We start from the raw sequence: 54,713 nt of genomic DNA, 5'->3' as shown, positions 1-54,713 counted from the left end.
TCGAACAATAAAAGAAAACTATTGAATATTCATGATTGTTGGCGCACATCGACATGACCCTGTGTAAAAGGGTGATGTGCGAACCGCTATCTGCGGTTGTACCCGGCCAGGATCGCTGGATCCCGATCGGGACCGCGGATCATAGCCTAAACTGAGCCAGAGATCTTCTGTTTCTCACAGATTCTTCCCGATTTATCCACAGGAAGATCCGAAACCGGGTAAGTGTAAACGATCCTGGCGCGAGTGCCCCGCGATTTAGTCCGCATATTGGAAAAATTAATGAGCACAGACAATTTATTGCTTAAATGATCTAACGAAGATCCGGGACGATCCTTGCGCTTTATCGTTGAGCCCGTATAATCCTCGACCCGGCGCGTGATGCTCATCTTCCTGCGTCGTCCGTTGCTCATTTTCCACGCGAAAACGTGCGGAAATACGCGGGAAATAAGGAAAGAGAATTGACTCCGGAGTGTACAATTATTACAATCCGGCCTCTTTAATCACCCACGCTGAGGCGTTAGTCGTTCGAAACTCGTTCGGGTATACGCAAAAGTCAGTGAATTTATTCAAGTTTAGGTAGAAATCGCCATGAAACGCACTTTTCAACCGTCTGTACTGAAGCGCAACCGTTCTCACGGCTTCCGTGCTCGTATGGCTACTAAAAATGGTCGTCAGGTTCTGGCACGTCGTCGTGCTAAAGGCCGCTCTCGTCTGACCGTTTCCAAGTAATAAAGCTAACCCCTGCGTGGTTAAGCTAGCATTTCCCAGGGAGTTACGTTTGTTAACTCCCGCTCATTTCACTTTCGTCTTCCAGCAGCCACTACGGGCTGGCACGCCGCAAATCACCATCCTCGGCCGCCAAAATTCGCTGGGGCATCCCCGCATCGGTCTCACAGTCGCCAAGAAAAATGTTAAGCGTGCGCATGAACGCAATCGGATTAAACGTCTGACGCGTGAAAGCTTCCGTTTACGTCAGCACGAACTGCCTTCAATGGATTTCGTGGTGGTGGCGAAGAAAGGGGTTGCCGACCTCGATAACCGTGCTCTCTCGGAAGCGTTGGAAAAATTATGGCGCCGCCACTGTCGCCTGGCTCACGGGTCCTGATAGCCCTCATTCGGGTCTATCAACGCCTGATTAGTCCGCTACTCGGGCCGCACTGCCGTTTCACACCAACATGCTCAAGCTACGGAATTGAGGCATTGCGCAGGTTTGGAGTGATAAAAGGCAGTTGGTTGACGGTGAAACGCGTATTAAAATGCCACCCTTTACACCCCGGTGGAGACGACCCCGTCCCCCCAGGACCCTTTGATACCAGAGAACACTAACGATGGATTCGCAACGCAATCTTCTTATCATCGCTTTGTTGTTCGTGTCTTTCATGATCTGGCAGGCATGGGAGCAGGATAAAAATCCTCAACCCCAGCAGCAGACCACGCAGACTACGACCACCGCAGCGGGTAGCGCCGCCGACCAGGGCGTACCGGCCAGTGGCCAGGGGAAACAGATTACGGTTAAGACCGATGTGCTTGAGCTGACAATCAACACCCGTGGTGGTGATGTTGAGCAGGCGCTGCTGTTGACCTACCCGAAAGAGCTGAAGTCTAACGAACCGTTCCAGTTACTGGAAACCACGCCTGAGTTTATCTACCAGGCGCAGAGCGGCCTGACCGGTCGTGATGGCCCGGATAACCCGGCTAACGGTGCGCGTCCACTGTATACCGTCGAGAGCGACACCTTTGTGCTGGCTGATGGCCAGAACGAACTCGCAATCCCGATGACGTATACCGACGCCGCAGGCAACACCTTCACCAAAACCTTCACCCTGAAACGCGGTGAATATGCGGTGAACGTGGGCTACAGCGTACAGAACGCCAGTGCGAAACCGCTGGAACTGTCGACCTTTGGCCAGCTGAAGCAGTCCATCAATCTGCCGTCTCACCGTGACACCGGAAGCAGCAACTTTGCGCTGCATACCTTCCGCGGCGCGGCGTACTCCACGCCAGACGCGAAGTATGAGAAATACAAATTCGACACCATTGCCGATAACGAAAACCTGAACGTCAGCGCTAAAGGCGGTTGGGTGGCAATGCTGCAGCAGTATTTCGCTACTGCGTGGGTGCCAAATAACGACGGTACCAACAACTTCTATACCGCGAACCTGGGTAACGGTCTTGCAGCCATCGGCTACAAATCTCAGCCGGTTCTAGTTCAGCCGGGTCAAACCGGTAAGATGGCAAGCACCCTGTGGGTCGGCCCGGAAATTCAGGACAAAATGGCCGCTGTTGCGCCGCACCTGGATCTGACCGTCGACTACGGTTGGTTGTGGTTCATCTCTCAGCCGCTGTTTAAGCTGCTGAAGTTCATCCACAGCTTCCTGGGTAACTGGGGCTTCTCCATCATCGTTATCACCTTCATCGTTCGTGGCATCATGTACCCGCTGACTAAAGCGCAGTACACCTCCATGGCGAAGATGCGTATGCTGCAGCCGAAGATTGCGGCGATGCGTGAGCGTCTGGGCGATGACAAACAGCGTCAGAGCCAGGAAATGATGGCCCTGTATAAAGCAGAGAAAGTAAACCCACTGGGTGGCTGCTTCCCGCTGCTGATTCAGATGCCAATCTTCCTTGCGCTGTACTACATGCTGATGGGTTCCGTTGAGCTGCGCCACGCGCCGTTCGCCCTGTGGATCCATGACCTGTCCGCACAGGACCCGTACTACATCCTGCCGATCCTGATGGGCGTGACGATGTTCTTCATCCAGAAGATGTCGCCGACCACCGTGACCGACCCGATGCAGCAGAAGATCATGACCTTTATGCCGGTCATCTTCACCGTGTTCTTCCTGTGGTTCCCGTCAGGTCTGGTGCTGTACTATATCGTCAGCAACCTGGTGACCATCATCCAGCAGCAGCTGATTTACCGTGGTCTGGAAAAACGTGGCCTGCATAGCCGCGAAAAGAAAAAGTCCTGATCCGTTAAGTTAACGCTAAAATAAGGGCGGTCGATTGACCGCCTTTTTTATTTGTATTGAACGAGACCAACCATGAGCCATAACGACACTATCGTCGCCCAGGCAACCCCACCGGGACGCGGTGGTGTAGGCATTCTGCGCATCTCCGGCCTGAAGGCGCGCGAGGTGGCCGAAGCGGTGCTGGGTAAACTGCCAAAGCCGCGCTACGCTGATTACCTGCCGTTTAAGGACACCGACGGCACGCCGCTGGACCAGGGCATTGCGCTGTGGTTCCCCGGCCCGAACTCCTTTACCGGCGAAGATGTACTGGAGCTGCAGGGCCACGGCGGCCCGGTTATCCTCGACCTGCTGTTAAAACGTATTCTGACCCTGCCTGGCCTGCGCATTGCGAAGCCGGGCGAGTTCTCCGAGCGTGCTTTCCTCAACGACAAGCTCGACCTGGCGCAGGCAGAAGCGATTGCAGACCTGATCGACGCCAGTTCCGAACAGGCGGCTCGCTCCGCGCTTAACTCGCTGCAGGGTGCATTCTCCGCGCGCGTGAATCATCTTGTGGAAGCACTTACTCACCTGCGGATCTACGTGGAAGCGGCTATCGACTTCCCGGACGAGGAGATTGACTTCCTCTCTGACGGTAAAATAGAAGCGCAGCTCAACCAGGTGATGAACGATCTCGACGCCGTTCGCGCCGAAGCGCGCCAGGGCAGCCTGCTGCGTGAAGGGATGAAGGTGGTGATTGCCGGACGCCCTAACGCCGGGAAATCGAGCCTGCTGAACGCCCTGGCGGGCCGTGAAGCGGCGATCGTCACCGACATTGCCGGCACCACCCGCGACGTGCTGCGCGAGCATATCCACATCGACGGGATGCCGCTGCATATTATCGACACAGCGGGCCTGCGCGATGCCAGCGACGAAGTTGAACGCATCGGTATCGAACGCGCCTGGCAGGAGATTGAGCAGGCCGACCGCGTGCTGTTTATGGTGGACGGCACCACGACCGACGCCGTGGACCCGGCTGAGATCTGGCCGGACTTTATCGCCCGCCTGCCCGCTAAACTGCCAATCACCGTAGTGCGTAACAAAGCGGACGTCACCGGCGAAACGCTGGGCATCAGCGATGTGAACGGTCACTCACTGATTCGCCTGTCGGCGCGTACCGGTGAAGGCGTTGACGACCTGCGTAACCATCTCAAGCAGAGCATGGGCTTTGATACCAGCATGGAAGGCGGCTTCCTGGCGCGTCGTCGTCACCTGCAGGCGCTGGAAGAGGCGGCGAACCACCTTGTTCAGGGTAAAGCGCAGCTGATCGGCGCGTGGGCGGGCGAGCTGCTGGCGGAAGAGCTGCGCCTGGCGCAGCAGAATCTGAGCGAGATCACCGGGGAGTTTACGTCGGACGATCTGCTGGGAAGGATCTTCTCGAGCTTCTGTATCGGTAAGTAAAAGTACACACAAGTAGCTTTACGCCGCTTGTGTGTAATTTAATAATCAAGTAAATCATGGATCTCAAGACTGCTTAAAACAGACACTTTAAGCAGTCCATTGTTTTTTCTAAAAAAAATCTTTTGATGGGAAATCACATCGAAAGGAATCTCTTCATTTTCCTTAGGATGAATACTGGTTCTCACAAGTGTCCGACCATCAAAAAAAGCTTCAAAAAATCTGTTCCGAAGACCTTTTGATATTGCTAAATCAAAGAGCACTTTACCGGAGAATTTCAGACGAACCAACTCCTCAGCCACGTTATTTAACTGATTTGTAATGGGTTTATGTGGCAATTCTGTAACTATTGCCAAATCATAACTAAGTACTTCAATGTGAGTCATGGGGCCTAAACTGATAGAGTTTTTCAATGCATTTCTTAGTATCAGTGATTAAAGTTAGTGCAGTACCGAGATCTGAAATGCAGTAGCTGAAGATGAGTTGTTCATTCATATGAAACAGAGGGTGGCGCTTACCTGAGTAATGATTATAACCTTCTTCAAGTGCCTCGACCAACTCTTTTGATTGAATTATAGCCACATGCTGGCTTGCAAGAGAGAACGTTTGATCTGCTTTTCGTTTATACATTACCCCTAACCTCGAATCACCTGCATCAGTAAAATTCGAAGAATAGAGTCCAAATGCGCTGAGACAATCATGTAGCGCACCTTCCAATGCTCGCAGATCTGGATACAAAAGCATCGAATAATCAACCATTTTAGGAGATGCCAAAGAAACACATAGCCCACTAAGCATTAGTTTTTTAATAGGTTCTGGCGCTTTTTGAAACGTATGGGGATAATGTTCCTTCAAAAAATGCCCAGCTACGGGAACCGATACCATCTCTTGCTTTGTTTCATCTCTTCGGTTTAATATTTTCTCTATCCCCCATAAATCAAGAATATCAATTAGATGGAAGCTAAGACGCTTATAGGTAAAAAGAGGCTTCCCCTGAATTTGCAGTTTATGAGTTGTTCTGTAAAATTTTAAAACTAGATGGTCTTTATGGCGTAAGCTACTAATTCTTAATTGGATTAGTGTGGCATTATCTTGTTCAATGCCACAGCTAAACATTTTTTCCCCGTCAGGGTAGGTATCACCACGCAAAGCAACAAACAGAGGCTCAACATCCGTTTCGCGCAAGTCTTGAAGTGTCATTTCTATTGATTCAAACTCGTTAGGATTAATTTTACTTTTAACAAATTCAGCTAATATCAATCCTAGTTCGTGGTTTTTACCAGTTTTATAATGGATAGTAGTTGTTCCATCACCATTACAGATAAAATCAATTAAAGCACTTGGAACAGATGCTCTCCCGAATGTATAGCGTTGGATAGTACATCCGTTTCCACTTTCAAATTCTATATGCTCATCCAGTCTAAGATCATTAGCATCAATAAATTCAGCGACATATCCACCAATCATTTCCTGAGCTAAGGGTAAAGATTTATACGGCATCTGAGTGATTCCTTTTAAGTACGGAGTAAATTCAACAAGTTGATAAGGATAATTAAAAAGACTGATTCTTTGTCGGAATCAAGATCGCAACTTTTCTAAAAAATGTATCACTTATAATGTTTCCTACCAGGAAATCACCATTGTCCAAATGGCAACTCGCCTAATCCCTTTTCCCCCCCTATTCTGCATGCCTGCATCTATGGGGGGTTTATGGCGCGTTTTCTGTTTTGTAGTTTCGCATTAGTTCTGCTTTATCCGTCCGGCATTGATATGTATCTGGTGGGATTACCGCACATCGCCCGCGATCTGGGTGCCAGCGAAGCGCAGTTGCACATCGCGTTTTCGGCCTACCTTGCGGGGATGGCGTCGTCGATGGTGTTTGCCGGGAAGATCGCGGATAAGGCAGGCCGTCAGCCTGTCGCCATAACGGGTGCCATCATTTTTGCCCTGGCCTCTCTTCTCTGCTCACAGGCGCAGAACAGCACCGTGTTCCTGTCAGGCCGCTTCATTCAGGGCATTGGAGCCGGTGGCTGTTACGTCGTCGCTTTTGCCATTTTGCGAGACACCCTAAGCGCCCAGCGTCGCGCTAAGGTGCTGTCGATGCTGAACGGTATTACCTGCATCATCCCGGTGCTGGCCCCGGTCGTGGGATATCTGATCATGCTGAAATTCCCGTGGCAGAGCCTGTTCTGGACCATGGCGGCAATGGGCGCGCTGGTGTTTATCCTGTCCATCACCGTGCTGAAAGAGACCCACCCGGGCTCGCAGAATACCGGTCATACCCCAACGATTCACCCTGCCGAGAAGCTGCTTAACCGCTTTTTCCTCAGTCGTCTGGCCGTGACCACGTTAAGCGTGGCGGTGATCCTGACCTATGTAAACGTTTCCCCGGTTTTACTGATGGAAACCATGGGCTTCGATCGCGGCGAGTATTCAACGGTGATGGCATTAACCGCCATGGTCAGTATGGCGGTCTCGTTCTCCACCCCGTTTGCGCTAAATGTTTTCAGCCAGCGCACATTGATGCTGACCTCACAGGTTTTATTCCTCACGGCGGGCGTGCTCCTGGCGACCGCCAGCTCACATGCGGTAATGCTGGTGGGTATTACCCTCATTTGTGCCGGTTTCTCGGTTGGCTTTGGCGTGGCGATGAGTCAGGCGCTTGGCCCCTTCTCGCTGCGGGCAGGCGTGGCAAGCTCGGTGCTGGGAATTGCGCAGGTCTGCGGCTCGTCGCTGTGGATTTGGCTGGCGGCGGTCATCGGGCTTAACGCGCTGAATATGCTGATCGGGGTTCTGATTGGCTGTAGCATACTGTGCATTACCTTACTTATGGTCATCCGGCCCGCGGCGCATTATGAAGAAGCCCATCAGCAGTCTCGATCTTAATCTCTTGCTTTGCCTGCAGCTTTTGCTGCAGGAGCGCAGCGTCACCAAAGCGGCGAAGCGGATGAACGTAACGCCGTCGGCGGTGAGTAAATCACTGGCCAAGCTGCGCGACTGGTTTGACGACCCGCTGTTTGTCAAAACGCCGTTAGGGCTGCTGCCAACCCCGCTGACGGTAAGCCTGGAGCAGGATCTGGCCGACTGGATGCAGATCGGCAACCAGATCCTCGATAAATTCCACCATGATTCGCCAGGCGGGCTAACGTTCGTGCTGGCCGCCGAAACGCCGCTGATGCTGATCCGCTTTAACGCCCTGCTGGAGCAGGTGAACCAGCGCTATCCGCAGGCGACGGTGAAGATGCGCCACTGGGATTACGATTCGCTGGATGCCATAACGCGTGGAGAGGTAGACCTTGGCTTTACCGGCCGAGAAACGCATCCGCGCTCCCGCGAGCTGCTGAAGCTGTTGCCATGGTTTATCGACTACGAGATCCTGTTCAGCGACCGTCCGTGCGTGTATCTGCGCGAGGATCACCCCGCGCTTCAGGATGAATGGAATCTCGAAACCTTCCTGCGCTATCCGCATATCAGTATCTTCTGGGAACGCAGCGACACCTGGGCGCTGGACGAAGTGCTAAAGGAGATGGGTCGAGAGAGAAATATTGCCATGTGCGTGCCGGGCTTTGAGCAGTCGATGTTTATGGCAGCCCAGCCCGGGCATAACTATATCGCCACGGCTCCGCACTACTGTCATCACTACAATCAACTCCACCAGCGGAAGCTGATCGCGCTGCCTATTCCCATTGATGAAGCGCAGGCTGAAAAGCTTACCGTTCCCTTCACGCTGATCTGGCATAAACGGAACAGCCATAATCCGAAAATCCTCTGGCTGCGGGAGACCATCAAGGCGCTGTACGGTGCCAGCGATCCAATTTTTGCCTAAGAAAATGTAAAGTTCGGTCCTAAGGCTTCTCTTACTCCCATTTACTGATTAAAACAGGAGTCAAGTTAAGCGATAATCATGTAACCGTTTAACCGATTACGACCATTATCAAGGAGCGAAAAATGGCTACGCACTTTGCAAGAGGGATACTTACGGAAGGACGTCTCGTATCGGCAAGAATTTCTTCGGCCTGTCACAGTGAAGCACTCACTCTCCCGGAACACCGCAGAACGCGGTTTTTAGCGTCAAGAGCGCTTCTCGCAGAACTGCTGTTTATGCTGTACGGCACCAGCGAGCTGCCGGACATCATTACCCAACCCGAAGGCCGCCCGGTCTTTGCCGACCCGGATCTCCCTCGTTTTTCGATTGCCTACGCGGGCAATATCATTGGCGTCGCGCTGACCACCGAAGGGGATTGTGGGCTCGACATGGAACTTCAGCGCGCGACGCGCAGCTTCCATGGCGGTAATGCGCATGAAGACTATCCGCTATCCAGCAATGAGAAGCTGTGGGTCCGCAACCAGAACGATCCTGTCGAAGCCAGAGCCCAGCTCATTACCTTGCGCCAGAGCATTCGCAAGCTCTGTGGATGCGCCTCAGACGACGCCAGCCTGCTGCAGCTGCTGCCAGGCTCCGGACGTCTTCGTGCCACTCAGGCCACGCTGGTAGAGGCGCTCAGTGACGCAGAGGATGTGCTCATTTGGTCCATTGCGGTTACCCCCGCCATCGAACGCATGAAAATCTGGGAATTTGACAGTCAACAGGGATGGCGTAGCCTTCCTGATGTGCCCGAGCGCGCCAACGAGCCCGCCGCGCGCCTGATGCGTTTAACCAGTTTACCGGCAGAAAAAGCATTCACCCTTAGCTGATCCAATCAGGGTCATCATGATGAAACAGGAGTAATCATGTCTGATACGTTGAAAGTAGTTACGTTACTGGGAAGCCTGCGCAAAGGTTCATTTAACGGGATGGTTGCCCGCACGCTGCCACAGCTGGCACCGGCAGGAATGGAAGTTAGCGCCCTGCCGTCTATTGGCGATATTCCGCTGTATGATGCGGATGTCCAGCAGGAAGAAGGGTTCCCGCAGAGCGTTGAGGCGCTGGCAGAGCAGATCCGCCAGGCCGACGGGGTGGTCATCGTCACGCCGGAGTATAACTACTCGGTTCCGGGTGGCCTGAAGAATGCCATTGACTGGCTGTCCCGTTTACCCGAGCAGCCGCTGTCAGGCAAACCGGTGCTGATCCAGACCAGCTCAATGGGCGCGATTGGCGGCGCGCGCTGCCAGTATCATCTGCGCCAGATCCTGGTATTCCTGGATGCGATGGTCATGAACAAGCCGGAATTTATGGGTGGTGTGATTCAGAACAAGGTCGACCCGCAAACGGGTGAAGTGGTGGATCAGAGCACGCGCGATCATCTGTCTGGCCAGCTGACGGCGTTTGGGGATTATATTAAGCGGGTGAAGGCGTAAGCTTATTGCGGCCTGATGCCCTCACCCTGGCCCTCTCCCACGGGGAGAGGGAACAAACATTAAAGCCCTTTTCTTCGAAAAGGGCTTGCTGTTTATTTGGCGTCAATAAACACAATCTTCAGCACAAACAGCAGCGCCACAACAATCACGCATGGGCTGAGGTCGCGGAAGCGGCCGGTACCGATCTTCATTACGCAGTAAGAGATAAAGCCCAGCGCAATACCTTCGGTAATCGAGAAGCTGAACGGCATCATCACGGCGGTAATAAACGCCGGCACCGCTTCGGTTAAATCATCCCACTTCACGCGTGACAGGCTGGAGGTCATCAGCACACCCACATAAATCAGCGCGCCGGCTGCCGCATACGGTGGAACCATACCCGCCAGCGGAGAGAGGAAGATCACCAGCAGGAACAGAATACCCACGACCACCGCCGTCAGGCCGGTACGGCCGCCCACGGACACGCCGGAAGAAGATTCAATGTACGCGGTAACAGACGAGGTTCCGATAAAAGCACCGGTCACAGAGGAGACGCTGTCCACAAACAGCGCCTGCTTCATGCGCGGGAATTTCCCTTTTTCATCCGCCAGACCCGCTTTATCGGTCACGCCAATCAGCGTGCCGGAGGAGTCAAACAGGTTGACCAGCATGAAGGAGAAAATCACGCCCGCCAGGCCCAGGTTCAGGGAACCCGCCAGATCGACGTGACCAATCACGGTAGAGACGCTCGGTGGCGCGGAGACGATACCGTTATAGTGAACGTCGCCCAGCATCCAGCCCAGCAGGGTGGTCACCACGATGGACACCAGCACCGCCGCGTGAATATTGCGGGAAGCCAGGATCGCGATGATAAAGAAGCCCAGCACGCCCAGCAGCACGTTATGAGAGGTCAGGTGACCGATGCTCACCAGCGTATCCGGGTTCGCGACGATAACGCCGGCGTTTTTCAGCCCCATCATACCGATAAACAGACCAATACCGCTGGTGATGCCCACGCGCAGGCTCACAGGAATGTTAGCAATCATCCAGTAACGCACGCGGAAAATGGTCAGCAGCAGCAGGCCAACCGCGCCCCAGAAGATGGCGCCCATGCCAACCTGCCACGGCAGACCCATCGCCTGAACGACCACGAACGCGAAGAACGCATTCAGGCCCATCGCCGGTGCCAGCGCAACCGGCAGGTTAGCGAACACACCCATCAGAATGCTGCCAAGGGCCGCAATCAGGCAGGTGGTTACAAAGACGGCGCTGGTATCCATGCCAGCAACGCCCAGAATTTGAGGGTTCACAAAAACGATATAGACCATCGTCAGGAAGGTGGTGAAACCAGCGATCACTTCGGTGCGTGCCGTTGTGCCGTGCTCGCGCAGTTTGAAAACGCGCTCAAGCAGACCCTGACCAGACGTCTGGGTAGTGTGTTGTTGACTCATCATCAATTTCCGAACAAGGAGGGAAAATTCGTCGCTATCCTATACCAAAATGCGACAATAGTGGCGGTTACGTGATACTTTTTTCATTGATTTTGCTTATACGGCAACGATTGCGTCCCGGTGAACTGCCGTACGTAAACGTTAAACTTGTTAAAAGGGAAAGGCATGTCCGGAATTGAAGCGGTATTTTTCGACAGCGACGGAACGCTGGTCGACAGTGAGGTCATTTGTTCCCGCGCGTATGTCACTATGTTCCAGGAATTTGGCATTACGCTGGAACTCGAAGAGGTGTTTAAACGCTTTAAGGGCGTGAAACTCTACGAGATCATCGACATCATTAACGAAGAACACGGCGTGGATCTGGCGAAAGCGGATCTGGAACCGGTGTACCGCGCCGAGGTCGCACGCCTGTTTGACTCCGAGTTGGAGGTTATCTCCGGGGCTAACGCGCTGCTGGATGCGATGACGGTGCCAATCTGCGTCGTCTCTAACGGCCCGGTCAGCAAAATGCAGCACTCGCTGGGCAAGCTTGAGATGTTGCACCATTTCCCGGAAAAGCTGTTCAGCGGCTACGATATCCAGCGCTGGAAGCCAGACCCGGCGCTGATGTTCCATGCGGCAAAAGCGATGAACGTTAACGTAGAGAACTGCATTCTGGTGGATGACTCATCTGCGGGCGCGCAGTCGGGGATTGATGCGGGGATGGAGGTGTTTTACTTCTGCGCCGATCCCCACAACAAGCCGATCGATCATCCCAACGTGACGACCTTTACCGATCTGGCGCAGTTGCCTGAATTGTGGAAGGCACGCGGGTGGAATATTACTCGCTGAAAAAACAAAGCCGGATGGCGCTAGTGCTTATCCGGCCTACAAGACTCGTAGGGCGGGTAAGCGTTAGCGCCACCCGCCACAAACATCACTCTTTCGGATCTTTACCCGCCAGCAGCTTGTCCAGCTCGTCGCCGCCCACGTGACGGAAGTCCTGACCTTTCACGAAGTAGAAAATGTATTCGCAAATGTTCTGGCAGCGGTCGCCGATACGCTCGATGGAGCGCGCGCAGAACAGGGCAGTCAGTACGCTTGGGATCGTACGTGAATCTTCCATCATATAGGTCATCAGCTGACGCACGATGCCTTCATACTCCTGGTCGACCTTCTTGTCTTCACGGTAAATACGCACCGCTTCGTCCAAATCCATACGCGCAAAGGCATCCAGCACGTCGTGCAGCATCTGCACGGTGTGGCGGCCCAGCGACTCCAGGCTCACCAGCAGCGGCTGGTGCTGCTGAGAAAACTTCTCCAGCGCGGTGCGGCAGATTTTATCCGCAACGTCACCAATACGCTCCAGCTCGGCGATGGTTTTGATGATCGCCATCACCAGACGCAGGTCGCTCGCCGTCGGCTGGCGTTTCGCGATAATGCGCACGCAGGCCTCGTCGATAGCGACTTCCATCATGTTGACGTTTTTGTCGCCTTCAATGACGCGCTTCGCCAGCTCGCTGTCCTGGTTGTGCATTGCCGTAATCGCATCAGAAAGCTGCTGCTCAACCATGCCGCCCATGGTCATCACCTGCGTGCGGATGCTTTCCAGCTCTGCGTTGAACTGGCCTGAAATGTGTTTATTAAGATTGAGGTTGTCCATGGTTTCTCCACATGCACTAAGGCAAATCAACCGTAGCGGCCAGTAATATAATCTTCGGTTTGTTTCTTCGCGGGCCTGGTGAACAGCGCGTCCGTATCGCTGAACTCAATCAACTCGCCCAGGTACATAAACGCAGTGTGATCGGAACAACGTGCAGCCTGCTGCATGTTATGGGTCACGATAACCACGGTGTAATCCTGCTTCAGCTCGGTAATCAGCTCTTCAATACGGCCGGTTGAGATCGGGTCCAGCGCTGAACACGGCTCATCCAGCAGCAACACTTCCGGGCGAATAGCAATACCGCGCGCAATGCACAGACGCTGCTGCTGGCCACCGGAGAGAGAGTAACCGCTCTGGTGCAACTTATCTTTGGTTTCGTTCCATAATGCGGCCTTGGTCAAAGCCCACTGTACGCGCTCGTCCATATCGGCACGGGAGAGCTTTTCGAACAGGCGAACGCCAAAGGCGATGTTGTCATAAATGGACATAGGGAACGGCGTTGGTTTCTGGAACACCATCCCCACTTTGGCGCGCAGCAGGGCGATATCCTGAGCCTGGGTCAGAATGTTTTCGCCGTCCAGGATGATTTCACCTTCAGCGCGCTGCTCCGGATAGAGCGAATACATTTTGTTAAAGGTACGCAGCAGCGTGGATTTTCCACAGCCGGACGGACCGATAAATGCCGTGACCTGGTTCTTTGCGATATCCAGGTTGATGTTCTTCAGGGCATGGAATTTGCCGTAGTAGAAGTTCAAATCACGAACCTGAATCTTACCCGGGGCAGTATCAACCATACTCATTGACTCATTTCCTCATTCGGCGCCACGAGCTGCCGCGCCGTAAAAAATTAACCGTGTTTCTTCTTCGCGAAAATGACGCGCGCCAGAATGTTCAGCAACAGTACGCAAAGGGTAATGATCAGCACCCCGGCCCAGGCCAGCTGCTGCCATTCCGCGAATGGGCTCATCGCAAATTTAAAGATCGTCACCGGCAGGTTGGCGATCGGCTGCATCATGTCCGTGCTCCAGAACTGATTGGAGAGGGACGTAAACAGCAGCGGTGCCGTTTCACCCGCAATACGCGCAACTGCCAGCAGGATACCGGTCATGATCCCGGAAACGGACGCCTTCAGCGTAATCGCAGAGATCATTTTCCATTTCGGCGTACCCAGCGCATAAGCCGCTTCACGCAGGCTGTCCGGCACCAGTTTCAGCATGTTCTCGGTGGTACGAATAACAATCGGCACCTGCAGCAGCGCCAGTGCAATCACACCCGCCCAGCCGGAGAAGTGCTCCATCTGCGCCACCACCACGGTGTAAACAAACAGACCCACGACGATAGACGGGGCTGACAGCAGAATGTCGTTGATGAAGCGAATCACTTCCGCCAGCCAGGATTTACGACCGTATTCTGCCAGGTAGATGCCCGCCATGATGCCCAGCGGCGTGCCGAAGACCGTCGCCCAGAGGATCAGCAGGCCGCTGCCCGCCAGGGCATTCGCCAGGCCACCACCCGCCGTGTTCGGCGGCGGCGTCATTTCGGTGAACAGCGACAGTGACATCCCGTCAATCCCGCGAACGACCGTCGAGAAGAGGATCCAGACCAGCCAGAACAGGCCGAATGCCATCGTCGCCATAGAGAGCGACAGGGCAATACGGTTTTTCATGCGGCGTCTGGCCTGCATTTTACGGCGGGATTCCGCCAGTTCAGCGGTAGCTTGCATTTCGAGAGTGGCCATTAGCGTGCTCCCTCATTTTTAGCGAGGCGCATAATCATCAGCTTGGAAATCGCCAGAACAATGAAGGTGATAACGAACAGAATCAGACCCAGCTCCATCAGCGCCGCCACGTGCAGCCCCGATTCCGCTTCCGCAAATTCATTCGCCAGCGCCGAGGTAATACTGTTACCCGGCATGTAGAGCGACACGCTGTCGAGCTGGTAGGTGTTACCGATGATAAAGGTGACCGCCATGGTTTCACCCAGCGCACGACCTAAGCCCAGCATCACGCCCCCGATCACCCCATTTTTGGTGAACGGAAGGACAATGCGCCAGATAACTTCCCAGGTGGTGCAGCCGATGCCGTAGGCCGACTCTTTCATCATCACAGGTGTTTGTTCGAAGACATCGCGCATAACCGCCGCAATGTACGGAATAATCATGATGGCGAGGATCACACCTGCCGCCAGAATGCCGATACCGAAAGCCGGGCCAGAGAACAGGGCACCCACAAACGGAATGGCAGAAAGAACGTTACCGACCGGTTCCTGGAAGTATGTGGCGAACAGCGGAGCAAAGATGAACAGGCCCCACATGCCGTAAACGATACTCGGAATGGCCGCCAGCAGTTCGATGGCAATACCCAGCGGGCGTCGCAGCCAGCCCGGCGCCAGCTCCGTCAGGAACAGGGCAATACCAAAGCTCACCGGAACCGCAATCAGCAGGGCGATGAACGAGGTCACCAGCGTGCCGTAAATCGGCACCAGGGCACCGTAGATGTCGTTCGGCGCGTCCCACTCTTTGGTCCACAGGAAGGAGAAACCGAATTTCTGGATGCTCGGCCATGAGGAGAAAATCAGAGACACGATAATGCCGCCCAGCAGCAATAGCACAATCAGCGCAGCCAGTTTTACCAGCGCGCTGAAAATCATGTCACCTTTTTTACCCGGAGGGTTAAATGCAGGCTTGGTTGCAGCCATAAATTACTCTTCTGTTTGAGACGTTTTTACGAATATGCCCGGTGGCGCTGACGCTTACCGGGCCTACAGCTTAACCGTAGGGCGGGTAAGCGCAGCGCCTCCCGCCATCTTCGTTAAATATATCCTGTTAGTACAGCGCTTTACCGCTGCTGTCTTTCACGTTGGTTTTCCATGCAGCACGAATCTGCTCAACCACGCTGTCCGGCAGGGTGGCGTAATCCAGGGCGTTAGCCTGTTTGCCGCCGTTTTTGTACGCCCAGTCGAAGAACTTCAGCACTTCGGTGCCCTGCTCAGGTTTCTTCTGCTCTTTGTGAACCAGGATGAAGGTGGTAGAGGTGATTGGCCATGCACCTTCGCCTTTCTGGTTAGTCAGATCCTGCGCGAACGATTTGCTCCAGTCAGCGCCTTTCGCAGCGTTAGCAAAGTTCTCTTCGGTCGGACTAACCGGTTTGCCGTCGGCTGAAACCAGTTTGGTGTAGGACAGGTTGTTCTGCTTAGCGTACGCATACTCTACGTAACCAATTGAGCCAGGCAGACGCTGTACGAACGCGGCGATACCGTCGTTACCTTTACCGCCCAGACCGGTTGGCCAGTTAACGGTAGAGCCGGAGCCGACTTTAGACTTCCACTCTTCGTTCACTTTTGCCAGGTAGCTGGTGAACACGAAAGAGGTACCGGAACCATCCGCACGGCGAACCACGGCGATGTTCTGAGAAGGCAGCTTCAGGCCTGGGTTGAGTTTAGCGATCGCTTCGTCATCCCATTTTTTGATTTTGCCCAGGTAGATGTCACCCAGGGTTTTGCCGTCCAGCACCAGCTCACCCGACTTCACGCCCGGCAGGTTGATGGCCAGGACCACGCCACCGATCACGGTCGGGAACTGGAACAGGCCTTCCTGAGCCAGTTTGTCATCAGACAGCGGAGCGTCTGATGCGCCGAAATCAACCGTGTTCGCGGTAATTTGTTTAACGCCACCGGAGGAGCCGATACCCTGATAGTTAACCTTGTTACCGGTTTCTTTCTGGTAGGTATCCGCCCATTTGGCATACACCGGCGCAGGGAAGGTTGCACCAGCGCCAGTCAGGCTTGCTTCTGCAAATACAGAGAACGCGCTCAGAGATAAGGTCGCGGCGACAACAGTTGCGACAGTGGTACGCATAACTTTCATAATGTCTCCTGCAAGATTTTCGTAAATCGTTGTTTAGTGGCTACGATGAGCAAAATAGGACAAACAGGTGACAGATAAATGTACGAATTATGACAGTTTTATGACAACGAAAATTTCACTTAAAAACCAGCAAAAGAAAGCTTAATTTTCATCGTGTTAGCCACTTTTATGACAAGACGTTTTCAGAAATATTTTCTTTATGTGACACTGAAAAAAGTAGCTGAAGATGACAAATTGTCATTATTAAAAATGAGAAAGGATTGATGAAAAACAAACCGGGCGGGATAAAAAAGCTCCACCCGAAGGTGGAGCCTGAAGGGATTATTCTACGGTAACCGATTTCGCCAGGTTACGCGGCTGGTCAACGTCGGTGCCTTTGATCAGCGCAACGTGATAGGCCAGCAGCTGCAGCGGAACGGTGTAGAAGATTGGTGCAATCACCTCTTCCACATGCGGCATCTCGATGATGTGCATGTTGTCATTGCTGACAAAACCGGCATCTTTGTCGGCGAAGACGTACAGGACACCACCGCGGGCGCGGACTTCTTCGATGTTAGATTTCAGTTTTTCCAGCAGTTCGTTGTTTGGTGCCACAACGATGACCGGCATATCCGCGTCAATCAGCGCCAGCGGGCCGTGTTTCAGCTCGCCTGCCGCATAGGCTTCAGCGTGAATGTAGGAGATCTCTTTCAGCTTCAGCGCGCCTTCCAGCGCAATCGGATACTGATCGCCACGACCCAGGAACAGGGCGTGATGTTTGTCAGAGAAATCTTCCGCCAGCGCTTCAATACGTTTGTCCTGAGACAGCATCTGCTCAATACGGCTCGGCAGCGCCTGCAGGCCGTGAACGATATCGTGCTCAACGGAAGCATCTTCGCCTTTCAGGCGCGCCAGCTTCGCCACCAGCATCAGCAGAACGGTCAGCTGAGTGGTAAACGCTTTGGTGGAGGCCACGCCGATTTCGGTACCCGCTTTGGTCATTAGCGCCAGATCGGATTCACGCACCAGCGAGGAGCCAGGGACGTTACAGATGGCCAGCGAGCCCAGGTAACCCAGCTCTTTAGAGAGACGCAGCGCGGCCAGCGTGTCCGCCGTTTCGCCGGACTGGGAAAGGGTGATCATCAGGCTGTTACGACGCACAGCGGATTTGCGATAGCGGAATTCAGATGCGATTTCCACATCGCACGGCACGCCCGCCAGGGATTCAAACCAGTAGCGAGAAACCATACCGGAGTTGTAGGAGGTGCCGCAGGCCACGATCTGAATATGCTCGACCTTGCCTAGCAGTTCGTTCGCGTTTGCGCCCAGCTCGCTCAGGTCAACCTCACCGTGGCTGATGCGCCCGGTCAGGGTGTTTTTGATGGCGTTTGGCTGCTCGTAAATCTCTTTCTGCATGTAGTGACGGTAAGCGCCTTTGTCGCCCGCGTCGTACTGCAGATTCGATTCGATCTCCTGACGTTTCACCTGCTCGCCTTTGGTATCGAATACGGTCACGCTGCGGCGAGTTACTTCCGCGATATCACCCTCTTCGAGGAAGATAAAGCGACGGGTAACCGGCAGGAGCGCCAGCTGGTCAGAAGCGATGAAGTTTTCGCCCATGCCCAGACCGATAACCATCGGGCTACCGGAACGCGCGGCCAGCAGCGTGGACGGGTCGCGGGAATCCATGATTACCGTACCGTACGCACCGCGCAGCTGAGGGATAGCACGCAGCACCGCATCACGCAGTGTGCCGCCCTGCTCCAGCTCCCAGTGCACCAGGTGAGCAATCACTTCGGTGTCAGTTTCAGAGACGAAGGTGTAGCCGCGTGCTTTCAGTTCTTCGCGCAGCGGTTCGTGGTTTTCGATAATGCCGTTGTGCACGACCACGATGTGTTCAGACACATGCGGGTGCGCGTTACCTTCAGACGGTTCGCCGTGCGTCGCCCAGCGGGTGTGCGCAATACCGGTACCACCGTGCAGCGGATGTTCTTCCGCGGCCTGGGCCAGCATCTGCACTTTACCGAGACGACGCAGACGGGTCATATGACCTTCTGCATCGACGACAGCCAGACCGGCTGAGTCGTAACCACGGTATTCCAGACGACGTAAACCTTCGAGAAGGATTTCAGCAATATCACGCTGCGCAACTGCGCCAACAATTCCACACATAATTTTAGATTCCGAATTTAGGCATTATGCCTGCGTTGTCGCTGACCTGTATTTGCCCTTTCCGGGCGCCCCGAGCCTTGTAGAGAGTGGGGTTATTTTTATGGGTACTGCTTGTGGGGGGAGATATATATTTATCTCCTCTCCCGGGTTTGCCTGATGACGGCTACGCCTTATCAGGCCTACTCAATCGTAGGGCGGGTAAGCGTAGCGCCACCCGCCTTGTTGTTACTTTTTCTTCACCGGGCGTTTCCAGCCCTGCTTGCTGACCTGCGGAACGCGGCTTAACACCAGCTCGTTCTCGGCCACATCGCGCGTAACGGTTGTTCCGGCGGCAATGGTCACCCCGTTACCCACGGTAACAGGCGCCACCAGCTGCGTATCGGAGCCAACGAACACGTCGTCACCGATGATGGTTTTAAACTTATTCGCGCCGTCATAGTTACAGGTAATAGTCCCTGCACCAATATTCACGTTATTGCCAATTTCCGCGTCGCCCAGGTAGGTCAGATGACCGGCTTTCGAGCCTTTACCCAGACGCGCTTTTTTCATTTCCACGAAGTTACCCACGTGAGCGCCTTCCAGCAGCTCAGCGCCCGGGCGCAGACGCGCAAACGGGCCGATGGTACAGGCGGCATCCAGACGGGCATCTTCCACCACGCTGTACGGGCTGATTTCGCAGTCGTCGCCGATGACGCTGTTTTTAATCACGCAGCCGGCGCCAATTTTGACGCGATTGCCCAGCGTGACGTGACCTTCGAGGATAACGTTAGTATCAATCTCAACGTCACGCCCGTGAGATAACGAACCACGCAGATCGAAACGTGCCGGATCGCGCAGCATCACGCCCGCCAGCAGCAGTTTTTCGGCCTGCTCGGACTGATAAATACGCTCAAGACGGGAAAGCTGCAGGCGGTTGTTCACGCCGTCCGTTTCGCTAATGCGCGCCGGATGAACGGCGGCAATTTCACGCCCTTCGTGGTACGCCATCGCAATGATGTCGGTGATGTAGTATTCACCCTGCGCGTTGTTGTTGTTGAGTTTGGACAGCCAGCGCTTCATATCCGCGCCATTGGCAATCAGGATACCGGTGTTGATCTCCTGAATCTGGCGCTGTTCGTCGCTGGCATCTTTATGCTCAACAATACCCGTGACGTTGCCGTTTTCACGGGTGATGCGGCCATAACCGCTTGGATCGTCCAGCACGACGGTCAACAAACCGATGCCACCCTGCGGTTTGGCTTCACGCAGGCGAGTCAGGGTTTCAACGGAGATCAGCGGAACATCGCCGTAGAGCATCAAAATGTCTTCGTCATCCGCAAAGAAGGGCGCTGCCTGCTGCATCGCATGGCCTGTACCCAACTGTTCGGCCTGAAGCACCCAGTTGAGCTTGTCATCGCTCAGCGTCTTTTTAAGCAGATCGCCGCCGTGGCCGTAAACCAGGTGGACCTGACTGGCACCCAGTTCATTCGCTGCATCAATGACATGCTGCACCATTGGCTTTCCTGCAAGCGTGTGGAGCACCTTAGGCAGATCGGAATACATGCGGGTCCCTTTGCCAGCGGCAAGGATCACCACGCTCATCGCACTGTTTGACATACGCATCCTGACGGTAGTTTGAGTGTGAAGTAAAAACGTTTGATGCTTAAAATTCTACATCTTTTTCATCATGAATTAAGGCCGAAAAAAAAAGCCAGCCTGGTATCCAGACTGGCTTTTGTGCTTTTCAAGCCGGTGTTACATCGCTTTTTTGGTCAACTCGATAACGCGCAGTTTCGCGATCGCTTTGGCCAGCTCCGCAGACGCCTGAGCGTAATCCACGTCACCATGAGAGCTGCTAATGTGCTCTTCAGCCTTACGCTTCGATTCCAGGGCTCGCGCTTCGTCGAGATCCTGGCCACGGATAGCGGTATCGGCCAGAACGGTCACACTGCCAGGCTGCACTTCAAGAATGCCGCCGGACAGATAGATAAACTCTTCGTGACCGAACTGTTTAACGATGCGGATCATACCAGGCTTAATGGCGGTGAGCAGCGGTGCGTGACCCGGGAAAATACCCAGTTCACCTTCACTACCCGTTACCTGGATTTTCTCGACCAGACCAGAGAACATTTGTTGCTCTGCGCTGACGACGTCCAGGTGGTAAGTCATTGCCATATCACCCTCCGATTAAGGCGTTAAAGTTTTTTGGCTTTTTCCACGGCTTCGTCGATGGAACCAACCATGTAGAACGCCTGCTCCGGCAGGTGATCGTATTCGCCTTCCATGATGCCTTTAAAGCCACGGATGGTGTCTTTCAGGGAAACGTATTTACCCGGAGAACCGGTGAATACTTCCGCAACGAAGAATGGCTGGGACAGGAAGCGCTGGATCTTACGCGCACGTGCTACCACCAGTTTGTCTTCTTCAGACAGTTCATCCATACCCAGGATGGCGATGATGTCTTTCAGTTCCTGGTAACGCTGCAGCAGGGACTGTACGCCACGCGCGGTGTCGTAGTGTTCCTGACCCACAACCAGTGGATCCAGCTGACGGCTGGTGGAGTCCAGCGGGTCAACGGCTGGGTAGATACCCAGAGACGCGATCTGACGGCTCAGTACCACGGTTGCATCTAAGTGCGCAAAGGTGGTTGCTGGAGATGGGTCAGTCAAGTCATCCGCAGGTACGTATACCGCCTGAACGGAGGTGATAGAACCGGTTTTGGTAGAGGTGATACGTTCCTGAAGAACACCCATCTCTTCCGCCAGCGTAGGCTGATAACCTACCGCTGAAGGCATACGACCCAGCAGTGCAGATACTTCCGTACCGGCCAGGGTGTAACGATAGATGTTATCAACGAACAGCAGAACGTCACGGCCTTCGTCACGGAACTTCTCAGCCATAGTCAGACCGGTCAGCGCAACGCGCAGACGGTTTCCTGGTGGCTCGTTCATCTGGCCGTAAACCAGGGAAACTTTGTCCAGAACGTTGGAGTCGGTCATTTCGTGGTAGAAGTCGTTACCCTCACGAGTACGTTCACCTACGCCCGCAAACACAGAGTAACCGGAGTGCTCGATCGCGATGTTACGGATCAGCTCCATCATGTTTACAGTTTTACCAACACCCGCACCACCGAACAGACCGACTTTACCGCCCTTCGCGAACGGACACATCAGGTCGATAACTTTGATACCGGTTTCCAGCAGTTCCTGAGAGCTGGACAGCTCTTCGTAGGAAGGTGCCGCGCGGTGGATAGCCCAACGCTCTTCTTCACCGATGTCGCCTTTCATGTCGATTGGTTGACCCAATACGTTCATGATACGACCCAGTGTTGCTTTACCTACCGGGACTTCGATCGGGTGCTCAAGGTCTTTGACTTCCAGACCACGACGCAGACCGTCGGAAGAACCCATCGCGATGGTACGCACGATACCGCCGCCGAGCTGCTGCTGAACTTCCAGCACCAGGCTCTCGTTACCATTCTGTACCTCAAGCGCGTCGTACACGCGTGGTACGGCGTCCTGAGGGAACTCGACGTCCACCACGGCGCCGATTACCTGGACAATCTTTCCAGTAGCCATCTTGAATCCTCTACGTAATTCGTAAACCTGGTTAAACCGCGGCGGCCCCCGAGACGATCTCGGTGAGTTCCTGAGTAATGCTGGCCTGACGAGCTTTGTTGTAAACCAACTGCAGCTCTTTAATCAGGCTGCCGCCATTATCGGTCGCGGCTTTCATCGCCACCATTCGTGCGGCCTGCTCGCTGGCCAGGTTTTCTACAACGCCCTGATAAACCTGAGATTCAACGTAACGACGCAGCAGGGTATCCAGCAGCGGTTTCGGATCGGGTTCATACAGGTAATCCCAGGCTTTTTGCTTCAGCTCGTCATCTTCTGATGCCGGTAACGGCAGCATCTGAGTGAGCGTTGGAACCTGAGACATGGTGTTAATGAATTTGTTGCTGACAACGTACAGTCTGTCCAGACGGCCTTCATCATAGGCCTGCAACATCACTTTAACCGGGCCGATCAGTTCGGACAGGGACGGGTTATCACCCATACCGGTCACCTGAGCGACAATGTTGCCACCAACGGAGTTAAAGAAAGAGACGCCTTTAGAGCCGATCATTGCGATATCGCACTGAACGCCTTTTTCAGACCATGCTTTCATATCCGCCAGCAGTTTTTTGAACAGGTTAATGTTCAAGCCGCCACACAGACCACGGTCGGTCGACACCACCAGGTAGCCCACGCGCTTAACGTCGCGTTCTTCCAGGTAAGGGTGCTTATATTCCAGATTACCGTTTGCAAGGTGACCAATCACTTTGCGCATGGTTTCTGCATAAGGACGGCTGGCCGCCATGCGATCCTGCGATTTACGCATTTTGGAAGCGGCGACCATCTCCATCGCTTTAGTGATCTTTTGCGTGTTCTGGACGCTTGCGATCTTACTACGTATCTCTTTTGCGCCGGCCATGAGCTTCTCCTCAATGCCAGGCGGCTTGTCCTGAGACAAGCCGCCGGACGATTACCAGGATTGGGTTGCTTTGAAGGAATCGAGGATAGCTTTCAGCTTGCCTTCGATTTCGTCGTTATAGCCACCGGTCTGGTTGATCTCTTGCATCAGCGGAGCGTGATCACGGTCGACGTAAGCCAGCAGAGCGGCTTCGAAGCTACCGATTTTCGCCAGTTCCACATCTTCGAGGTAACCGCGTTCAGCCGCGAACAGTACCAGGCCCTGCTGAGCAACAGACATTGGTGCGTACTGTTTCTGCTTCAGCAGCTCGGTCACTTTCTGACCGTGGCTCAGCTGTTTACGGGTTGCTTCGTCCAGATCGGATGCGAACTGAGAGAACGCAGCCAGTTCACGATACTGTGCCAGCGCGGTACGGATACCACCGGACAGTTTCTTGATGATCTTGGTCTGAGCAGCACCACCAACACGGGATACGGAGATACCCGGGTTAACCGCCGGACGAATACCGGAGTTAAACAGGTTGGTTTCCAGGAAGATCTGGCCATCGGTAATAGAGATTACGTTGGTCGGAACGAACGCAGAAACGTCACCCGCCTGGGTTTCAATGATCGGCAGAGCGGTCAGAGAGCCCGTTTTACCCTTCACTTCACCTTTGGTGAAGTTCTCGACGTATTCCGCGTTAACGCGGGAAGCACGCTCCAGCAGACGAGAGTGGAGGTAGAATACGTCGCCAGGGAACGCTTCACGTCCAGGTGGACGACGGAGCAGCAGGGAAACCTGACGATAAGCAACAGCCTGTTTAGACAGGTCATCGTATACGATCAGCGCATCTTCACCGCGGTCACGGAAGTATTCGCCCATTGCGCAACCGGCGTATGGCGCCAGGTATTGCAGTGCAGCGGATTCAGACGCAGTTGCTACCACAACGATGGTGTTAGACAGTGCACCGTGCTCTTCCAGTTTACGGACCACGTTGGAAATGGTGGACGCTTTCTGGCCGATGGCCACGTACACACATTTGATACCGGAGTCACGCTGGTTGATGATGGCGTCGATTGCCATCGCGGTTTTACCGGTCTGACGGTCACCGATGATCAGTTCACGCTGACCACGACCGATTGGGATCATGGCATCAACGGACTTATAACCTGTCTGAACAGGCTGATCTACGGACTGACGGTCGATAACGCCTGGTGCGATAACTTCGATTGGGGAGAAGCCATCGTGCTCAACCGGACCTTTACCGTCGATTGGCGCACCCAGGGTGTTAACAACGCGACCCAGCAGGCCACGGCCAACCGGCACTTCCAGAATACGGCCAGTACACTTAACCTTCATGCCTTCGGCGAGGTCAGCGTATGGACCCATCACAACTGCACCTACGGAGTCGCGCTCCAGGTTCAGTGCGATAGCGTAACGGTTACCCGGCAGGGAAATCATCTCACCCTGCATACAATCGGCCAGGCCGTGGATGCGGATAACACCGTCACTTACAGAAACAATAGTACCTTCGTTGTGAGCTTCACTCACAACACTGAACTGAGCAATGCGCTGCTTGATCAGTTCGCTGATTTCGGTGGAATTCAGTTGCATGCTCCAGTCCCCTTAAGACTGCAAGACGTCTGCAAGGCGTTCAAGACGGCCGCGTACGCTGCCATCAATGACCATATCACCCGAACGGATGATTACGCCTGCCATTACAGACTTATCGATTTTGCAATTCAGCTTAACTTTGCGTGACAGACGTTTTTCCATCGCGGCGGTGATTTTCGCAAGCTGTTCGTTACTCAGTTCAGTCGCAGAAGTCACTTCAACTTCCGCGGTTGCTTCACTAAGGGCACGTAAGTGCTCAAACTGCTCGAGAACATCCGGGAGCACACGGAGACGACCATTTTCTGCCATGACCTTAATCAGGTTCTGGCCGTTGGCATCCAGTTGCTCTCCGCACACGGCGATAAACGACGCGGCGAGAGTTTCAGGTGCTAACGCACCGGAAAGCAACTCAGCCATTTGTTCGTTTTTCGTCACCTCAGCGGCAAACGCCAGCATATCCTGCCAGCGATCGACATTTTGGTGTTCGACAGCAAAGTCAAAAGCTGCTTTGGCGTAGGGGCGAGCTACCGTAACAAATTCAGACATCAGCCCCTCCCTCCTTACAGTTCAGCGACAAGTTTGTCCACGATGTCGCTGTTAGCAGCTTCATCCACGGAACGTTCGATGATCTTCTCGGCGCCAGCAACAGCCAGAATCGCAACCTGCTTACGCAGTTCTTCACGAGCACGTTTACGCTCAGCATCAATTTCTGCCTGAGCCTGTGTCACGATCTTAGTACGTTCCTGTTCTGCTTCAGCTTTGGCTTCGTCCAGGATCTGCGAACGGCGTTTGTTAGCCTGTTCGATGATTACCTGAGCTTCCGCTTTCGCTTTTTTCAGCTGGTCTGTCGCGTTGGCCTGTGCAAGGTCCAAATCTTTCTTAGCGCGTTCTGCAGAAGCCAGACCGTCAGCAATTTCTTTCTGACGTTTTTCGATGGCAGCCATTAAAGGCGGCCATACATACTTCATGCAGAACCAGACAAAGAGAATAAACGCGATGGCCTGGCCGAGGATTGTTGCGTTCATGTTCACAGCACAATACCTCTTTAATTTCTGTGGCTTAGGGTTTTAAAACTACTACTACGCGACAGCAAACATCACGTACAGACCCAGACCTACAGCGATCATTGGGATAGCATCCACCAGACCCATAACGATAAAGAACTGAGTACGCAGCAGAGGAATCAGATCAGGTTGACGCGCTGCGCCTTCCAGGAATTTGCCCCCGAGGATGCCGATACCGATCGCAGCACCGATAGCCGCCAGACCCATCATCACAGCGGCAGCCATGTACAGCAGATCCATATTCAGGTTTTCCATGACAGTCTCCAGTTTGTTTCAATTAAAACGTAGTAGTGTTGGTAAAAAATCAGTGCTCTTCAGACGCCATCGACAGATAGACGATCGTCAGAACCATGAAGATAAAGGCTTGCAGCGTAATGATCAGGATGTGGAAAATGGCCCATGGCACATTAAGAATCCACTGTGACCACCACGGCAGAAGACCCGCGATCAGAATGAAAATCAGCTCACCCGCATACATGTTGCCGAACAGTCGCAGACCCAGTGAAACAGGTTTGGACAGCAGGCTAACGCCTTCCAGGATCAGGTTGACCGGAATAAACGCCCAGTGGTTGAACGGCTGCAAGGTAAGCTCTTTCACAAAGCCGCTTACGCCTTTCATTTTGATGCTGTAGAAAAGAATCAGGATAAATACGCCCAGCGCCATCGACAGGGTGATGTTCACGTCCGCAGACGGTACAACACGCAGCGCAGGCAGGCCGAAGATGTGCTCGCCGATAAACGGCAGCAGATCGATTGGCAGCAGGTCCATCAGGTTCATCAGGAAGACCCAAACGAACACGGTCAGGGCCAGCGGAGCAATCAGCTTGCTCTTGCCATGGTACATGTCTTTGACGCTGCCATGGACGAAGCCGATGATCATTTCGATGAAGGTCTGGAATTTCCCTGGTACACCGCTGGTCGCTCGTTTAGCAACACCGCGGAACATGGCCAGGAACAGAAGACCCAAAACCACCGAGAAGAACATGGAGTCGATGTTGATCGTCCAGAAGGTGGCCGGGGGGTTATGTGGATCCACCAGCGAGAATGTACGCAGGTCCAGCTGAAGGTTATTCAGATGGTGACCTATGTAATCCTGCGGCGTCATATTTTCTGAAGCCATGATGCCTTTTACCCTTTGTTATTGATTACAGCTGGAGCCAGAACTTGTACCACCAGCACCAAAACCCACGTTGCTATCAGCGGCATGAAGACCACTTTCAAAACCGCCAGCGCCATCACCAGTAGAGCAAAGGTCAGCAACACCTTACACACTTCGCCGAGGGCGAAGGACCAGGCCACGCGGCCTTTGGCGGGTGTATGCGCCTGATGACGCCAGGCAAAATTCATAAACAACACGTTTGGCAGCACAACCGCCAAACCCCCGCACACGGCGGAGATGCCCCAGAAGGGGTCTTTGAGGCTAAACAGCAGTCCACTTGCTATCACAGCCAGAAACTGAACGAACAGAAGCTTACGAGCAACGTTTCTACTCAAGAGCGACACAGACATCACGTTTTTACTCCTGCTCCCTTCGAGGTATGCCGCGTGTCGTATAAAACGTCCTTTAAGGCTCAGAGTCAAGCATCAAAAAGCGGTCAAATTATACGGTGCGCACCCGTGATTTCAAACATTAAGTAGCGAAAAGGTGAATAAATGTTTAAATATTTTTCCCCACCGCTATTTTTTAACTTTCGCTGAAAGCGTCAACCTTCGACCAAAACTGCAAACAGCGCGAAAACGTTGACGATAAAGCGTGCACGAGATCACAAAACACACATTTGCGATAAGGTTGTATTTATCAAAGACGCAAATCGCATAAATTTATCTTTATGAAATTAAACGCAAAACGTCGTAACTATTTTCAAAACAGCCCAGTACACAATAAAAACCTTTTATTGACATTCTTAATAAATATTTAACATTGCGTTCTGGTTACTGTCTTCCACTTTTAGCAGACTTATATTTTCACAGATGACTATCTTCTCGGTGAATAATAGGCGCTACGTTAACCGGGAGAAAAACCTTAGTGAAAAAGAGGTTAAATGCTCACCGGTAAATCCCCGGTAGTTGTGCTGTTTTTTAACATGCTAAGAACAGCACAAATTCCACATTTTTTATTAATTTTTTAAAAATTGTTTGGCTTAATTATCACCAGATGACGTTCCCCATCGAGCTGAGGAATGTTTAATTTCTCGATGGATTCAACAGCAAATCCATCCGGAAGCTGTTCAATCTCATCGCCTGGCAACTGCCCTTTCAGCGCATAGAAGCGGCCGTTCTCTGCAGGCAAGTGCTTACACCAGCTCACCATATCGTTGAGCGAAGCAAACGCGCGGCTGATAACACCGTCAAACGGCGGCTCCGCCGGGAACTCCTCTACCCTGCTCTGCACGGGCGTGATGTTCTCAAGCTTCAGCTCATGCTGTACCTGACGTAAAAAGCGCACGCGCTTGCCGAGGCTGTCCAGCAGCGTGAAGTGGCTCTCAGGGCGAACAATCGACAGCGGAACGCCCGGTAAACCAGGTCCCGTCCCCACGTCGATGAAACGCTCACCTTTCAGCCAGGGGGCAACCACAATGCTATCGAGAATATGGCGTACCAGCATCTCGTTGGGGTCACGTACTGAGGTCAGGTTGTACGCTTTGTTCCATTTGTTCAGCATATCGACATAGGCCACCAGCTGGTTTTTCTGGTGATCGGTGAGCGAAATACCTGCCTGATCCAGCAGACGAGAGAGTTTGTTGAGCACGGTGAATACCTGTTTAGAGATTTTTCGCCCAGTGGCGCTGCCGCTTACCGGGCCTACGAATAAGTAGGGCGGGTAAGCGAAGCGCCACCCGCCAAAAGCAATGTCAATTACGCGCTGCGGCGCAACATACCTTGCTTTTTCAGCCAGACCAGCAGGATCGAAATCGCCGCAGGGGTAACCCCCGAGATGCGTGATGCCTGGCCGATCGACACCGGTTTGTGATCGTTTAGCTTGGCGATCACTTCGTTGGAGAGACCCGTCACCTGGCGGTAGTCCAGCATTTCCGGCAGCAGCGTGTTTTCGTTACGCTGCTGTTTTTCGATCTCATCCTGCTGACGCGCGATGTAACCTTCGTACTTCACCTGGATCTCAACCTGCTCTGCCGCTTCAGCATCTTCCAGTCCCGGCGCGAACGCGGTCAGTTTAACCAGGTTCTCGTAGGTGACTTCAGGACGGCGCAGCAGATCTTCCCCGCTGGCTTCACGCGACAGCGGCGCTGTTAATTGAGCGTTTACTTCGGCAGCGGTTTCCGCCTGCGGATTCACCCAGGTGGTTTTCAGGCGCTGGCGTTCCTGTTCAATGCGCTCCAGCTTCTCGTTAAAGCGCGCCCAGCGTTCGTCATCCACCAGACCCAGCTCGCGGCCCATTTCGGTCAGACGCAGGTCGGCGTTATCTTCGCGCAGCATCAGGCGATATTCCGCGCGAGAGGTAAACATACGGTACGGTTCTTTGGTACCCAGCGTGCAGAGATCGTCAACCAGCACGCCCAGATACGCCTGAGAACGGCCTGGCGCCCAGCCCTCTTTCTCAGCGGAGAAGCGTGCGGCGTTCAGACCGGCAAGCAGACCCTGTGCAGCCGCTTCTTCGTAGCCGGTGGTGCCGTTAATCTGACCCGCGAAGAACAGACCGTGGATGAATTTGCTTTCCAGGGTTGGCTTCAGGTCACGCGGATCGAAGAAATCGTACTCAATAGCGTAGCCAGGGCGAACGATTTTCGCATTCTCCATCCCCTGCATTGAGCGAACAATTTGCATCTGCACATCGAACGGCAGGCTGGTGGAGATGCCGTTCGGGTAAATTTCGTTTGAGGTCAGCCCTTCCGGCTCCAGGAAGATCTGGTGCTGGTTACGATCGGCAAAGCGCATCACTTTGTCTTCGATCGACGGACAGTAGCGTGGGCCGATCCCTTCGATCACGCCAGCATACATGGGGCTGCGATCGAGGTTATTGCGGATCACGTCATGGGTTTTCTCGTTGGTATGCGTGATGTAGCACGGTACCTGCTGCGGATGTTGCGCCGCATTGCCCATGAACGAGAAGACCGGCATTGGGTTATCACCGTGCTGTTGCGCCAGCACGCTGAAATCAATGGTGCGCGCATCAATACGCGGCGGCGTACCGGTTTTCAGGCGGCTGACGCGCAGCGGCAGTTCACGCAGACGACGAGACAGGGGAATAGACGGCGGATCGCCGGCACGGCCACCGCTGTAGTTATCCAGACCGATATGAATTTTACCGTCAAGGAATGTGCCCACGGTCAGCACCACGGCTTTCGCACGGAATTTGAGGCCCATCTGGGTCACGGCACCCACGACGCGATCGTTCTCAACGATAAGATCTTCAACAGCCTGCTGGAAGATCATCAGGTTCGGCTGGTTCTCCAGCGCGGTGCGCACAGCCTGACGGTAAAGCACACGGTCTGCCTGGGCACGGGTCGCACGCACAGCGGGACCTTTACTCGCGTTTAGTATCCTAAACTGGATGCCTGCATGATCGATCGCTTTCGCCATCAGGCCGCCAAGTGCATCCACTTCTTTTACCAGGTGTCCTTTCCCAATGCCGCCAATCGCCGGATTACAGGACATTTGTCCCAGCGTGTCGATATTGTGTGTCAAAAGCAGGGTCTGCTGACCCATACGCGCTGCGGCCATTGCGGCCTCAGTGCCTGCATGACCCCCGCCAATGATGATGACGTCAAAAGGATCCTGATAAAACATGGTGGTCTGCCTCGCGTAAAGCGGTATGAAAATGGATTGAAGCCCGGGCCGTGGATTCTACTCAACTTTAGTCTTTCGAGAAAGCATTGGGATCCTGGGCTATTAAAAAGAAGATCTTTTTATTTAGAGATCTGTTCTATTGTGATCTCTTATTAGGATCGCGAACTTGTGTGGATAAGTCCGATCTCATAAAGAAGATCATGCGGTTAGAAAGGATCGTTTGCTGTGAATGATCGGTGATCCTGGACAGTATAAGCTGGGATCAGATCGCGACTTTATACACAGGTCAAAAACAACACAACAGTTGTTCTTTGGATAACTACGGGTTAATACGAGCTTTTAACCAGAGTTATCCACATCTGTTCGCGCGATCTTTAATCATTTTTGAGTAAATTTTTCCATTCCGCGAGCCAGATCTCGGCTGGATCCTCCGGAATGTCATGATCGAGGATGTTGATCTTGAGCGTTTCACCCAGCTGTTTTGCTCCGCAGGAGGTTACAGCTGCTTCAACTTTCTCTATTGCCCCGCAAAAGGTGTCATATTCACGACTGCCGATCCCCACCGCGCCAAAACGGACGTTTGACAGGTCGGGCTGCTGTTCCAGCAGTTCGTCATATAAAGGTTGCAGGTTATCCGGCAGATCGCCCGCGCCGTGCGTGGAGGTGATCAGCAGCCAGACCCCGTCAGCCGGGAGATCTTCAAGCAACGGGCCGTGCAGGGTTTCCGTGGAAAAGCCCGCATCTTCCAGCTTTTCAGCCAGGTGTTCCGCTACGTATTCCGCACCACCAAGGGTGCTGCCGCTGATAAGGGTAATGTCCGCCATTGATCGCTCGCCCAGATAAAGAGACGGCCATTGTACGCTGTGAACGAGCTGGGATCTACCTGTGGAAAATGTGGGAATGAATTTGCCCGATCACGGGCGGATGGTACGCATGATCGGGTTTTGCAGGGAAATCAGCGTCTCGGTGGACTGAATTTCATCGATTGTTTGGATCTTGTTGATAAGTACCTGCTGGAGGGCGTCGATGGATCGGCACATGACCTTTATAAAGATGCTGTAGTGACCGGTGGTGTAATACGCCTCGGTGACCTCATCCAGCGCGTTCAGCCTCGCCAGGGCGGAAGGATAGTCTTTGGCGCTTTTAAGAATGATGCCGATGAAGCAGCAGACGTCGTAACCCAGATGTTTAGGACTGACGTCAATGCGTGCGCCGGTAATGATCCCCGCCTGTTTCATCTTCTCTACGCGAACGTGAATGGTCCCCGGGCTGACGCCAAACTGTTTCGCCAGCTCGGCGTAGGCGGTACGGGCATTGGCCATTAAGGCCTCCAGGATGCCGCGGTCGAGATTGTCGATCTGATAATTTTCCATAGCTTTTTCTTATGAAGATTAATGAATCACTCTATTCTAGCGTTTAATTTTATCGAATCAAAAGTGAAGGTGGCTTTTTGTTGATGAGTTATTGAATCTGATGCCATTTCTGTTGCTTAATCAATATCAACAGGACGCAGGAGTATAAATAATGAAAACCGCTTACATCGCAAAACAACGCCAGATCAGTTTCGTTAAATCCCATTTTTCCCGCCAGCTGGAAGATAAACTTGGGCTAATTGAAGTCCAGGCGCCGATTCTGAGCCGCGTGGGTGACGGGACCCAGGATAACCTGTCTGGATGCGAAAAAGCGGTACAGGTGAAAGTGAAAACACTGCCAGACGCCCAGTTCGAAGTGGTTCATTCCCTGGCGAAGTGGAAGCGTCAAACCCTGGGACAACACGACTTCAGCGCGGGCGAAGGGCTCTACACGCACATGAAAGCCCTTCGCCCCGATGAAGACCGCCTCACCCCAATTCACTCTGTCTATGTTGACCAGTGGGACTGGGAGCGCGTGATGGGTGACGGCGAGCGCCACGTTGGCACGCTGAAATCTACCGTTGAAGCGATCTACGCCGGGATCAAAGCAACCGAAGCGGCCGTGAGCAAAGAGTTTGGTCTGGCACCGTTCCTGCCGGATACGATCCACTTTGTTCACAGTCAGGAATTGCTGAGCCGCTTCCCGGGTCTGGATGCCAAAGGCCGTGAGCGTGCGATTGCTAAAGAGCTGGGCGCGGTATTTCTGATTGGGATCGGCGGCAAGCTGTCTGATGGCAAACGCCACGACGTTCGCGCGCCGGATTATGATGACTGGAGCACTGCGGGTGAGGGCGAGTTTGCCGGTCTGAACGGTGATATTCTGGTGTGGAACCCGGTACTAGAGGACGCATTCGAGCTTTCGTCTATGGGGATCCGCGTGGATGCTGACGCGCTGAAGCGCCAGCTGGCGGTCACCGGTGATGAAGATCGTCTCAAACTTGAGTGGCACCAGGCGCTGCTGCGCGGTGAAATGCCTCAGACGATCGGCGGCGGTATCGGCCAGTCCCGTCTGACCATGCTGCTGCTGCAATTACCCCATATCGGTCAGGTCCAGTGTGGCGTATGGCCGCAGCAGGTACGTGAAAGCGTCGGTTCTCTTCTTTAATTAACGCCGCCAGCGTCTGAGCAGGCGGCTACGCAGCCCGGTATCAAAGCGCCAGATATGATCGAAGATGCGCATGATGCCGGGTTTCCCATGGGCGGACATCGCCACCGCGTGAAAACGGTGCTGATGCACCCGCTGTAACTCCTTCACCTTATTCACTACGTCATCCGGCAGCCGCTGGGCAATAAAATCGGAAATCACCACCGCGTCAGCGTCGTACCAGTCGCCGCCCTGCATACGCTCCACAATGCTGCGAAAGCAGCTGGCCAGATCCGTGCCGCCGCGAAAACGCTGGCTCAGGAAGCGGATTGCCTGCTCGATCCCCTGCTGGTTCGTCAGCTCATAGCCCACAACCTCGCTGGAGAACAACATGATGAAGCAGCGACGGCGATCGGCGAGCGCCACGCGCATCAGCGCCAGACAGAACGCCTTCGCACACTGCTCGTTAAACCCGCCCATCGATCCGGACGTATCCACGCAAACTATGAATGGCCCGCGCGGCTGTTCATCAAAATCCTGATGGACCACCGGCCGTTGGCTGATTTTCTCGCGCCAGGCTTCGCCGTGCAGTCGGTATGTGAGAAGCTGTTTTTCCACCAGCCGACGATAGAACTCATACTCCAGCTCGGTCATCCCCAGCGTGCTCAGCTCGGTCGGCAGCAGACGTAAGATGTCGTCGCTTTGCTGCAATCCATCTACCTGCTCCGGCACGGTGGCCGGTTCGCGGACCAGCGTGCGGAAGGTTTCCATCGGCGCATCTTTCTTTGGGACCGATTTTGCCTCCCGCGAGCGCCCCAGCTGTTCTGCAAGCTTCATCAGCTCCGGCTGCTGCGTTAGAAAGTCGCCGTACTTGACGATCAGCTGGTAGTCACCGCGCTTCAACTGCCCGGCGCTCATGTCCCACAGACGTCCGGCGGCGTTTTCATTTTCTACCAGCACCTCTTCAAGCTGGCCGCTCAGCGTCATACGCTCCTGAACTTCGCTGAGCAGCTGTTCACGCTCTTCATCCAGCAGCTGCTGGTTCAGCGTTGTGGCCTGAACGACCAGGCTGAGGCGCCAGCGCTGTAGGAACAGGGTATGCAGCGCCGGGGTAAAGGTGGCGTTATCCGTGACCAGCGCCCGCGCCTGGCTGGCAAACGGAGAGTGGACTTTATCAAGCAGCGTAAGGGTTTGCGGCAGCTGGACGATAAACTGCGGTGTCGACAGCCGTTGGCACTGCTGATAGCTGGCGACCTCCTCCGTCAATTCAGGCGGGACTTCCGTCTCCTTAAACCGCTGACGAAGGTTATCGCGCCAGCGCGGGAGATCGTCGGTCATCGCTTTTTTGAGCTTAGGAAATTTTTCGAAGAAGGCCGCTAGCTGCGGCGACGCCAGGAGGGTAATAACCACCTCCTCGATCAGACCTTCCTCACTGACCGCCAGCATGACGTTGAGCGTATCCAGCGTTAGCATTGACGCGCCTGTTTTATCTGCGCGCTGACGTCCTGCAGGCTGGCTTCGATGCGACCTAACCAGTCGCTATGAATAAAGAGGCATTTTTGCTGCTCGCTAAAGCGGGTGTGCTGCTGGTGCCATTCGGTATCCAGCGCTTCCAGCTGCTGCTTGATCTCTTCCGGCACGCTATCGGAAGCGGCGCCCGGCAGCGCCAGGCGCGATCCCTGCAGGCTGACGTCGCGGATCACCAGATGCTGGCTGCTATCTACTTCCATATTCAGCGGCTGCGCGAAGCCGATGCCGTTGAGCTTGCCGCGGATCTCACCGCCCTTATCCAGCCACTGCGCCAGCGCCTCGCGCTCAATCGTAATGTGTACCACCTGCATGTCATGCAGTTTGAGCGGCTGCTGGAGCAGCAGCGTGAGCGTCGTACCAGCCAGATCGGCAGGAAGCTCGTAGTGCGGTTTGCGGGCGAACATGCCCCCCAGGCGATTCACTTTCAGCGCGGTTTTATCACTTTGCTGCTGCTGAAGCTGGATGCGCCGCTGGGCAATCGCCCCCAGCTGATTGAGCATCGCCTGCTGCCCCCAGGCGTGCCCGGTCATCAAAACGTCAAGCTGCTGCTGCATCAGGTTCATGCCTTCTGCATCATGCCAGAGGCAGTCTTTGAGCAGGATCAGGTCGATTGGCGCAACGGCGTCACGCCCGCTGAACAGGGCGCTGGCCTGCAGCAGACGGATCGCTTTTTTCCAGCGGCGATCGGAAACATAGGGCGCAGAAGGGAGGAGATCGAGCTGCTGACGCAGCAGATAGATCAGCTCAAATACGGCGTCAGGCAGTTTGATTTTGCTGATATCCTGCTGCCACTGGTGATACTCCTCATCGGTGACCTGTAGCGAAGCAGACACCGGATTTTCGTTCTCATCCTGCTGGCTTATCAGCAGGGAGCGGAAATTGGATTTATCCTGCACTTTGTCCAGCCACAGGCGGATCAGCATACGGTCATACAGCGCTTCCAGACTGCTGTCGGCTTCAGGCAGTTCGTTAGAGGCGGCCACCAGCAGGCGCATCGGGATTTTCTCTTCACTGGCGCCGTTACGGAACCGACGTTCGTTTATCGCCGTGAGCAGGGTGTTCAGAATAGCCGGTCCCGCTTTCCAGATCTCATCAAGAAAAACAATCTCAGCCTCCGGAAGATACCCTTCTGTCAGACGCTGATAGCGCCCCTCATCTTTCAATGCCTGAATAGAAAGCGGGCCAAAAACTTCTTCTGGGGTGGAAAACCGGGTCATGAGATATTCGAAGGCGCGGGCGTTCTGAAAAGCAAATTTTAGCCGGCGGGCGATCAGGCTTTTGGCAATGCCCGGAGGTCCCAGCAAAAACACGCTTTCACCGCTCAGCGCCGCCAGCAAACAGAGGCGAATGGCGTGGCTACGCTCGAAAAGGCCTTTCTCCAGCGCGCTGCTGAGGCGGGAAATTCTTTCTGCTAATAAATGTGAGTGAGCCATAATAGTTTTGCATCCTTTCGCCGTCGTGGCGGCCAATTGAAGCGAGTATAGACGTTTCAGTCAGGGCTGGTAATAGACTGAAGTGCGGCGCAATTTTCTTTGCGCTACATTAATGCGGTTGCATTTAGGGGTACGATTTTGCAATGAATCGTGCATACTGTGCGCTTTTTGTGGGCCAAGGGACCAGGAACACATTTGTTATTTAAACGAAAAGACTAGTCTATGAGCACTGATAATAAGCAATCATTACCCGCAATAACGCTTGCGGCGATCGGGGTTGTCTACGGTGATATCGGCACCAGCCCGCTTTATACGCTTCGTGAATGTTTGTCCGGCCAGTTTGGCTTTGGTGTTGAACGCGATGCCGTGTTTGGCTTCCTGTCCCTCATTTTCTGGCTGCTGATTCTGGTGGTTTCCGTTAAATATCTCTCCTTCGTTATGCGTGCAGATAACGCAGGTGAAGGTGGGATCCTGACCCTGATGTCCCTTGCCGGGCGCAATACCTCGGCCAGAATGACTTCAGTGCTGGTCATTATCGGCCTGATTGGCGGCAGTTTCTTCTACGGGGAAGTGGTGATAACGCCGGCTATCTCGGTGCTGTCGGCGATAGAGGGGCTGGAGATTATCGCGCCACAGCTCGATTCATGGGTGGTTCCGCTGGCCATTATTGTCCTAACGCTGCTGTTCATGATCCAGAAGCACGGTACAGGGCTGGTGGGCAAACTGTTTGCACCGATTATGCTGGCCTGGTTCCTGATCCTGGCGGCGCTTGGCTTGCGCAGCATTATCGCAAACCCGGAAGTGCTGCATGCGCTGAACCCTTACTGGGCCGTGCATTTCTTCCTCGAATATAAAGTGGTTTCCTTCGTGGCGCTGGGTGCCGTCGTGCTCTCCATCACCGGTGTGGAAGCGCTGTATGCTGACATGGGCCACTTCGGGAAACTGCCTATCCGCGTGGCATGGTTTATTGTGGTGCTCCCGTCGCTGGTGCTGAACTACTTCGGTCAGGGTGCGCTGCTGCTTAAAAACCCGGAAGCGATCAAGAACCCGTTCTTCCTGCTGGCCCCTGACTGGGCGCTGGTGCCGATGCTGATCCTGGCGACGCTGGCGACCGTCATTGCCTCTCAGGCGGTGATTTCCGGCGTGTTTTCTCTGACGCGCCAGGCCGTGCGTCTGGGTTATCTCTCACCGATGCGCATCATCCATACCTCAGAGATGGAGTCGGGTCAGATCTACATCCCGTTCATTAACTGGCTGCTCTATTTCGCAGTTGTCATTGTTATCGTCAGCTTCGAGCACTCCAGTAACCTGGCGGCGGCGTACGGTATTGCCGTAACCGGTACGATGGTGCTGACATCGCTTCTCTCCACCACGGTGGCGTACCGAAACTGGCACTGGAATAAATTACTCGTGGCGATGATTCTGGTGGGCTTCCTGTGCATCGACGTGCCGCTGTTCTCTGCGAACCTCGACAAAATTGTCTCCGGTGGCTGGCTGCCGCTGACGCTGGGTCTGGTGATGTTCATTGTCATGACCACCTGGAAAAGCGAGCGTTTCCGCCTGCTGCGCCGCATGCATGAGCACGGGAACTCTCTGGAGGCGATGATCGCCTCTCTGGAGAAATCCCCGCCGGTTCGCGTGCCGGGGACCGCGGTATATATGTCTCGCGCGCTGAACGTCATTCCGTTCGCGCTGATGCATAACCTCAAGCACAACAAAGTGCTGCACGAGCGCGTGATCCTGCTGACGCTGCGCACCGAAGATGCGCCGTATGTTCATAACGTCCGTCGCGTGCAGATTGAGCAGCTGTCGCCTACCTTCTGGCGCGTGGTGGCCAGCTACGGCTGGCGTGAAACGCCAAACGTGGAAGAGGTGTTCCACCGCTGCGGCCTGGAAGGGCTGAGCTGTCGGATGATGGAGACGTCGTTCTTTATGTCGCACGAGTCGCTGATCATCGGCAAGCGACCGTGGTATCTGCGCCTGCGTGGCAAGCTGTACCTCATCCTGCAGCGTAACGCCCTGCGTGCGCCAGACCAGTTTGAGATCCCGCCTAACCGCGTGATTGAGCTGGGAACGCAGGTAGAGATTTAAGTCTTTGTGCAGCCTGATGCCCTCACCCCGACCCTCTCCCACAGGGAGAGGGCGCAAACATAAAAAACGGTAACCTTGGGGTTACCGTTTTGCATTTACCTCCACTCCATTTCACTTAGCGAAACGTTTCGACGCCGATCACAAATCTGTTACGTCATGATGGTTTTCTGAACATTTCTGGGGCTACACTACTTTTAGCGAAACGTTTCGCTAGTGGAGCAAGAAAATGAAGAAAGGCACTGTACTCAACTCAGAAATCTCATCGGTTATTTCCCGTCTTGGGCATACCGATACGCTGGTGGTTTGCGATGCAGGCTTACCGGTTCCGCGCAGCACAACCCGTATCGATATGGCGTTAACGCAGGGTGTTCCTTCGTTTATGCAGGTACTGGAAGTCGTGACCGCGGAGATGCAGGTTGAGGCGGCCATTCTCGCGGCGGAAATCAAACAACATAATCCGCAACTCCACGAAACGTTGCTCAGCCACATTGAGCAACTGCAACAACACCAGGGAAACACCATAGAAATTCGTTACACAACGCACGAGCAGTTCAAACAACAAACCGCAGACAGTCAGGCGGTGATTCGCAGCGGGGAGTGTTCCCCGTATGCGAATATCATTCTCTGTGCTGGCGTCACCTTCTGAGGCCATCATGGACGCATTACTGCAACTCAAAGGGATCGATAAGTCGTTCCCGGGCGTAAAAGCCCTCTCCGGCGCGGCGCTGAACGTCTACCCCGGGCGCGTGATGGCGCTGGTGGGCGAAAACGGTGCAGGCAAATCCACCATGATGAAAGTGCTGACCGGTATCTACCAACGCGATGCCGGTTCACTCGTCTGGCTGGGCAAAGAGACCACCTTCACCGGCCCGAAATCCTCTCAGGAAGCTGGCATCGGTATTATTCACCAGGAGCTGAACCTAATCCCTCAGCTCACCATTGCGGAAAACATCTTCCTCGGCCGCGAGTTTGTTAACCGGTTCGGCAAAATCGACTGGAAAACCATGTATGCCGAAGCGGACAAGCTCCTGGCGAAGCTGAACCTGCGCTTTAAGAGCGACCGTCTGGTGGGCGATCTCTCCATTGGCGATCAGCAGATGGTGGAAATTGCCAAGGTGCTGAGCTTTGAGTCGAAGGTCATCATTATGGATGAACCGACCGATGCCCTGACCGATACCGAAACCGAATCCCTGTTCCGCGTGATCCGCGAGCTGAAGTCGCAGGGGCGCGGGATTGTCTATATCTCTCACCGCATGAAAGAGATCTTCGAAATCTGCGATGACGTCACCGTCTTCCGCGACGGGCAGTTTATTGCCGAGCGCGAAGTCGCCACGCTGACCGAAGATACGCTCATCGAAATGATGGTGGGACGTAAGCTCGAAGATCAGTATCCGCATCTGGATAAAGCGCCGGGTGAGATCCGCCTGAAGGTGGATAACCTCTGCGGCCCTGGCGTGAACGACGTGACCTTTACCCTGCGCCAGGGCGAGATCCTGGGCGTGGCGGGCCTGATGGGTGCCGGACGTACCGAGCTGATGAAAGTGCTTTACGGCGCGCTGCCGCGCACCAGCGGTTATGTCACTCTCGACGGCCATGAAGTGGTCACCCGCTCTCCGCAGGATGGTCTGGCGAACGGCATCGTCTATATCTCTGAAGACCGCAAACGCGACGGCCTGGTGCTGGGGATGTCGGTGAAAGAGAACATGTCCCTGACCGCGCTGCGCTATTTCAGCCGCAGCGGCGGTAGCCTGAAGCATAAAGATGAGCAGCAGGCGGTGAGCGATTTTATCCGCCTCTTTAACGTTAAAACCCCGTCGATGGAGCAGGCGATTGGCCTCTTATCCGGCGGTAATCAGCAGAAAGTGGCGATTGCGCGCGGGCTGATGACGCGCCCGAAAGTGTTGATCCTCGACGAGCCAACCCGCGGCGTGGACGTGGGCGCGAAGAAAGAGATCTATCAGTTGATTAACCAGTTTAAGGCCGACGGTCTGAGCATCATTCTGGTCTCTTCCGAGATGCCAGAAGTATTAGGCATGAGCGATCGCATTATCGTCATGCATGAAGGGCATCTCGGCGGTGAATTCACTCGCGAGCAGGCCACCCAGGAAGTTCTGATGGCTGCCGCTGTGGGCAAGCTTAATCGCGTGAATCAGGAGTAAGAAGATGACTACCCAGGCTGTTTCTGGTCGCCGCTATTTCACAAAGGCATGGCTGATGGAACAAAAATCGCTGATTGCCCTGCTGGTGCTGATCGCGATTGTGTCCACCATGAGCCCGAACTTTTTCACCGTTAATAACCTGTTCAACATCCTGCAGCAGACGTCGGTGAACGCCATTATGGCGGTCGGCATGACGCTGGTGATTTTGACCTCGGGTATCGATCTGTCCGTCGGTTCCCTGCTGGCGCTCACCGGCGCGATCGCCGCTTCGATTGTCGGCATTGAGGTCAACGCGCTGGTGGCCGTGGCCGCTGCCCTGGCGGCAGGCGCGGCGATTGGTGCCGTAACCGGGGTTATTGTGGCAAAAGGCCGCGTTCAGGCGTTCATCGCCACGCTGGTGATGATGCTGCTGCTGCGCGGTGTGACCATGGTTTACACCAACGGCAGCCCGGTTAATACCGGCTTCACCGATAACGCGGATCTGTTTGGCTGGTTCGGTATCGGTCGCCCGCTGGGTGTCCCGACGCCGGTCTGGATCATGGCTATCGTCTTCCTGGCGGCGTGGTACATGCTGCACCACACCCGTCTGGGCCGTTATATCTATGCGCTGGGCGGTAACGAAGCGGCAACGCGCCTGTCCGGTATCAGCGTTAATAAAGTCAAAATTATCGTTTACTCCCTGTGCGGTCTGCTGGCGTCACTGGCAGGCATCATCGAAGTGGCGCGCCTCTCCTCCGCGCAGCCGACGGCGGGTACGGGATATGAGCTGGATGCTATCGCGGCAGTGGTTCTGGGCGGTACGAGTCTTGCGGGCGGTAAAGGTCGCATTGTTGGGACATTGATCGGCGCACTGATTCTCGGTTTCCTGAATAATGGTTTGAATTTGTTAGGTGTTTCCTCCTATTACCAGATGATCGTTAAGGCAGTGGTGATTTTGCTGGCGGTACTGGTAGACAACAAAAAACAGTAACTGACGACACTACAGGACATCTTAGATATGAACATGAAAAAACTGGCTACCCTGGTTTCTGCTGTCGCGCTGAGCGCAACCGTAAGTGCTAACGCCATGGCGAAAGACACCATCGCGCTGGTTGTCTCTACCCTGAACAACCCGTTCTTCGTCTCCCTGAAGGACGGTGCGCAGAAAGAAGCGGACAAGCTGGGCTACAACCTGGTGGTTCTGGATTCACAGAACAACCCGGCGAAAGAGCTGGCTAACGTTCAGGACTTAACCGTTCGTGGCACCAAAATTCTGCTGATCAACCCAACCGATTCCGATGCCGTAGGTAACGCCGTGAAGATGGCAAACCAGGCGAAGATCCCGGTAATTACCCTGGACCGTCAGGCGTCTAAAGGTGAAGTGGTCAGCCACATTGCCTCTGATAACGTGCTGGGCGGCAAAATCGCGGGTGATTACATCGCGAAGAAAGCCGGCGAAGGCGCGAAGGTTATCGAACTGCAGGGGATTGCCGGGACTTCCGCAGCCCGCGAGCGTGGTGAAGGCTTCCAGCAGGCTGTGGCTGCACACAAATTCAACGTGCTGGCCAGCCAGCCGGCAGACTTCGACCGTACTAAAGGTCTGAACGTTATGCAGAACCTGCTGACCGCGCACCCTGACGTGCAGGCGGTATTCGCGCAGAACGACGAAATGGCGCTGGGCGCGCTGCGTGCCCTGCAGACCGCAGGTAAATCTGATGTGATGGTTGTCGGATTTGACGGCACGCCGGATGGTGAAAAAGCAGTAAACGATGGCAAACTGGCTGCGACCATCGCTCAGCTGCCTGAGCAGATTGGCGCCACTGGCGTTGAAACTGCCGACAAAGTGCTGAAGGGCGAAAAAGTTCAGGCCAAATACCCGGTTGACCTGAAGCTGGTCATCAAGCAGTAAAAGGCGAATCAGGCAGTCGCTGGCTGCCTGAGGGACACCAATAAAGAAAAGTGTGGCATACGCCACCGGGTAACACCGGTGGCGCTCTCAGATGGACAACCCAACCATGAAAACCGCAGGCAACCTCGTCGTCCTTGGCAGTATCAATGCCGATCACATTCTTAACCTTGAATCATTCCCTACACCGGGCGAAACCGTCACGGGTAACCAGTATCAGGTGGCATTTGGCGGTAAAGGTGCCAACCAGGCCGTCGCCGCCGGTCGCAGCGGGGCAAACATTGCGTTTATCGCCTGCACGGGTGATGACGATACCGGTGAGCGCGTACGCAAGCAGCTGGCGAGCGACAACATTGATATCGCACCGGTCAGCGTTGTTGCAGGGGAATCGACCGGCGTGGCGCTGATTTTCGTCAACGCTGAAGGTGAGAATGTTATCGGTATTCATGCTGGCGCTAACGCTGCGCTGACGACGGAACGCGTAGAAGCGCAACGTGCAATCATCGGCGGAGCCGAAGCCCTGCTGATGCAGCTGGAGTCACCGGTTGAAAGCGTGCTGGCCGCTGCCAAAATTGCGCATGAAAATCATACCACTGTCGTACTTAACCCTGCCCCAGCCCGTGTATTATCAGACGAGCTGCTGGCGCTGGTGGACATCATTACGCCGAACGAAACCGAAGCCGAAAAGCTGACGGGCATTCGCGTTGAAAATGATGACGATGCCGCGCGCGCCGCGCGTGCGCTGCACGATAAGGGCATCGGCACCGTGATTATCACCCTGGGTAGCCGTGGGGTGTGGGCAAGCGTCAATGGCGAAGGCCGCCGCGTGCCGGGCTTTAAGGTCAAAGCGATTGATACCATCGCGGCGGGAGATACCTTCAATGGTGCACTGGTGACCGCGCTGCTGGAAGGCAAGAGAATGGATGACGCTATCCGCTTCGCACACGCTGCTGCCGCGATTGCGGTGACGCGCAAGGGCGCACAGCCTTCCGTTCCGTGGCGTAAAGAGATCGATGAATTCTTAAGTCAGCAGGGGTAACGCTTGGCCACAATGAAAGATGTCGCCCGCATGGCGGGCGTTTCTACCTCGACGGTCTCTCACGTTATAAACAACGATCGCTTCGTCAGCGAGGCGATTCGGGAGAAAGTTGAAGCTGCGGTAAAAGATCTCAACTATGCGCCGTCTGCGCTGGCGCGCAGCCTTAAGCTCAACCAGACGCGCACCATCGGTATGCTGATCACCGCCAGTACCAACCCCTTTTATTCAGAACTGGTTCGCGGCGTGGAGCGCAGCTGCTTCGAGCGTGGCTACAGCCTTGTGCTGTGCAATACCGAGGGTGACGAGCAGCGCATGAATCGTAACCTGGAGACGCTGATGCAAAAACGCGTCGACGGTCTACTCCTGCTCTGCACCGAAACGCACCAGCCCTCGAAAGAGATCATCCAGCGCTATCCCTCGATTCCCACAGTGATGATGGACTGGGCGCCGTTCGACGGAACCAGCGATCTCATTCAGGATAACTCCCTGCTGGGCGGTGATATGGCGACTCAGCATCTGATTGATAAAGGCCACACTCGCATTGCCTGTATTACGGGGCCGCTGGATAAAACTCCGGCGCGTTTGCGTCTGGAAGGGTATCTCTCTGCCATGGAACGGGCGGGGCTTGCCATTCCTGATGGCTACCGGATCACCGGCGACTTTGAATTTAACGGCGGTTTCGAGGCGATGCAGAAACTGCTGGCGCAAAAGCCGCGTCCGCAGGCGGTGTTTATTGGTAACGACGCGATGGCGTTTGGTGCCTACCAGGCGTTGTATCAGGCGGGGCTACGCGTGCCTGATGATATGGCGGTGATTGGCTACGACGATATCGAACTGGCCAGCTACATGACGCCACCGCTGACCACGATCCATCAGCCAAAAGATGAACTGGGCGAGCTGGCCATCGATGTGTTGATCCACCGTATGGCGCAGCCCACGCTGCAGCAGCAACGCCTGCAGCTTACTCCTGTTCTGATGGAACGCGGTTCGGTTTAGCTTTCTCTTTGTGACGCTCTTTAATCAGGTTTCGGCCGTCTTTCGGTTTTAACAGCATAAAGACCAGCGCCGATACCACGGTAAGTGCGCCCATGGTGATAAAAGTATAGTGGAACTGCTCAACGGTATTTGCGCTGTCAAAACCTTCATAAAACCTCAGCACCGCTGCACTCACGGCAACCCCTAAACTGATCGACAGCTGTTGCGTTACCGCCAGCACGCTGTTGCCGCTGCTGGCGTTCTCGTCAGTCAGATCGGCGAGGGTGATGGTGTTCATCGATGTGAACTGCGTCGACATCGCCATGCCCAACACAAACAGCGGCAGGATCAGCATCCAGACGGGCAACGCGGCGGATTGCAGCGAGAACTGCGCAATCATCAGCCCGATAAAGACCGTCACGCCAACCAGCGTCTTACGATAGCCAAACCAGCGCAGCACCTGCGTTACGGTTGATTTTGCCAGGATCGAACCCATCGCTGTGGGCGCCATCATGCAGCCGGCAATCAGGGCCGGATAGCCGAAACCCACCTGCAGCATCAATGGCATCAGGAACGGTACGCAACCCGTCCCCAGACGAGACGCAATGTTGCCCGCAATCCCTACGGAAAACGTTCGGGTGTTAAAGAGTCCCAGGGAGATTAACGGCGTCGGGTGACGGCGCGCGTGACGTATATAAAGAAGGAATAGCAGAATACCGCCGAGGATAACGGAGAGCGCTAACCACGTTGCGACGATCTTCTCGCCAAACAGCTCCATCCCGCTGGAGAATAAGACCAGGCTCAGGCCAAACAGGAAAAAGCCCCCCATGTCGAAGCTGCGCCTTGGCGTGGTGAAGTTCGGCATATATTTGCGGGCATACAGCAGCCCCGCAACGCCAATCGGTATATTAATCAGGAAGATCCAGTGCCAGCTTGCCCAGGTGACAAACACGCCACCGAGTACCGGGCCAAGAATCGGGCCGACCAGGCCCGGCATGGTGACGAAGTTGAGCACGGGAAGCAGTTCGCTCCTGGGGTAGGCTCGCAGCAAGGCAAGGCGCGCCACCGGCATCATCATCGCGCCGCCAATGCCCTGCAGTACGCGGAAGATAACCAGCTCCGTTAAGGATGAGGAGAGCGCACAGGCCAGCGAACCGAGCGTAAAGAGCGTGACGGCCAGCATGAAAACTTTGCGGGTGCCAAAGCGGTCGGCCAGCCAGCCGCTGACCGGAATTAACATCGCGACCGTCAGGGTGTAGCTGATGATGGCGGACTGCATCGCCAGCGGGGAGCGGTTAAGGCTTTGCGCAATAGCGGGAAGCGCTGTGTTGAGGATGGTGGCATCCAGTGCCTGCATAAAAAACGCCATGGCTGCAATCCACGGCAATCCGGCCATGCTGCGCGCTTTTTTCTTTGTCATTTATTTACCTGCTGGTGGGTTGGCGCGGCCAGCAATGCCTGGCACGCACTCAGGGCTCGCTGCCCGTCGCTTTCCTGAATGGCATCCACTATCGCCTGATGCAAATCCAGTTTTACCACTTCGTTTTGTGTAATAGAGGTAAAGTAGGTGTGATACACCGAATGAAATAAAGAGGCAAAAGAGGTGAGGAACGGATTGGCGCTCATCATATAAATGTGTTCATGCCAGGCCATATCGACCTCAACCCAGCGTTCGCGGTTGAAGTGCTTTTTCAGAAACACCATCTCTTCCATCAGCGCGTTAAGCTGCGCTTTCTGCTCTGCTGTTCCTAGCGTGGCTGCAAGCAGACATGCCTGAGGTTCAAGGCTGCTGCGCATCACCAGAAAGTGATCGACGACCTGATGAAAGTTATCTTCCGTCATCCACCAGGAGAGCAGCTCCTGATCGAGAAAATTCCAGTTACTCTGTGGCATCACGCGTGTGCCAATACGAGGACGTGGAAGCACCATACCTTTTGCCGTCAGGGTTTTCACCGCTTCGCGCACAGCGGTACGGCTCACCCCAAACTGCTCACCCAGCTCCATTTCACCCGGCAGAATGCTACCCGGGGCATATTTACCCGCTAAAATCCGCTGGGCCAGCTTTTCTGCCAGCACGTACGACAGGTTTTTTTGGGCGGCCAGCTGTTGTGCGCTTAATGGCATCGCTTTTATTCCTTAAAGATTCATGCTGATAATTATGCCACCTCGAATGTGATTGTGGTTGCAGATACATCAAATAGAACAATTTGTAGCTTGATTTCACCTCTGTTGGTGAAAAAAAACGCGGATGGAAACTTTTTTTAAATTTCCTCTTGTCACGTTGGAATAACTCCCTATAATGCGCCTCCACTGACACGGAACAACGGCATACACGCCGCCGGGTCAGCAGAGAAAAGCGAAAATAAACGCTTGACTCTGAAGCGGGAAAGCGTAATATGCACACCCCGCGCCGCTGAGAAAAGCGAAGCGGCACTGCTCTTTAACAATTTATCAGACAATCTGTGTGGGCACTCAAAGTGACATGGATTCTTAACGTCCTCGGACGAAAAATGAATACCAAGTCTCTGAGTGAACATACGTAATTCATTACGAAGTTTAATTCACGAGCATCAAACTTAAATTGAAGAGTTTGATCATGGCTCAGATTGAACGCTGGCGGCAGGCCTAACACATGCAAGTCGAGCGGTAACACAGGGAGCTTGCTCCTGGGTGACGAGCGGCGGACGGGTGAGTAATGTCTGGGAAACTGCCTGATGGAGGGGGATAACTACTGGAAACGGTAGCTAATACCGCATAACGTCGCAAGACCAAAGAGGGGGACCTTCGGGCCTCTTGCCATCAGATGTGCCCAGATGGGATTAGCTAGTAGGTGGGGTAACGGCTCACCTAGGCGACGATCCCTAGCTGGTCTGAGAGGATGACCAGCCACACTGGAACTGAGACACGGTCCAGACTCCTACGGGAGGCAGCAGTGGGGAATATTGCACAATGGGCGCAAGCCTGATGCAGCCATGCCGCGTGTATGAAGAAGGCCTTCGGGTTGTAAAGTACTTTCAGCGGGGAGGAAGGCGATAAGGTTAATAACCTTGTCGATTGACGTTACCCGCAGAAGAAGCACCGGCTAACTCCGTGCCAGCAGCCGCGGTAATACGGAGGGTGCAAGCGTTAATCGGAATTACTGGGCGTAAAGCGCACGCAGGCGGTCTGTCAAGTCGGATGTGAAATCCCCGGGCTCAACCTGGGAACTGCATTCGAAACTGGCAGGCTAGAGTCTTGTAGAGGGGGGTAGAATTCCAGGTGTAGCGGTGAAATGCGTAGAGATCTGGAGGAATACCGGTGGCGAAGGCGGCCCCCTGGACAAAGACTGACGCTCAGGTGCGAAAGCGTGGGGAGCAAACAGGATTAGATACCCTGGTAGTCCACGCCGTAAACGATGTCGACTTGGAGGTTGTTCCCTTGAGGAGTGGCTTCCGGAGCTAACGCGTTAAGTCGACCGCCTGGGGAGTACGGCCGCAAGGTTAAAACTCAAATGAATTGACGGGGGCCCGCACAAGCGGTGGAGCATGTGGTTTAATTCGATGCAACGCGAAGAACCTTACCTACTCTTGACATCCAGAGAACTTAGCAGAGATGCTTTGGTGCCTTCGGGAACTCTGAGACAGGTGCTGCATGGCTGTCGTCAGCTCGTGTTGTGAAATGTTGGGTTAAGTCCCGCAACGAGCGCAACCCTTATCCTTTGTTGCCAGCGGTTCGGCCGGGAACTCAAAGGAGACTGCCAGTGATAAACTGGAGGAAGGTGGGGATGACGTCAAGTCATCATGGCCCTTACGAGTAGGGCTACACACGTGCTACAATGGCGCATACAAAGAGAAGCGACCTCGCGAGAGCAAGCGGACCTCATAAAGTGCGTCGTAGTCCGGATTGGAGTCTGCAACTCGACTCCATGAAGTCGGAATCGCTAGTAATCGTAGATCAGAATGCTACGGTGAATACGTTCCCGGGCCTTGTACACACCGCCCGTCACACCATGGGAGTGGGTTGCAAAAGAAGTAGGTAGCTTAACCTTCGGGAGGGCGCTTACCACTTTGTGATTCATGACTGGGGTGAAGTCGTAACAAGGTAACCGTAGGGGAACCTGCGGTTGGATCACCTCCTTACCTTAAAGAACCTGCCTTTGTAGTGCTCACACAGATTGTCTGATGAAAAGTAAATAGCAAGGCGTCTTGCGATTGAGACTTCAGTGTCCCCTTCGTCTAGAGGCCCAGGACACCGCCCTTTCACGGCGGTAACAGGGGTTCGAATCCCCTAGGGGACGCCACTTGCTGGTTCGTGAGTGAAAGTCGCCGACCCCCGTATCTCAAAACTCATCTTCGGGTGACGTTTGAGATATTTGCTCTTTAAAAATCTGGATCAAGCTGAAAATTGAAACGACACATCTTAAATGGTGTGTTCGAGTCTCTCAAATTTTCGCAAGTCGGTGATGAATCGAAAGAAACATCTTCGGGTTGTGAGGTTAAGCGACTAAGCGTACACGGTGGATGCCCTGGCAGTCAGAGGCGATGAAGGACGTGCTAATCTGCGAAAAGCGCCGGCGAGGTGATATGAACCTTTGACCCGGCGATGTCCGAATGGGGAAACCCAGTGCAATTCGTTGCACTATCGTTAACTGAATACATAGGTTAACGAGGCGAACCGGGGGAACTGAAACATCTAAGTACCCCGAGGAAAAGAAATCAACCGAGATTCCCCCAGTAGCGGCGAGCGAACGGGGAGCAGCCCAGAGTCTGAATCAGCTTGTGTGTTAGTGGAAGCGTCTGGAAAGTCGCACGGTACAGGGTGATAGTCCCGTACACGAAAGCACACAGGCTGTGAACTCGAAGAGTAGGGCGGGACACGTGGTATCCTGTCTGAATATGGGGGGACCATCCTCCAAGGCTAAATACTCCTGACTGACCGATAGTGAACCAGTACCGTGAGGGAAAGGCGAAAAGAACCCCGGCGAGGGGAGTGAAAAAGAACCTGAAACCGTGTACGTACAAGCAGTGGGAGCACCTTCGTGGTGTGACTGCGTACCTTTTGTATAATGGGTCAGCGACTTATATTCTGTAGCAAGGTTAACCGTATAGGGGAGCCGAAGGGAAACCGAGTCTTAACTGGGCGTTAAGTTGCAGGGTATAGACCCGAAACCCGGTGATCTAGCCATGGGCAGGTTGAAGGTTGGGTAACACTAACTGGAGGACCGAACCGACTAATGTTGAAAAATTAGCGGATGACTTGTGGCTGGGGGTGAAAGGCCAATCAAACCGGGAGATAGCTGGTTCTCCCCGAAAGCTATTTAGGTAGCGCCTCGTGAACTCATCTTCGGGGGTAGAGCACTGTTTCGGCTAGGGGGCCATCCCGGCTTACCAACCCGATGCAAACTACGAATACCGAAGAATGTTATCACGGGAGACACACGGCGGGTGCTAACGTCCGTCGTGAAGAGGGAAACAACCCAGACCGCCAGCTAAGGTCCCAAAGTCATGGTTAAGTGGGAAACGATGTGGGAAGGCACAGACAGCCAGGATGTTGGCTTAGAAGCAGCCATCATTTAAAGAAAGCGTAATAGCTCACTGGTCGAGTCGGCCTGCGCGGAAGATGTAACGGGGCTAAACCATGCACCGAAGCTGCGGCAGCGACACTTAGGTGTTGTTGGGTAGGGGAGCGTTCTGTAAGCCGTTGAAGGTGTCCTGTGAGGGGTGCTGGAGGTATCAGAAGTGCGAATGCTGACATAAGTAACGATAATGCGGGTGAAAAGCCCGCACGCCGGAAGACCAAGGGTTCCTGTCCAACGTTAATCGGGGCAGGGTGAGTCGACCCCTAAGGCGAGGCCGAAAGGCGTAGTCGATGGGAAACAGGTTAATATTCCTGTACTTGGTGTTACTGCGAAGGGGGGACGGAGAAGGCTATGTTAGCCGGGCGACGGTTGTCCCGGTTTAAGCATGTAGGCGGAGGTTCCAGGTAAATCCGGTACCTTATTAACGCTGAGGTGTGATGACGAGGCACTACGGTGCTGAAGTAACAAATGCCCTGCTTCCAGGAAAAGCCTCTAAGCATCAGGTAACATCAAATCGTACCCCAAACCGACACAGGTGGTCAGGTAGAGAATACCAAGGCGCTTGAGAGAACTCGGGTGAAGGAACTAGGCAAAATGGTGCCGTAACTTCGGGAGAAGGCACGCTGATGTGTAGGTGAAGCCCCTGCGGGTGGAGCTGAAATCAGTCGAAGATACCAGCTGGCTGCAACTGTTTATTAAAAACACAGCACTGTGCAAACACGAAAGTGGACGTATACGGTGTGACGCCTGCCCGGTGCCGGAAGGTTAATTGATGGGGTTAGCGGCAACGCGAAGCTCTTGATCGAAGCCCCGGTAAACGGCGGCCGTAACTATAACGGTCCTAAGGTAGCGAAATTCCTTGTCGGGTAAGTTCCGACCTGCACGAATGGCGTAATGATGGCCAGGCTGTCTCCACCCGAGACTCAGTGAAATTGAACTCGCTGTGAAGATGCAGTGTACCCGCGGCAAGACGGAAAGACCCCGTGAACCTTTACTATAGCTTGACACTGAACACTGGTCCTTGATGTGTAGGATAGGTGGGAGGCTTTGAAGCGTGGACGCCAGTCTGCGTGGAGCCGACCTTGAAATACCACCCTTTAATGGCTGGTGTTCTAACGTAGACCCGTAATCCGGGTTGCGGACAGTGTCTGGTGGGTAGTTTGACTGGGGCGGTCTCCTCCCAAAGAGTAACGGAGGAGCACGAAGGTTAGCTAATCCTGGTCGGACATCAGGAGGTTAGTGCAATGGCATAAGCTAGCTTGACTGCGAGAGTGACGGCTCGAGCAGGTGCGAAAGCAGGTCATAGTGATCCGGTGGTTCTGAATGGAAGGGCCATCGCTCAACGGATAAAAGGTACTCCGGGGATAACAGGCTGATACCGCCCAAGAGTTCATATCGACGGCGGTGTTTGGCACCTCGATGTCGGCTCATCACATCCTGGGGCTGAAGTAGGTCCCAAGGGTATGGCTGTTCGCCATTTAAAGTGGTACGCGAGCTGGGTTTAGAACGTCGTGAGACAGTTCGGTCCCTATCTGCCGTGGGCGCTGGAGAATTGAGGGGGGCTGCTCCTAGTACGAGAGGACCGGAGTGGACGCATCACTGGTGTTCGGGTTGTCATGCCAATGGCATTGCCCGGTAGCTAAATGCGGAAAAGATAAGTGCTGAAAGCATCTAAGCACGAAACTTGCCCCGAGATGAGTTCTCCCTGACCCTTTAAGGGTCCTGAAGGAACGTTGAAGACTACGACGTTGATAGGTCGGGTGTGTAAGCGCAGCGATGCGTTGAGCTAACCGATACTAATGAACCGTGAGGCTTAACCTTACAACGCCGAAGCTGTTTCGGCGAAGAGACGACACATTCAACTCAGCTTGATACAGATTAACAGAATTTGCCTGGCGGCTTTAGCGCGGTGGTCCCACCTGACCCCATGCCGAACTCAGAAGTGAAACGCCGTAGCGCCGATGGTAGTGTGGGGTCTCCCCATGTGAGAGTAGGGAACTGCCAGGCATCAATTAAGTGAAGAGGCCATCCGAAAGGATGGCCTTTTTGCGTTTATAGACTAAAAAAACGGTAGGCCGGGTAAGGCAAAGCAGCCACCCGGCAAGTCAGACCGCACTCCACCCCACAATGAACTCCGCAATCGCATCCACATCATTTAAGTCCAGCACCGGAACCTCAAGCGGCAATACAACATCACTGGCCACCGCAATCACATGCTCATCCAGCGTTAACTCGCTGAAAACATGCCCGGCATCGCTTCTGAACAGCAGGATCTTAGGCACGGCCTCATGCTTAAATCCCTCAACCAGCACCAGATCGAGCGTGGAATGATCCATCCGGCTGACCAGATAAGCGAGATCCAGCGGCGCCTCATCCGGCGTTTCTGTCATCAACGCCCAGCGTTGAGTACTTGCCACCATCGTTTGCGCCGCCCCCGCTTTACGCAACGCATAGCTATCTTTGCCCGGTTTATCGACATCCATATTATGGTGGGTATGCTTAACCAACCCTGGACGGATACCTCTGGCACAAAGCGCAGGAATGAGCTTTTTCAGCAGCGTGGTTTTCCCGGTCCCACTCCAGGCGGAAATGGCTACAACAGGTATCATCTTTTCTCCTGCATCATCTGCAGATCTTCACGCGTATTCACGTTCACAAATGCTGATTTCAAATCGCTAAAATCAACGGGATGGCCGCCAGACTCGCGCATAAAAACCATCACCCTGCGCTCACCCGCAGCCAGATAGGACTGCAGGGCTGGCGCTAGCGATCGGTGCATCAATGCGATAGCAGGATGGTCACGCTCGCCGTCATGTACCCAAACCACAGGAGCCGTACCGCGAAGCTGTAGCAAACGCTCGACAAGACAGGGCGGAATAAACGGGGTATCGCAGGGACAGAAGATAAACCACTCTCCTTGAGACTGTTGCATAACCGAAAGCATACCGGCCAGCGGTCCCGGGAAATCCTCAAGGATATCCTGGTAAACGGCGTACCCGCTGAGCCGGTAAGTATCGATATGCCGGTTAGCACTGATGACCATTGTCGACACCTGGCCTGCGAGCGTATCAGCGACACATTGCCATAAGGGTTTGCCATTCAGGCGTTGAAGCCCCTTATCTTTTCCCCCCATTCGCGTCGCTCTGCCACCTGCCAGAACGACCCCAATGATTTCCTGGCTAAGATTCACGAATATCGCCTCTTTTATTGTGGGATTGACCCTGCTAACGTGTCACTCTAAATGAAAGGAGCACCACCATGAAATGTAAACGTCTGAATGAAGTTATTGAACTCCTCCAGCCCGCCTGGCAAAAAGAGCCAGAGCTAAATCTGATGCAATTTTTACAGAAACTGGCGAAAGAGTCAGGTTTTGACGGCGATCTGGCAGACCTTTCTGACGACATCCTGATCTACCACCTTAAAATGCGTGACTCTGCCAAAGATGCTGTTATTCCTGGTATTCAGAAGGATTATGAGGAAGATTTTAAGACTGCATTATTGCGCGCCCGAGGCGTAATTAAAGAGTAAAAGCTTGTAAGCGGCGGCACCGAAATCGCCACAAGATGATATCCTGAATCATTCGTATAATTTCCGGATGATCGGATGAACGACCAGGCTTTTACTTTCCAGACATTACACCCGGACACCATTATGGATGCCCTGTTTGAACAGGGTATTCGGGTGGATTCCGGGCTAACACCGTTAAACAGCTACGAAAACCGCGTCTATCAATTTCAGGATGAGGATCGTCAGCGCTTCGTCGTAAAGTTCTATCGCCCTGAACGCTGGTCCGCAGAACAAATTCAGGAAGAGCATCAGTTTGCTCACGATCTGCTGGATGACGATGTTCCCGTTGCCGCACCGCTAAAATTCAATAACCAAACGCTCCTCACGCACAAAGGGTTTTACTACGCTGTATTCCCGAGCCTGGGGGGGCGCCAGTTTGAAGCGGATAATATCGATCAGATGGAGTGGGTTGCCCGCTATCTTGGGCGTATACACCAGACGGGACGCAAAAAAACCTTTATCACCCGTCCGACTATCGGGATTCAGGAATACCTTCTTGAACCGCGGGGAATATTCGAAACGTCTGCCATGATCCCCACTGCGTTAAAGGATGATTTCCTCAACGCCACCGATAAGCTCATTGCTGCTGTTAAAACCTGCTGGCGCGACGATATTTCCATCCTGCGCCTGCATGGCGATTGTCATGCCGGAAATATCCTCTGGCGTGATGGCCCGCTGTTTGTCGATCTCGATGATGCGCGTATGGGGCCAGCGGTTCAGGACCTGTGGATGCTGCTCAATGGCGATAAAGCCGAGCAACGCATGCAGCTTGAAACCATTATTGAAGCTTATGAAGAATTTAGCCCGTTTAATTCAGACGAAATTGCCCTGATTGAGCCTTTACGTGCGATGCGTTTTGTTTATTATCTCGCATGGTTAATCAGGCGTTGGGACGATCCCGCATTTCCCCGGAATTTCCCGTGGCTTACCGGAGAGGATTACTGGCGTAGCCAGATATCTACATTTACCGAGCAGGTCAAGGTTCTTCAGGAACCCCCTCTGCAATTAACGCCGATGTATTAATTAGACACACCCAGGAGAGAGTTAATCATGAAAAAAATTTGGCTGGCGCTGGCAGGTATGATTCTGGCATTTAGCGCTTCTGCTGCGCAGTTTACCGACGGCAAACAGTTCATCACGCTGGACAAACCGGTCGCTGGCGAGCCACAGGTTCTGGAGTTCTTCTCGTTCTACTGCCCGCACTGCTATCAGTTCGAGCAGGTTCTGCATGTGTCCGACAACGTGAAGAAAAAGCTGCCAGAAGGCACCAAAATGACCAAGTACCACGTTGAGTTCCTGGGTCCATTGGGTAAAGACCTGACTCAGGCGTGGGC

50 protein-coding genes, 1 tRNA gene and 3 rRNA genes (1 of these 54 running past the window's edge) are annotated in these 54,713 nt (G+C 54.1%); 25 read left to right on the top strand and 29 right to left on the bottom strand.

What is annotated here, in order from left to right; translation table 11 throughout:
- Window positions 1–588 precede the first annotated feature (588 nt).
- The 5 genes from rpmH (at window position 589) to mnmE (ending at window position 4,409) form a co-directional block, all read left to right on the top strand.
- Complete coding sequence (gene rpmH / locus AC2TE5_RS23020; protein WP_003849659.1) at window positions 589–729, top strand: 50S ribosomal protein L34; 141 nt, start codon at window positions 589–591, stop codon at window positions 727–729.
- A gap of 16 nt (window positions 730–745) precedes the next feature.
- On the top strand, window positions 746–1,105 hold the full coding sequence (gene rnpA / locus AC2TE5_RS23015; protein WP_032640303.1) for a ribonuclease P protein component: 360 nt from the start codon (window positions 746–748) through the stop codon (window positions 1,103–1,105).
- A complete protein-coding gene (gene yidD, locus AC2TE5_RS23010) occupies window positions 1,069–1,326 on the top strand; it encodes a membrane protein insertion efficiency factor YidD (RefSeq protein WP_001307474.1) in 258 nt (85 codons plus the stop codon). Before rnpA ends, yidD begins: the two co-directional genes overlap by 37 nt.
- A gap of 2 nt (window positions 1,327–1,328) precedes the next feature.
- Window positions 1,329–2,972 (top strand): membrane protein insertase YidC, encoded by a 1,644-nt coding sequence (gene yidC, locus AC2TE5_RS23005; protein ID WP_029741445.1) that lies wholly within the window; start codon window positions 1,329–1,331, stop codon window positions 2,970–2,972.
- Window positions 2,973–3,044: 72 nt separating this feature from the next.
- Window positions 3,045–4,409: a tRNA uridine-5-carboxymethylaminomethyl(34) synthesis GTPase MnmE gene (mnmE, locus tag AC2TE5_RS23000; protein ID WP_023333930.1), complete on the top strand. Its 1,365-nt coding sequence runs from the start codon at window positions 3,045–3,047 to the stop codon at window positions 4,407–4,409.
- Window positions 4,410–4,447: 38 nt separating this feature from the next.
- Here mnmE and AC2TE5_RS22995 read toward each other — a convergent pair whose 3' ends face one another.
- A complete protein-coding gene (locus tag AC2TE5_RS22995; protein WP_484612426.1) occupies window positions 4,448–4,792 on the bottom strand; it encodes a type II toxin-antitoxin system RnlB family antitoxin in 345 nt (114 codons plus the stop codon).
- Window positions 4,779–5,906: a type II toxin-antitoxin system RnlA family toxin gene (locus AC2TE5_RS22990; RefSeq protein ID WP_484612425.1), complete on the bottom strand. Its 1,128-nt coding sequence runs from the start codon at window positions 5,904–5,906 to the stop codon at window positions 4,779–4,781. Before AC2TE5_RS22990 ends, AC2TE5_RS22995 begins: the two co-directional genes overlap by 14 nt.
- A gap of 210 nt (window positions 5,907–6,116) precedes the next feature.
- On the opposite strand from AC2TE5_RS22990, the gene AC2TE5_RS22985 reads away from it, so the two are divergent.
- The 4 genes from AC2TE5_RS22985 to AC2TE5_RS22970 all read left to right on the top strand — a co-directional run bounded on the left by AC2TE5_RS22985 (window position 6,117) and on the right by AC2TE5_RS22970 (window position 9,704).
- A complete protein-coding gene (locus tag AC2TE5_RS22985; RefSeq protein WP_213330669.1) occupies window positions 6,117–7,292 on the top strand; it encodes an MFS transporter in 1,176 nt (391 codons plus the stop codon).
- A complete protein-coding gene (gene yidZ / locus AC2TE5_RS22980) occupies window positions 7,261–8,232 on the top strand; it encodes an HTH-type transcriptional regulator YidZ (protein WP_193941585.1) in 972 nt (323 codons plus the stop codon). Before AC2TE5_RS22985 ends, yidZ begins: the two co-directional genes overlap by 32 nt.
- A 122-nt stretch (window positions 8,233–8,354) precedes the next feature.
- Window positions 8,355–9,101, top strand: coding sequence for a 4'-phosphopantetheinyl transferase family protein (locus AC2TE5_RS22975; protein WP_063145549.1), 747 nt, complete (start codon window positions 8,355–8,357; stop codon window positions 9,099–9,101).
- A 36-nt stretch (window positions 9,102–9,137) separates the two neighbouring features.
- A complete protein-coding gene (locus AC2TE5_RS22970; protein WP_121423352.1) occupies window positions 9,138–9,704 on the top strand; it encodes an NADPH-dependent FMN reductase in 567 nt (188 codons plus the stop codon).
- Window positions 9,705–9,796: 92 nt separating this feature from the next.
- Here the strand turns inward: AC2TE5_RS22970 and adeP are convergent, their stop codons facing one another.
- The gene (gene adeP / locus AC2TE5_RS22965) at window positions 9,797–11,134 is read right to left on the bottom strand and encodes an adenine permease AdeP (RefSeq protein WP_023309797.1); all 1,338 of its coding nucleotides are present in this window, start codon (window positions 11,132–11,134) and stop codon (window positions 9,797–9,799) included.
- A gap of 165 nt (window positions 11,135–11,299) precedes the next feature.
- Here adeP and yieH point away from each other — a divergent pair, with 165 nt between their 5' ends.
- On the top strand, window positions 11,300–11,965 hold the full coding sequence (gene yieH, locus AC2TE5_RS22960; RefSeq protein WP_484612424.1) for a 6-phosphogluconate phosphatase: 666 nt from the start codon (window positions 11,300–11,302) through the stop codon (window positions 11,963–11,965).
- Window positions 11,966–12,050: 85 nt separating this feature from the next.
- Here the strand turns inward: yieH and phoU are convergent, their stop codons facing one another.
- The 20 genes from phoU to asnC all read right to left on the bottom strand — a co-directional run bounded on the left by phoU (window position 12,051) and on the right by asnC (window position 32,020).
- A complete protein-coding gene (gene phoU / locus AC2TE5_RS22955) occupies window positions 12,051–12,776 on the bottom strand; it encodes a phosphate signaling complex protein PhoU (protein WP_008500182.1) in 726 nt (241 codons plus the stop codon).
- A gap of 26 nt (window positions 12,777–12,802) precedes the next feature.
- Window positions 12,803–13,576: a phosphate ABC transporter ATP-binding protein PstB gene (pstB, locus tag AC2TE5_RS22950; protein ID WP_010426574.1), complete on the bottom strand. Its 774-nt coding sequence runs from the start codon at window positions 13,574–13,576 to the stop codon at window positions 12,803–12,805.
- Window positions 13,577–13,623: 47 nt separating this feature from the next.
- Window positions 13,624–14,514: a phosphate ABC transporter permease PstA gene (pstA, locus tag AC2TE5_RS22945; protein ID WP_023309794.1), complete on the bottom strand. Its 891-nt coding sequence runs from the start codon at window positions 14,512–14,514 to the stop codon at window positions 13,624–13,626.
- Window positions 14,514–15,473: a phosphate ABC transporter permease PstC gene (gene pstC, locus AC2TE5_RS22940; RefSeq protein ID WP_023333924.1), complete on the bottom strand. Its 960-nt coding sequence runs from the start codon at window positions 15,471–15,473 to the stop codon at window positions 14,514–14,516. The genes pstA and pstC overlap by 1 nt, the downstream gene beginning before the upstream one ends.
- Window positions 15,474–15,600: 127 nt before the next feature.
- Window positions 15,601–16,641, bottom strand: a complete 1,041-nt coding sequence (pstS, locus tag AC2TE5_RS22935) for a phosphate ABC transporter substrate-binding protein PstS (protein ID WP_063145553.1) — start codon at window positions 16,639–16,641, stop codon at window positions 15,601–15,603.
- 321 nt (window positions 16,642–16,962) lie between these two features.
- A complete protein-coding gene (gene glmS / locus AC2TE5_RS22930; protein WP_023309792.1) occupies window positions 16,963–18,792 on the bottom strand; it encodes a glutamine--fructose-6-phosphate transaminase (isomerizing) in 1,830 nt (609 codons plus the stop codon).
- 225 nt (window positions 18,793–19,017) lie between these two features.
- Window positions 19,018–20,388, bottom strand: coding sequence for a bifunctional UDP-N-acetylglucosamine diphosphorylase/glucosamine-1-phosphate N-acetyltransferase GlmU (glmU, locus tag AC2TE5_RS22925; RefSeq protein ID WP_213330674.1), 1,371 nt, complete (start codon window positions 20,386–20,388; stop codon window positions 19,018–19,020).
- 138 nt (window positions 20,389–20,526) lie between these two features.
- Entirely contained in the window at window positions 20,527–20,946 is a 420-nt protein-coding gene (locus tag AC2TE5_RS22920) for a F0F1 ATP synthase subunit epsilon (protein ID WP_006177560.1), read from the bottom strand.
- 20 nt (window positions 20,947–20,966) lie between these two features.
- Window positions 20,967–22,349: a F0F1 ATP synthase subunit beta gene (gene atpD / locus AC2TE5_RS22915; RefSeq protein WP_006177559.1), complete on the bottom strand. Its 1,383-nt coding sequence runs from the start codon at window positions 22,347–22,349 to the stop codon at window positions 20,967–20,969.
- Window positions 22,350–22,380: 31 nt separating this feature from the next.
- The gene (gene atpG / locus AC2TE5_RS22910) at window positions 22,381–23,244 is read right to left on the bottom strand and encodes a F0F1 ATP synthase subunit gamma (protein ID WP_008500191.1); all 864 of its coding nucleotides are present in this window, start codon (window positions 23,242–23,244) and stop codon (window positions 22,381–22,383) included.
- Window positions 23,245–23,295: 51 nt separating this feature from the next.
- Window positions 23,296–24,837 carry a F0F1 ATP synthase subunit alpha gene (gene atpA, locus AC2TE5_RS22905; protein WP_006808751.1) on the bottom strand — a complete coding sequence of 514 codons (1,542 nt, stop codon included), beginning with the start codon at window positions 24,835–24,837 and terminating at the stop codon, window positions 23,296–23,298.
- Between the two features lie 12 nt (window positions 24,838–24,849).
- Window positions 24,850–25,383, bottom strand: coding sequence for a F0F1 ATP synthase subunit delta (atpH, locus tag AC2TE5_RS22900; protein ID WP_023309790.1), 534 nt, complete (start codon window positions 25,381–25,383; stop codon window positions 24,850–24,852).
- A 14-nt stretch (window positions 25,384–25,397) separates the two neighbouring features.
- Complete coding sequence (atpF, locus tag AC2TE5_RS22895; RefSeq protein ID WP_014072436.1) at window positions 25,398–25,868, bottom strand: F0F1 ATP synthase subunit B; 471 nt, start codon at window positions 25,866–25,868, stop codon at window positions 25,398–25,400.
- Between the two features lie 48 nt (window positions 25,869–25,916).
- Window positions 25,917–26,156, bottom strand: a complete 240-nt coding sequence (atpE, locus tag AC2TE5_RS22890; protein WP_000429386.1) for a F0F1 ATP synthase subunit C — start codon at window positions 26,154–26,156, stop codon at window positions 25,917–25,919.
- Between the two features lie 49 nt (window positions 26,157–26,205).
- The gene (atpB, locus tag AC2TE5_RS22885; protein ID WP_023309789.1) at window positions 26,206–27,021 is read right to left on the bottom strand and encodes a F0F1 ATP synthase subunit A; all 816 of its coding nucleotides are present in this window, start codon (window positions 27,019–27,021) and stop codon (window positions 26,206–26,208) included.
- Window positions 27,022–27,029: 8 nt separating this feature from the next.
- On the bottom strand, window positions 27,030–27,410 hold the full coding sequence (atpI, locus tag AC2TE5_RS22880) for a F0F1 ATP synthase subunit I (RefSeq protein WP_484612423.1): 381 nt from the start codon (window positions 27,408–27,410) through the stop codon (window positions 27,030–27,032).
- A 616-nt stretch (window positions 27,411–28,026) separates the two neighbouring features.
- Window positions 28,027–28,650 carry a 16S rRNA (guanine(527)-N(7))-methyltransferase RsmG gene (gene rsmG, locus AC2TE5_RS22875; protein ID WP_121423348.1) on the bottom strand — a complete coding sequence of 208 codons (624 nt, stop codon included), beginning with the start codon at window positions 28,648–28,650 and terminating at the stop codon, window positions 28,027–28,029.
- A gap of 107 nt (window positions 28,651–28,757) precedes the next feature.
- Window positions 28,758–30,647 (bottom strand): tRNA uridine-5-carboxymethylaminomethyl(34) synthesis enzyme MnmG, encoded by a 1,890-nt coding sequence (gene mnmG / locus AC2TE5_RS22870; RefSeq protein WP_213330676.1) that lies wholly within the window; start codon window positions 30,645–30,647, stop codon window positions 28,758–28,760.
- Window positions 30,648–31,021: 374 nt separating this feature from the next.
- A complete protein-coding gene (mioC, locus tag AC2TE5_RS22865; protein ID WP_063145557.1) occupies window positions 31,022–31,471 on the bottom strand; it encodes an FMN-binding protein MioC in 450 nt (149 codons plus the stop codon).
- A 90-nt stretch (window positions 31,472–31,561) separates the two neighbouring features.
- Window positions 31,562–32,020 carry a transcriptional regulator AsnC gene (gene asnC, locus AC2TE5_RS22860; RefSeq protein ID WP_024907891.1) on the bottom strand — a complete coding sequence of 153 codons (459 nt, stop codon included), beginning with the start codon at window positions 32,018–32,020 and terminating at the stop codon, window positions 31,562–31,564.
- A gap of 151 nt (window positions 32,021–32,171) precedes the next feature.
- Here asnC and asnA point away from each other — a divergent pair, with 151 nt between their 5' ends.
- Complete coding sequence (gene asnA, locus AC2TE5_RS22855; RefSeq protein WP_213330677.1) at window positions 32,172–33,164, top strand: aspartate--ammonia ligase; 993 nt, start codon at window positions 32,172–32,174, stop codon at window positions 33,162–33,164.
- Here asnA and viaA read toward each other — a convergent pair whose 3' ends face one another.
- Window positions 33,165–34,616 (bottom strand): ATPase RavA stimulator ViaA, encoded by a 1,452-nt coding sequence (viaA, locus tag AC2TE5_RS22850; protein WP_213330678.1) that lies wholly within the window; start codon window positions 34,614–34,616, stop codon window positions 33,165–33,167.
- Window positions 34,610–36,106 (bottom strand): ATPase RavA, encoded by a 1,497-nt coding sequence (gene ravA / locus AC2TE5_RS22845; protein WP_484612422.1) that lies wholly within the window; start codon window positions 36,104–36,106, stop codon window positions 34,610–34,612. The genes viaA and ravA overlap by 7 nt, the downstream gene beginning before the upstream one ends.
- A 222-nt stretch (window positions 36,107–36,328) precedes the next feature.
- On the opposite strand from ravA, the gene kup reads away from it, so the two are divergent.
- The 7 genes from kup (at window position 36,329) to rbsR (ending at window position 44,276) form a co-directional block, all read left to right on the top strand.
- Window positions 36,329–38,197, top strand: a complete 1,869-nt coding sequence (gene kup / locus AC2TE5_RS22840; protein ID WP_484612421.1) for a low affinity potassium transporter Kup — start codon at window positions 36,329–36,331, stop codon at window positions 38,195–38,197.
- A 226-nt stretch (window positions 38,198–38,423) separates the two neighbouring features.
- Window positions 38,424–38,843 (top strand): D-ribose pyranase, encoded by a 420-nt coding sequence (gene rbsD / locus AC2TE5_RS22835; protein ID WP_003862392.1) that lies wholly within the window; start codon window positions 38,424–38,426, stop codon window positions 38,841–38,843.
- Between the two features lie 7 nt (window positions 38,844–38,850).
- A complete protein-coding gene (gene rbsA, locus AC2TE5_RS22830; RefSeq protein WP_023333912.1) occupies window positions 38,851–40,356 on the top strand; it encodes a ribose ABC transporter ATP-binding protein RbsA in 1,506 nt (501 codons plus the stop codon).
- 4 nt (window positions 40,357–40,360) lie between these two features.
- The gene (rbsC, locus tag AC2TE5_RS22825) at window positions 40,361–41,326 is read left to right on the top strand and encodes a ribose ABC transporter permease (RefSeq protein ID WP_006808742.1); all 966 of its coding nucleotides are present in this window, start codon (window positions 40,361–40,363) and stop codon (window positions 41,324–41,326) included.
- A gap of 27 nt (window positions 41,327–41,353) precedes the next feature.
- The gene (gene rbsB, locus AC2TE5_RS22820; RefSeq protein ID WP_023333911.1) at window positions 41,354–42,244 is read left to right on the top strand and encodes a ribose ABC transporter substrate-binding protein RbsB; all 891 of its coding nucleotides are present in this window, start codon (window positions 41,354–41,356) and stop codon (window positions 42,242–42,244) included.
- A gap of 106 nt (window positions 42,245–42,350) precedes the next feature.
- Complete coding sequence (rbsK, locus tag AC2TE5_RS22815; protein ID WP_202774653.1) at window positions 42,351–43,280, top strand: ribokinase; 930 nt, start codon at window positions 42,351–42,353, stop codon at window positions 43,278–43,280.
- 3 nt (window positions 43,281–43,283) lie between these two features.
- On the top strand, window positions 43,284–44,276 hold the full coding sequence (gene rbsR / locus AC2TE5_RS22810; protein ID WP_074147373.1) for a ribose operon transcriptional repressor RbsR: 993 nt from the start codon (window positions 43,284–43,286) through the stop codon (window positions 44,274–44,276).
- On the opposite strand, the gene mdtD is transcribed toward rbsR, so the two are convergent.
- Together mdtD and AC2TE5_RS22800 are read right to left on the bottom strand one after the other, a co-directional pair.
- Window positions 44,242–45,675, bottom strand: a complete 1,434-nt coding sequence (gene mdtD / locus AC2TE5_RS22805; RefSeq protein WP_196367183.1) for a multidrug transporter subunit MdtD — start codon at window positions 45,673–45,675, stop codon at window positions 44,242–44,244. The genes rbsR and mdtD overlap by 35 nt on opposite strands.
- On the bottom strand, window positions 45,672–46,379 hold the full coding sequence (locus AC2TE5_RS22800; RefSeq protein ID WP_023309775.1) for a FadR/GntR family transcriptional regulator: 708 nt from the start codon (window positions 46,377–46,379) through the stop codon (window positions 45,672–45,674). The genes mdtD and AC2TE5_RS22800 overlap by 4 nt, the downstream gene beginning before the upstream one ends.
- A 454-nt stretch (window positions 46,380–46,833) precedes the next feature.
- On the opposite strand from AC2TE5_RS22800, the gene AC2TE5_RS22795 reads away from it, so the two are divergent.
- The 4 genes from AC2TE5_RS22795 to rrf all read left to right on the top strand — a co-directional run bounded on the left by AC2TE5_RS22795 (window position 46,834) and on the right by rrf (window position 51,819).
- A 16S ribosomal RNA gene (locus AC2TE5_RS22795) occupies window positions 46,834–48,373 on the top strand.
- 85 nt (window positions 48,374–48,458) lie between these two features.
- Window positions 48,459–48,534: transfer RNA gene (locus AC2TE5_RS22790), tRNA-Glu, on the top strand.
- A gap of 193 nt (window positions 48,535–48,727) precedes the next feature.
- Window positions 48,728–51,633 (top strand): 23S ribosomal RNA (locus AC2TE5_RS22785).
- Between the two features lie 70 nt (window positions 51,634–51,703).
- Window positions 51,704–51,819: ribosomal RNA gene (gene rrf, locus AC2TE5_RS22780) — 5S ribosomal RNA — on the top strand.
- The 16S, 23S and 5S rRNA genes sit together here with 1 tRNA gene alongside, the layout of an rRNA operon.
- A gap of 98 nt (window positions 51,820–51,917) precedes the next feature.
- Here rrf and mobB read toward each other — a convergent pair.
- Together mobB and mobA are read right to left on the bottom strand one after the other, a co-directional pair.
- Window positions 51,918–52,421 carry a molybdopterin-guanine dinucleotide biosynthesis protein MobB gene (mobB, locus tag AC2TE5_RS22775; protein WP_213329853.1) on the bottom strand — a complete coding sequence of 168 codons (504 nt, stop codon included), beginning with the start codon at window positions 52,419–52,421 and terminating at the stop codon, window positions 51,918–51,920.
- Entirely contained in the window at window positions 52,418–53,002 is a 585-nt protein-coding gene (gene mobA, locus AC2TE5_RS22770; RefSeq protein WP_484612420.1) for a molybdenum cofactor guanylyltransferase MobA, read from the bottom strand. Before mobA ends, mobB begins: the two co-directional genes overlap by 4 nt.
- A gap of 68 nt (window positions 53,003–53,070) precedes the next feature.
- On the opposite strand from mobA, the gene AC2TE5_RS22765 reads away from it, so the two are divergent.
- The 3 genes from AC2TE5_RS22765 to dsbA form a co-directional block, all read left to right on the top strand.
- On the top strand, window positions 53,071–53,340 hold the full coding sequence (locus AC2TE5_RS22765; RefSeq protein WP_008501866.1) for a YihD family protein: 270 nt from the start codon (window positions 53,071–53,073) through the stop codon (window positions 53,338–53,340).
- Window positions 53,341–53,415: 75 nt separating this feature from the next.
- On the top strand, window positions 53,416–54,402 hold the full coding sequence (locus tag AC2TE5_RS22760) for a serine/threonine protein kinase (RefSeq protein ID WP_484612419.1): 987 nt from the start codon (window positions 53,416–53,418) through the stop codon (window positions 54,400–54,402).
- Between the two features lie 27 nt (window positions 54,403–54,429).
- Window positions 54,430–54,713: the 5' portion of a thiol:disulfide interchange protein DsbA gene (dsbA, locus tag AC2TE5_RS22755; RefSeq protein ID WP_484612418.1), read on the top strand. The gene runs 340 nt beyond the window's last position; only the first 284 of its 624 coding nucleotides appear in the window; the start codon lies at window positions 54,430–54,432; the stop codon falls past the right edge of the window.

It is taken from the genome of Enterobacter sp. N5-15, from assembly GCF_057221635.1.
Note: the sequence above shows the minus strand (reverse complement) of the source record. Positions and strands in the feature narration are given on the sequence as shown.

Bases quoted from the DNA above. Each gene is read 5' to 3' on its own strand.
- rpmH (WP_003849659.1), top strand. From the start codon at position 589: ATGAAACGCACTTTTCAACCGTCTGTACTGAAGCGCAACCGTTCTCAC.
- yidD (WP_001307474.1), top strand. From the start codon at position 1,069: ATGGCGCCGCCACTGTCGCCTGGCTCACGGGTCCTGATAGCCCTCATT.
- yidC (WP_029741445.1), top strand. From the start codon at position 1,329: ATGGATTCGCAACGCAATCTTCTTATCATCGCTTTGTTGTTCGTGTCT.
- mnmE (WP_023333930.1), top strand. From the start codon at position 3,045: ATGAGCCATAACGACACTATCGTCGCCCAGGCAACCCCACCGGGACGC.
- AC2TE5_RS22995 (WP_484612426.1), bottom strand. From the start codon at position 4,792: ATGACTCACATTGAAGTACTTAGTTATGATTTGGCAATAGTTACAGAA.
- AC2TE5_RS22990 (WP_484612425.1), bottom strand. From the start codon at position 5,906: ATGCCGTATAAATCTTTACCCTTAGCTCAGGAAATGATTGGTGGATAT.
- AC2TE5_RS22985 (WP_213330669.1), top strand. From the start codon at position 6,117: ATGGCGCGTTTTCTGTTTTGTAGTTTCGCATTAGTTCTGCTTTATCCG.
- yidZ (WP_193941585.1), top strand. From the start codon at position 7,261: ATGAAGAAGCCCATCAGCAGTCTCGATCTTAATCTCTTGCTTTGCCTG.
- AC2TE5_RS22975 (WP_063145549.1), top strand. From the start codon at position 8,355: ATGGCTACGCACTTTGCAAGAGGGATACTTACGGAAGGACGTCTCGTA.
- AC2TE5_RS22970 (WP_121423352.1), top strand. From the start codon at position 9,138: ATGTCTGATACGTTGAAAGTAGTTACGTTACTGGGAAGCCTGCGCAAA.
- adeP (WP_023309797.1), bottom strand. From the start codon at position 11,134: ATGAGTCAACAACACACTACCCAGACGTCTGGTCAGGGTCTGCTTGAG.
- yieH (WP_484612424.1), top strand. From the start codon at position 11,300: ATGTCCGGAATTGAAGCGGTATTTTTCGACAGCGACGGAACGCTGGTC.
- phoU (WP_008500182.1), bottom strand. From the start codon at position 12,776: ATGGACAACCTCAATCTTAATAAACACATTTCAGGCCAGTTCAACGCA.
- pstB (WP_010426574.1), bottom strand. From the start codon at position 13,576: ATGAGTATGGTTGATACTGCCCCGGGTAAGATTCAGGTTCGTGATTTG.
- pstA (WP_023309794.1), bottom strand. From the start codon at position 14,514: ATGGCCACTCTCGAAATGCAAGCTACCGCTGAACTGGCGGAATCCCGC.
- pstC (WP_023333924.1), bottom strand. From the start codon at position 15,473: ATGGCTGCAACCAAGCCTGCATTTAACCCTCCGGGTAAAAAAGGTGAC.
- pstS (WP_063145553.1), bottom strand. From the start codon at position 16,641: ATGAAAGTTATGCGTACCACTGTCGCAACTGTTGTCGCCGCGACCTTA.
- glmS (WP_023309792.1), bottom strand. From the start codon at position 18,792: ATGTGTGGAATTGTTGGCGCAGTTGCGCAGCGTGATATTGCTGAAATC.
- glmU (WP_213330674.1), bottom strand. From the start codon at position 20,388: ATGTCAAACAGTGCGATGAGCGTGGTGATCCTTGCCGCTGGCAAAGGG.
- AC2TE5_RS22920 (WP_006177560.1), bottom strand. From the start codon at position 20,946: ATGGCAATGACTTACCACCTGGACGTCGTCAGCGCAGAGCAACAAATG.
- atpD (WP_006177559.1), bottom strand. From the start codon at position 22,349: ATGGCTACTGGAAAGATTGTCCAGGTAATCGGCGCCGTGGTGGACGTC.
- atpG (WP_008500191.1), bottom strand. From the start codon at position 23,244: ATGGCCGGCGCAAAAGAGATACGTAGTAAGATCGCAAGCGTCCAGAAC.
- atpA (WP_006808751.1), bottom strand. From the start codon at position 24,837: ATGCAACTGAATTCCACCGAAATCAGCGAACTGATCAAGCAGCGCATT.
- atpH (WP_023309790.1), bottom strand. From the start codon at position 25,383: ATGTCTGAATTTGTTACGGTAGCTCGCCCCTACGCCAAAGCAGCTTTT.
- atpE (WP_000429386.1), bottom strand. From the start codon at position 26,156: ATGGAAAACCTGAATATGGATCTGCTGTACATGGCTGCCGCTGTGATG.
- atpB (WP_023309789.1), bottom strand. From the start codon at position 27,021: ATGGCTTCAGAAAATATGACGCCGCAGGATTACATAGGTCACCATCTG.
- atpI (WP_484612423.1), bottom strand. From the start codon at position 27,410: ATGTCTGTGTCGCTCTTGAGTAGAAACGTTGCTCGTAAGCTTCTGTTC.
- mnmG (WP_213330676.1), bottom strand. From the start codon at position 30,647: ATGTTTTATCAGGATCCTTTTGACGTCATCATCATTGGCGGGGGTCAT.
- mioC (WP_063145557.1), bottom strand. From the start codon at position 31,471: ATGGCGGACATTACCCTTATCAGCGGCAGCACCCTTGGTGGTGCGGAA.
- asnC (WP_024907891.1), bottom strand. From the start codon at position 32,020: ATGGAAAATTATCAGATCGACAATCTCGACCGCGGCATCCTGGAGGCC.
- asnA (WP_213330677.1), top strand. From the start codon at position 32,172: ATGAAAACCGCTTACATCGCAAAACAACGCCAGATCAGTTTCGTTAAA.
- viaA (WP_213330678.1), bottom strand. From the start codon at position 34,616: ATGCTAACGCTGGATACGCTCAACGTCATGCTGGCGGTCAGTGAGGAA.
- ravA (WP_484612422.1), bottom strand. From the start codon at position 36,106: ATGGCTCACTCACATTTATTAGCAGAAAGAATTTCCCGCCTCAGCAGC.
- kup (WP_484612421.1), top strand. From the start codon at position 36,329: ATGAGCACTGATAATAAGCAATCATTACCCGCAATAACGCTTGCGGCG.
- rbsD (WP_003862392.1), top strand. From the start codon at position 38,424: ATGAAGAAAGGCACTGTACTCAACTCAGAAATCTCATCGGTTATTTCC.
- rbsA (WP_023333912.1), top strand. From the start codon at position 38,851: ATGGACGCATTACTGCAACTCAAAGGGATCGATAAGTCGTTCCCGGGC.
- rbsC (WP_006808742.1), top strand. From the start codon at position 40,361: ATGACTACCCAGGCTGTTTCTGGTCGCCGCTATTTCACAAAGGCATGG.
- rbsB (WP_023333911.1), top strand. From the start codon at position 41,354: ATGAACATGAAAAAACTGGCTACCCTGGTTTCTGCTGTCGCGCTGAGC.
- rbsK (WP_202774653.1), top strand. From the start codon at position 42,351: ATGAAAACCGCAGGCAACCTCGTCGTCCTTGGCAGTATCAATGCCGAT.
- mdtD (WP_196367183.1), bottom strand. From the start codon at position 45,675: ATGACAAAGAAAAAAGCGCGCAGCATGGCCGGATTGCCGTGGATTGCA.
- AC2TE5_RS22800 (WP_023309775.1), bottom strand. From the start codon at position 46,379: ATGCCATTAAGCGCACAACAGCTGGCCGCCCAAAAAAACCTGTCGTAC.
- mobB (WP_213329853.1), bottom strand. From the start codon at position 52,421: ATGATACCTGTTGTAGCCATTTCCGCCTGGAGTGGGACCGGGAAAACC.
- AC2TE5_RS22765 (WP_008501866.1), top strand. From the start codon at position 53,071: ATGAAATGTAAACGTCTGAATGAAGTTATTGAACTCCTCCAGCCCGCC.
- AC2TE5_RS22760 (WP_484612419.1), top strand. From the start codon at position 53,416: ATGAACGACCAGGCTTTTACTTTCCAGACATTACACCCGGACACCATT.